Here is a 57,671-nt window from a genome sequence, read left to right on the forward strand (position 1 = left end):
ACTCAGCGTGAAGGGAAAGACTTATCCACAGCTTATTCCGTGTGCTCCTGTACTTAACATAAGATATATTATAGGACGTTGAGCCTGGGAGCGAACAAGGCTGGAAAGACGCTTGATTTTGGGTTTTTAAGGTTGTGATTCCGGAGGGTTTTGTCTCAGGATCTCTTTTTCGACAGGATCTTTGACATCTGCCGGTGGATCTTCCCGTTAGACGCCAATATTTCTTTTAGGTAATGATTGTAGGGCTTGCCCGAAAACGTGGTCACCTCTCCCCCGGCTTCTTTGACTATGAGCCAGGCTGCGGCCGTGTCCCAGGGATTCAGGCCTAATTCCCAGTAGCCGTCAAGCCTGCCGCAGGCCACATTGCACAGGTCCAGGCTCGCGCTGCCTGCCCTTCTAACTGCCTGCGATGATACGAGGAAATTCCTGAAATGCCTTAAATTTGTCTCCATGGTTTTCCCTAAATTATAGGAAAAACCCGTCATCAAAAGGCTCTTTTTGAGGTTTTTTTGCGAGCTTACTTTTATGCGTTTGCCGTTCAGGAAGGCGCCCTTGCCGCGTTCAGCGAAAAAAAGCTCGCGGCGTTCGGGGTCATATACTATGCCAAGTATGGGTTTTTTGTCTTTTTCCAGGGCTACGGAAATCGAATAAAAAGGGAAACCGTGGGCGAAATTCGTGGTCCCGTCTATCGGGTCTATTATCCATTTGAGGTTCGAGCTTGCCTTGATCTCCCCGATCTCTTCAGACAGGAATCCTATATCCGGGAAAGCCCCGCGCAAAGAACGTATAAGCAAGCCCTCAACCTCGTGATCGACATTCGTCACGAGGTTTATCGAACCCTTGAAGGCTATGCTCTTGATCTTCTTGCTGTTTTCTTTGAGGTATTTCCCGGCTTTAAGGACTATCCGGCAGGCTTCGTTTTTAATAGCTATTTTTTCGGACCCCTATGGGCTTTGCCTGACATGCGTTTCTTTCTTCTTTTGGTCCTGAGTCCTCTAGGTATCGCCATAGTTTGCCTCCTTTTTATTGTTTAGACAGGTGTTTATCTATGTATTCCATAAGCATGTTCTGGTGTTTCTTTTCGGTTTCCAGGAACTCAATGCCGACTAGGAAGGTCCGCTTGCCGTCTTTATCGAGGCGCTCAATGCCGTTACAACCCTCGCACCAGGCGATCTTTCCCCTTAATTTTATGGCTTCTTTTGAGTTTGGCACCGAGATCTCCATATCGATCAGAGAGTCTTTCGGCAGTAGTTCGAATACCAAAATGGAAATACCCGACTTGCTTATGTTTTTTGTGTTGGTCATAAAATCGGATCTCGCGGCAGGGATGAGGTTGTATTTAAGGTCGAGTTCGGTATCGAAACGTTCGCATCTCCTTCTCTCCTTCTCTCCTGCGCAGTATTCCTCGACCTTCCCGCGCGTGGCGTATTTCTCGTTTCTCTTCCTCTCTTCCTTGCACGAGAGGATATAGATCACGAAAAAGACGGCCGCCGTTAGAATGAAAACGAGTATGATGTTCATTTGATTTAGAGTATATACGTTATTTTATCGCCTGTCAATGGATTGCGGCTATACAGTCCAGGTCCGGGATTCGTAATCCGGCCCCGGGAGCCATATCTCTATCTCCCCGGACTCCGGGCAGCGTTCTATCACGGTGCCGGCGGTCTCGACCGTAACCGTCAGCTTTAACAGGTCTCCCGGCCCGGCCTTGATATCTTCGAATTTTATAGCCAATTCCAGTATCTTATCATAGGCGACGGCGGCGTCTCTTTTTACCTCTGCCCATGTCCCGTCTTTCACCTTTTCGGATATTACATATTGCGGATCCTTGCTGTTGCGCAAAAGCGGCGCGGAAACCTTTATTCCTTTTTCCTGGAACAAGAGGTTAAGGTTGAATTCTTCTTTATGTCCGTTCTCCTTGTCCAGGGGAATATCAAACCGTAAATAAAGGGCCTCCGGATCGAAACCGAAATATATCTGTTTTATTATCGTTTCCGACTGGTGCATAGTGCCGCCGCGCTTGCTGGTATCGATCAGGCCCGCGTTTATCCATTCGAAATAGTTCGTGTCCATTCCGTCTATCACGGGTTTTGTGAAACCGTATGGTTCCCTTATGATCTTCGCCTTCTTTGCCCTTATCGGCAAGGATAGGTACTCGGGAGGTTCTTTGCCTATCAGGATGTAGACATTCGCGAGGTGCGACCTGAAGAGCCGGTCGAATTCCTCATCGTTGGCCGAGGAATTGTCATCACCGTACCACCAGTTCCAGTCGCTTCCCTCGGCTACGTAGATCTCTTTCCAGGCCTTCCGGAGGGTATCGGGGTCAGGCTGTTGCTTCTCGTAGTCCTTAAGGACGCTCCTGGTCTCTGAGAGATATTCCCACGCTTTATTCTTTTCCTCGTGTCCTATCCATATGCAGAAGTTAGCGTTTATCCATGAGCCCGGATGGAGCCTGTTGAGCTTATCCTGCGCCGGGAACTCGTCCAGGTATTCCGAGACCGTTACGAATTTTAAAGCCGGGTCGTTCGAAGCGTTCCTGTATAAACAGTTAAGGAAGTCGCCGCCGTCGTTAGGATAAAATTCCCACGCGTTCTCTCCGTCAAGGATTATAGGGACAAGATACGGGACTTTGGATCTCGGGAGCCTCTCCTTGATCGCGCGCAGGCGGTTTAGCAGGTCTCCCGCGGCATTTTCCGCGCTCCAGCTCTGGTATGCGAAGCCTATAGAATCCGATAAGGCCCTGTCCCTGAATATGAGCGATAATCCGCCCTGCTTTCTTTCAAACATATACGGCCTGTAGAGGGCTTCCTGCGTTTTTTCCCTCCCGAGCGACCTGAAGAGTATCTCTTCGTCCGTAGCGGCCCATTTGAGTCCCGCGTCTATTATAAGGTCTGCGGCCTGTTCGCTTACCGACCCCTCTGAAGGCCACATGCCCCTCGGCGGCCTTCCGAACTTCTCCGTATAGAATTTTACCGCCATATCTAACTGCGCCTTGGCGTCTTCCGGATGGCGGAAATTTATCTTGGGCAGCCTGATCTCCGGATAGGATATCTTTGCCGCGTCGGAATCGCACAGTAAAGGCAGTATCGGGTGGAAGAACGGTGAAACCGACACCTCTATGCCGCCCTTCTCCTGCATATCCTTGTAGGTAGGTATTATTTCCCGCATGATCCCTAGCTGCTTTTCCATGACCAGCTTCTTGTCTTCTTCGGAAAAGTACTTCCCTTTCCTGACAAGTTCCTTGAGTTGGGAGTCTTTTTCCCTGAAAACGGGGTCGATCCACGCCAGGTTGAAAAGCAGCTGGAGATCGGTGAAATCCTGGGGGGTGAAACGCTTGGCAGCGGATGAAGCGTCTTCGGAAGAAAAATGTCTCCCCCTTTTTACCAGCAGGTCGTAATATCCCGGGAAGGGTTTTATCATCGTATCCCAATTCGCCATAAAGAAATTGCGCAGGATAAAAAGTTTTTCCTGTTCGGTAAGGTCGGCGGGTTTCTTCAGGGTAAGCTCATAGGACCTGTCTTTTTTCGAGCCGGGATCAAGCATATCCTCTATCTGTTCGATAAGTGACGGAACGAGATTAAAGGTCTGGTGGATACGCGGGAAACCCTGCAGGATCTTTACCATGTCCAGATAATCCTTGACGGCATGGAGCCGGACCCACGGCATGACCGTCTCCCCGGTAACGAGGTTTCTATAGAAGGGCTGGTGCATGTGCCAGACAATGGCTATATATAGAGGAGAATCAGACATGAAGGTCCTTTAAGTTATTCCTGCTCGCTATGTATGGTGAAATTATCGAAGATAATTTCACCGCGCTCGTAGGGATTATCCGCTTCGCGGATAAAAAAACCCCCTGGGGTTTTCGCCCCAGGGGGTTTTCCATCTAACTGATGTTAGAAGGTTACTTTCACACCGCCAGTCACGATCACAGCAGGGGTCGTGCTCTTGGTGAAACCATCATTGTTGTTGCTATAGAACGTCTCCGGAACGAACACGGCGCCAGTTAGATCGAACTGGACATCTTCCGTGTAATCGTACAGGATCGTCGTATCGACCTCATCACCGAGGTTCCTGCTTCTTCCGTCGACCGGTTTCTTCTCGGTCCAGAAGTGCAGCCATCTCGCCTTGATTGAGAGGTCGTCCATCGGTTTCAATCCGCCATCGATGTACATGGTTATCGCGTCTGTTGAACCTGACGGATCTTTCATGTCTAACGTCGAGTAGATGTTACCACCGATGTTGTTGAACGCAGCCTGCTGACCGGCCATGTAACCGCGGATCATGGACAGGGAGTTGCCCCTGAACATCGGATCCCACGCGGTCCACTTGCCGCTGTTGCCGGCGTTCTGGCCTGAAAGAATTTCGACGCCTAAGCCTAAATTAGGTTTGTAGGCGACTTCTTTCCAGGTATAGTTACCATAGGCATTGATAGCCCAGGCCAACTTGCCTCTGTTGATCGAGCCGTTATCGGTGCCTTTGCCCCACGGACCTTCAGAGTCCTTGAGCTGGCCCCACTGTAACGCGCCTTCACCGGAAAGTACGAGGTTCTCGATCGGATCGATATCACCCCTCATACCGAATACATGTGTTTCTTCCTTCTCGTATACCCTAGCTCCTACGCCCGGAACGGACTGGTCCAATATGAAACCGCCGAACGCGGCGCCGGTCGCTGTGTAATCGACTGTGTCAATCAATCCCATGTCATCGTTCAAGCCGGGATTATACTTGAAGAAGTAGTAAGCTTCGGCCTTCGCATTGTACTGGTCGAACTTGTATGCGACATTGGCACCGGCCAACTCTTCATCGACTCTCGCGGTTCCGGTCTGGCTGATCTTCGAATAGATAGCATCAACCGTCCACGGATCCAGGTCTAAGGTCGCGCGTATAGCGTCATAATAGGTAGCGTCGCTAAACTGCAAACCGTTAGGACCGCCCGGCGTGACGAGCTGGTTTCCACCGCCTAAGTTGAAACGGTCAACCGCTAGATCTTGCTGGGGTAACCCGAATGTATTCTGCGGGTCCCTGAAGATACCAGGTCCGACTATGAAACCGTTACCGAATTTCAGGTCCTGACGTCCGACCTTCAATGTCAACGGCTGATAGAAGAACTCTTTCAGCGTTACGAACGCCTTGTTCACCTGTACGCCGTCACCAAGAATGGCATTGTTGCCCCACTTGGTCTGGTTTGACAGAACGATCGAAGCCGAGACGTTATCGGTCAGGTCAGAATCCACTCCGACCTTTATGGTCGAGAGAATGAAGGATTCTGAATCTTCGTTTATGGAGTTGCCTGAACCGGCTATCTGAGGCATAGGAGGAGCAAAGCGCCTTGCTGTGCTTTCTTCGCTCTTTGACGCTAGGTCAAAGTTGCTCATATAGATAGCCTGTTCCTCTACGGAACCGCTAACTTTAATGTTCTGTACCGCAGCGAACGTAGGAGCCGCTATCGCGACTACTATCGCAGCTACGAAGAGAACTTTCATTAACTTCATTTTCGAATCTCCTTGGTTAAGTTATATTCTGAAACAGGTTTAAAAAACAAACCCACGTATTTTCCATTTATATTGCTTATCATCATGATTTTGATAGCTTCCGGCGTTTTAAGTTCATCCCTCCTCTCTCGCCATGTCTGAAACCATCCATGATGGTAGAGCCCAACTTTGTGCTTAAATTAACATAATAGGGGGTGTTTGTCAAGCATTTTTTGCTGTTTTTAGGGTATTTTTTAATGAACCGCCGACGGGCGGTTTATGGCCTTCAGGGCGCTCCCGTAAGCTTCTATTTTCTTTCCATCTCCACGGAACGTTGGATCACTATCTTGAGCTTGGAAGATTCGTCGCCGCTTATGAGCGCTGCCGCTTCGTCGACTGACATACCGGATACGGATTTCCCGTCGATCGAGACGATCTTGTCCTTCGACTTTATGCCGGAAAGGTCGGCCGGTTCACCCACTATGACGCTGTTGATCAGGAGGTCGTTGCCTGCGGCATCCAGGAATATCCCCACCCCGACGAAAGAATGTTTCTGGTAGTCGATCTTTTTCCTGGTAAGTTCGCATTCCCTCTGTACGAGGAAAACAAAAGCGGTATTATCTCCCTTAGAAAGGTAGTCGGTTATCTCTTCAAGGGATTTTCCGCCGGCGGCCATATCATTGATCTGTATTATTTCGTCTTTCGGCCTTAACCCAACGGCTTCCGCTTTTCCGCCGGAGGCGACATTGGACAGGGCTATCGTGCCGTTTGAAGGGTCGATGGTGAAGCCGAACCCGCTTTTGACCTTGTCCTTCTTTTCGGCCGCTTCTCTCTCCCTCTGTTCCAGCTCTCTCCTTTTCTTCGCCTCAGCTTCGCCCTTGATCTTTTCCGCTTTTGCGAGCGCGTCTTTCGCAGGCTGGTAATCCGCGTTCGCCCGGAGGGCTTTATTAAATTGTTCTATGGCGGCATCTAAATTATTTGCAGCGAGGCACTGGTTCCCGAGGTTGACGAGGTTCTCTTCCGCGGGTATTTTTTTTATTTCCGCGATCATGTCCTTATTGACCTTCATCGTGCCGATCTTGATCTTTACGTTGTAATAGTCATTTCCTTCTTCGGTAATTACCCCTTCGATCTTCCTGCCGTCATTTAAGATGATAGTATCGGCGCGGGCCGCAGGCCTAAGGCAGGCCCCCAAGACACAAACGGCAAATACAAAGACAAGGATCCTTCGCATCTTAAACTCCTTTCTATTCCCCCGAAGATGCCTCGGCAGCCGTCTTCGGATCATCATCGAATCCTATTATAGTGATATCATCCGGAATTCGCAACTCATTTTCCGGGATATCATTTTGGCGCGGCTTCCTTAAGACAAACTCGGGGCGGCCGTCAAGCGTTTACTTTAAGGGTGATTTCGGTTTTTCGGATTTCGGGCCTACGGAGATGGTGATCGTGGATTTGGTCCTGTTGCCTTCTATTACAACGATGCAGTTTTGTCCGGGTTTTTCGAAACTCATCTGTTTCAACCCGAATTCTATTGTGTTAATCGGCTGCCAATTGTAAACGGGCATATTCTGTTTATAGAACTGCATGACGGATTCCTGCCCGGCCTTGCCCTCGTATCTCAGGACGCCTGCCCTTACGGATTCGGTCTGGAATATGAATGATTCTTTGGAGAGTTGCGAAAAACCCGCGGGTACGGGAATATCGTCAAATCTCAGTAGCGGGGAAACGGCAAGATTTTTTTCAACGGCGGATGACCCCTGGCCGGTCGTAGCGCAGCCGCCGGCAGACAGGGTGATCAGTGGAATCAGAAAAAAATAGATCGCGACGCGAAAACAGGGTCTTTTCATCTTTTCCCATAGTAAGAGAGGGACAGAATTTCTTCCATCCCTCTATTTATTATAATGTCCTATAGGAACTGTATTAACTGATGTTATTTCGTCGGCTGTCCGATGAATTCTGGGTTCAACCAGGTTTTTTCATACGGAGGAATCGGGAACGTTACGGTGTCAAAAAGACCAGAGGCCGTCCTGACTATACCCTTAACCGTTCCTTTCAGGCCACCAACGATGACGCCGAATACCGGATTGCTCTCCTTTATCGACTTATCCATCGCGATAGGGATCTCAACCCAACCTGTCGCAAAGTTGGCTAAACCTCTGCGCAGTTTGCTTCCGGCATTAGCAGCATAGCTCGGTACTGCCATTCCGATAAGCAATGATATAACAAAGAGTACCAGCACCATTTTCCATACGTTGTTCTTGAACATGATTTTTTGTGTCACCTCCTCTCGGTTAACATCATTGAGCAAAATATAGCATAGTAGTAATTTTTTGTCAATAAAAAAATTATAAATTGACTAAAAGTGACAAAGAATTGATAAAAATCGCCTTTATTTGAACGGCCGAAAGCCCGCACCCCATAAGGATATTTTCCGCCATGTCTTCCGTGATCAGGTCTTCCGGATCGTGTGAGTCGGTATTTAAGACGAGCTTTGCCCTCGCCTGCGCGGCGACGCGGGCGACATGCCCGTTCGTGAGCGAATGGCCGTTTTTTGCCGTTATCTCAAGATATATGCCGCGTTTCGCGGCGGTCCTGGCGTCTTTTAACGTTATGAGGCCGGGATGGGCGAGAATGTTTATATCGCATTCGAGCGCCGCAGCGTTCGTCCCGGGTATGACCGGCTCGACTATCGTCTCTCCGTGGACTAAAATTAATTTTATGCCGTTGGCGCGCGCGTATGTCACGAGTCCCCGCAGGTCTTTGGGCGGGACATGGGTGAGCTCTATCCCCGGAACCACTTTTATCTTCGATGATGTAAGGACCTTGGCCGCTTTGACTAACCTCGGTACGAGAAAATCGATATTGGAGGCGTCGGCGTGGTCGGCCAGGCCAATGCCCTTATAGCCGACAGCGTAAGCCCTCCTCACTAATTCCGACGGCAGGAGCGACCCGTCGCTTAATAATGTATGCGTGTGGAAGTCTATCATAAAAGGGACCTTTCGTTATCGTCCTTGGTATATCTGGTGGGCCTGAGAGGACTCGAACCTCCCGCACGCGGTTTAGGAAACCGCTGCTCTATCCAGATGAGCTACAGGCCCGGAACTAAAATTCTATCAGCGAGAAGATCCGGTGATCCTTAAGGCGTTCACGGCCTTTAAGGAATGTCAATTCGATGAGGAAAGCGACCTCGACTATCTTGCCCCCCATCTTTTCGATGAGGCCGGATACGGCGCTCATCGTGCCGCCTGTCGCCAGCAAGTCGTCGATCAGCAGGACATTGTCACCGGGGTTTATCGCGTCCTTGTGTATCTCGAGCGAATCGGTCCCGTATTCCAATGCGTACTCGACCCTGTGCGTCTCATGCGGCAATTTGCCTTTTTTGCGGACCGGGACGAGGCCGGCGCCTAGTTTATAGGCTATGGCGCTGCCGAAGATGAAGCCCCTCGCCTCGATCGAGACTACCTTGTCTATCTTCTTTCCTTTATATCTTTCAACGAGGCAGTCTATCGCCTCCTGAAATTTCCTGCCGTCCTTGAGGAGAGTGGTGATATCCTTGAATATTATACCCTTCTTCGGGAAATCGGGTATATCGCGGATCGACTTTTTCAGTTCTTCAACGATCTTAGGATTATCCATTATTGCATCTCCTGGGTCGTCATGTTCTTCCTGAGTTTCCTTAATGCCGCCTCTTCTATCTGCCTTACCCTCTCCCGCGTTATCTTGAATTTTTCCGCCACCTCTTCGAGCGTATGCGGGGCATCGTCCTTAAGGCCGAACCGCATGTTGAGGATCTCCTGCTCCCTCTTGTTCATTTTTTTGAAGAGGTCGGCGATCTTCTCCTGGCGCAGGAAGTTCGACAACTCCTCGCTGGCCGAAGACGCCTTGGTGTCCTCGATGAGGTCCATCATGGTCCCGCTGTCGTCTTCGCCTACCGGCGACTCGAGCGAAGTAGGCTGCGTCATTACGGTCTCGAGCTCCTGCGCCTTCCTTACGGGTATCTGCATCGACTTCGCTATCTCGGCGGTCGAAGGTTTCCTTCCCAGTTTCTGGGAAAGCTTTTCGATGGTCTTCTTCCACCTCGACGTCAGCTCCATCATGTAGACCGGGATCCTGACCGTCTTTCCCTGGTTTGCGACCGCGCGGAGGATGTATTGTTTTATCCACCATGCGGCGTAAGTCGAGAAACGGAACCCCTTATTGTGGTTGAATTTTTTTACGGCCTTCATCAGGCCGAGGTTGCCTTCTTCTATAAGGTCCAGCAGCGGAACACCGAAGTAGCTGTATTTCTTGGCTATGCTGACGACAAGACGGAGGTTCGATTGTATCATCCTCTTCTCCGCTTTGACGTCGCCTTTTTTAGCCAGTTTGGATAACTCTACTTCCTCTTCGGCGGTCAAAAGCGCTATCTTCTCTATATCCTTGAGATACGCCTTGATCGGTTCCATGGCCGGTCCTTATTTTTCCTTAAGTACAGCCTGCGCCGCGGCAAGCCTTGCGATAGGCACGCGGAACGGCGAGCAGCTCACGTAGTCCATCCCTACCCTGTGGCAGAACTCCACTGAACGCGGGTCTCCGCCGTGTTCGCCGCAGATGCCGACCTCGAGGTCCTTGCGGCCTTTCCTGCCCCGTTCGATGCCTATCTTGATTATCTCTCCGATGCCTTCCTGGTCGATCGTCTGGAACGGGTCGTCCGGGAGTATACCCTTCTTCAGGTAATCCGGGAGGAACCCGCCGATGTCATCGCGCGAGAAACCGAAGCCCATCTGCGTCATGTCGTTGGTCCCGAACGAGAAGAACTGGGCTACCGTCGCGAGCTTGTCTGCGACTATCGCGGCCCTCGGTATCTCTATCATCGTCCCGAACATGCACTTTATGGCCTTGAGGTTATATTTCGAGACAACCTCGTTGTATACCCTCTTATATATTGCCAGCTGGTCGCTTAGCTCTTTAACGTCGCATACGACCGGTATCATTATCTCAGGATAGGGCTTCTTGCCTTCCTTGATAAGCTCGGCGGCAGATTCGAATATCGCGCGGATCTGCATCTCGCTAACCTCGGGATAGGTCACCCCTAAACGGACGCCGCGGTGGCCCATCATCGGGTTCGACTCATGCAGGTTCTCGGCGCGCTTTGAAAGCTCATCCATGGATATGTTCAGGTCCTTGGCGAGTTGCTCGAGTTTATCCTTCTCGCGCGGCACGAACTCGTGCAGCGGAGGGTCGAGGAGCCTGATGACGACCGGATAACCGTCCATCGCCTCGATCGTCCCCTTGATGTCTTTCTTTACGTAAGGGTAGAGCTCGTCTATCGCCTTCTTCCTCTCTTCAAGCGTATTCGAGACGATCATCTTCCTTAATATAAAGAGCGGCTCGTCCGAACCCTTGCCGTAGAACATGTGCTCTGTCCTGAAGAGGCCGATGCCTTCGGCGCCGAACTGGCGCGCCCTTGTAGCGTCTTCCGGTGTATCGGCATTGGTCCTGACCCCAAGCTTCTTTATGGTGTCGCAGACTTTAAGGAAATCGTTGAGCAATTGGTTTTCAGAGGAAGCGTCCATCATCGGCAGCTTACCCTCGTAGACGTTGCCTTTTGTGCCGTTCAAGGTTATCCAATCGCCTTCCTTAAGGGTCTTGCCTTCGGCACTCATCTCTTTTTTATCGTGATCGACGTGCAGCGCGCCGCATCCTACGACGCAGCATTTGCCCCATCCGCGCGCGACAAGCGCCGCGTGCGAAGTCATGCCGCCGCGCGCCGTAAGTATGGCCTCCGCAGCCCTCATGCCTTCGACGTCCTCGGGATTGGTCTCCTCGCGGACGAGGATGACTTTCTTTCCCTGCTTCCTCCATTCGACCGCGTCATGCGCGGAAAACACTATCTGGCCGCACGCGCCGCCCGGACCGGCCGGAAGGCCTTTTGCCATGGGCTTGTGCGCCAATTCGACTTTCGGGTCGATGATAGGATGCAAAAGCTCATCGAGCTGCGCCGGTGTCACGCGCATCACCGCGGTCTGCTTATCTATCAATTTTTCCTTGAGCATGTCGACAGCCATGCGGACAGCCGCCGGCCCGTTGCGTTTCCCGGAACGGCATTGTAGCATGAAGAGCCTGTCCTTCTCGATCGTGAACTCGATGTCCTGCATGTCATGGTAATGCTTTTCAAGGCGCCTGCGGAAATCTACCAGTTCCTTGTAGATCTTCGGCATTACCTCTTCAAGCGTCTTTAAGGATTTATTATGTTCCGACTTCGAATAGCCGTTTATCGGGCCCGGCGTGCGGATACCCGCAACGACGTCTTCGCCCTGAGCGTTAATAAGGTATTCCCCGTAGAAACCGTTCTCGCCGTTTCCGGGGTTGCGGGTGAAGGCGACGCCTGTGGCCGAATCCTCACCCATGTTACCGAAGACCATCGTCTGGACGTTTACGGCCGTGCCCCATTCGTCGGGTATCGCCTCGATGCGGCGGTAGCTGATCGCGCGCTTGCCGTTCCATGAAGCGAATACCGCGCCGATCCCGCCCCACATCTGTTCCATCGGGTCGTCGGGGAATTCCTTTTTGAGGGTTTCCTTTATCTTTGCCTTGTACTGGTTGCAGATCACCTTGAGGTCGTCGGCGGTCATGTCCGTATCGCTGGAATATCCTTTTTCCTTCTTTAACTTATCCATTATCCTTTCCAGCTGCTTGCGGATGCCCATATCGTCCGCCGGCTCGATGCCTGCGGCCTTTTCCATGACAACGTCCGAATACATCGTTATCAGCCTGCGGTATGCGTCGTATACGAAACGCGTGTTGCCGCCGCTCTGTTTGATGAGGCCCGGTATGGTCTTCTCGGTAAGGCCGACGTTCAAGACCGTCTCCATCATGCCCGGCATCGATTTGCGCGCGCCGGAACGGACCGATACCAGGAGAGGGTTGACAGGATCGCCGAATTTCCTGCCCATCAATTTCTCGACCAGCACCAGCGCTTTATTGACCTGTTCCTTGAGCGCCGCCGGATATGTCCTTTTGTTCTGGTAATAATATGTGCAGACATCGGTGGTGATGGTGAACCCCGGAGGGACCGGGAGCTTCAGGTCCTTATGGCCTGCCATCTCGGCCAGGTTTGCGCCTTTTCCGCCGAGGAGGTTCTTCATGCTCTCGTTCCCGTCGGCTTTTCCGCCGCCGAATGAATAGACGTATTTTTTGTTCCCCTTTACCTTCGCAGCAACCTTTTTACTCCCCATCTTCGTCTGTTACTCCTTTCGCATGTTTATGTTCTATTCTATCTTTATTTTTGAGAGGTCTGCCGCCTTATCTACGTAAACGGCATGTATCGCCTTAAGCAGCGATAACCTGTTCGTCCGCAACACCTGGTCGTCTGCGTTGACGACGACCTTCTCGAAGAATAAATGGATCGGCCCGCCAAATGCCTCCGCGTACAACTTTGTCGCCCCGGCGTAATCGCCTGCGTCGATCCTCTCCCCTATCTTTCCTTTACTCTTCTCGTATATCTCCCAAAGGTCGCGTTCGAGCTGTTCTTTGAACAGCTCTGGCCTCACCTTGGCGGTTTCTCCCTTGAAATCCTTAGCGCCTTTAAGTATATTGGAAGCCCTTTCCACTACCTTTGCGGCTTCCAAGAAATACTTGGCTTGGGCTATTGAGGAAAAATCTTCGAGTTTCTTGTTCAACCGGTCAAACCTGCCGATCCTCGGCGACAAAACAGAATCTATGATATCATCTTTATATTTTTTGTCCAGTAAAATATTCTTAAGCCTCTCCTTCTGGAAGGCGATTATCTGCGCTTTTACCGACGCTTTGTCGCAGGACAGAACGCCGCCATAGAGCTCGAATGCCTTATCGAACAGGTCATCCAGGGAGACAGGGTATTTCCTCTCCGAGAGGATCTTGAGCAGGCCGAGGGATGCCCTGCGGGTACCGTACGGGTCCTCGCTGCCGGTCGGGATGAATCCTATGGCATAGAAGCCGGTTATGGCGTCCACCTTGTCGGCGATGGCCAACACGCCCGGGATATTGCCGGCAGGTAGGGGATCGTTCGGCCCTTTAGGCAGGTAATGTTCGTATATCGCCTTGCAGACTTCCCTGTCTTCGCCGGTCTTCAGCGCGTATTCCCTGCCTACGATGCCCTGAAGGTCGGGGAATTCCTTGACCATCTGCGTCACCAGGTCGGTCTTGCACAGTAGAGCGGCAAGTTCGGCCTTCTTCTTCTCTTCCTCAGGCAGGCCCAGGAGGTCTGCGATGTAACGCGCCAATTTTTGGAGCCTTATCGTCCGTTCGTACATGGTGCCAAGCTTTGCTTGGAACACCACGCCTTTTAACGAATCGATCCTCTCCTCAAGCTTCACCTTGAGGTCTTCGCGCAGGAAGAAAATGCTGTCTTTTAGTTTCGCGTTCAGTATCGACTCGAACGTCCCGCGTATCAGGGCCGTATCCTTATGCTTTCCGTTCAGGATGGCGACGAACGCGGGAAGCGCCCTTCCCTTGTTGTCCTTAAGGAGGAATATCTTCTGGTTCTTCGCCATCGAGCTTTCGAGGACCTCTACCGGGAGTTCCAGGTATTCCTTCGCGAATTTACCCGTGAAACCTACCGGCGACTCCGAGAGGAACGTGACCGTCTCTAGGAGCGCCTGGTTGTATTCTGCCGCAGCATCCTCGGCCCTCGCGGAGTCTTTAAGGATGGCGAGTATCTTTTTCCTCCTCGCCTCCTGGTCGAGGATTACGCCGTATTTTTTTAATTTAAGGAAATAGTCTCCGGCGGACCTTATCTTCACCGGTTCCATGACCGCGCTCTCGTAACGCGGAAGGCGCGTGGAATCCGATGACGCCAGCGAGCCGAATTTGAAAGGGACCCGCTCGTCACCGTATAGGGCCAGTATCGAGCGGACAGGCCTCGCGAATTTTACGCCGCCGGCCTCCCATCTCATGGCCTTTGGGAACTTGAGCGAGGCGATTATCTTCGGCAGGGAATCGGAAAGGACTTTTCCTGCCGGGAGGGACTCCTTCGCCCTCTCTATGAAGATATATTCACCCCTCTGCGTATTTTCTATCTTTATATCTTTTATTTCCGCGCCCTTGGACTTAAGGAAACCGAGGCACGCCTGCGTCGGCCTGCCGTCTTTATCGAAGGCGGCCTCTTTCGACGGACCGTTTATCTTCTCACGCTGAGGTTCCTGCCCCGGAGCGAGGCCTTCCACGAGGATGACCAGCCTGACCGGCGTGGCGAACGATCTTATAGCATTGAATTTAAGACGGTCCCCGGAAAGAGCGGCTGATACGGCCGAATGCAGCTGGTCAAGCGCGGGCGTTATATATCCCGCCGGCAGTTCTTCGCTGCATATCTCCATCAGGAAATCAGGGGTGACTGGTTTTTTATTTTTCATTTTTTCCGTTCAATCTCTCCAGGTAAAGGACGGCGCATGACTTCGCGAGGTTTCTTACCCTGGCTATGTATGTCGGGCGTTCGGTCGTGCTTACCGCCCCGCGCGCGTCGAGCATATTAAAGGCATGCGATGTCTTTAGCGTAAATTCGTAAGCCGGCGTCAACAGCTTCTCATTTAAAAGCCGCTTCGCCTCTTTCTCGTAGGCGGCGAAGAGCTCGGTATACATCTTCGCGTCGCTTACTTCGAAGTTATATTTCGAGCATTCCCTCTCGTCATTTTTGTGTATATCGCCGTAAGTGTGGGTCTTGTCCCACTTCAGTTTGTAGAGGTCGTATTCTCCCTGAATGAACATCGCTATCCTCTCGAGCCCGTAAGTTATCTCGCAGGGTATGACCTCCAGCTCTATCCCTCCCACCTGCTGGAAATATGTGAACTGTGTCACCTCGAGGCTGTCGAGCCAGACTTCCCATCCCAGGCCCGATGCCCCCAGCGTCGGCGATTCCCAGTCATCCTCTACGAACCTGAAATCGTGCTTCTTCAGGTCTATGCCGAGGCTCTCGAGGCTGTCGAGGTACAATGCCTGGACGTTCTCCGGCGCAGGCTTAAGGATGACCTGGTACTGGTAATAGTGCTGCGCCCTTAAGGGGTTATCCGAGTACCTCCCGTCTGTCGGGCGCCTCGACGGCTGGACGAACGCGACATTCCAGGGCTCTTTATCCAGGCTCCTGAGGAATGTCAGGGGATGGAACGTCCCGGCTCCCATTTCGATGTCATACGGCTGCGCCAGGAGGCAGCCCTTATCCGCCCAGTATTTCTCAAGCCCCATTATCAGGTCCTGGAAGGTCATGGCTTTTGTCTTCATGGCTTTAATTTTTGTATCTCCCTTATGAATTTTTTCGACCTTAGCGGCCTATCGAGGTGCGACGCCAGGAGCTTTTCCACGAGCGAACCGAGTTCCTGCTCTATCGATTTCGATATCCTGAACTTCAGCAGTGAATCCCACGCCGCGTTCTTGAGCCGGTTGAAGGTCTGCGCTGTCCCCGGCGACACTTTTATCCCGCCGACGTTACTGCCTTCGGCGGTAGGGCCGAAACCCAAAAGCGTCAGCAGCCGTATCTCGAATACGCGGGTTATCTTTGTCGGTTCAGATCCCTTGGACAACAGCCTCAGTGAGTTAAGGAGCAGCCCGTATATATCGCCGTTATTTTCGGCCGGCTCGGTCAGCTCATCGACCAGTTCGACCAGGTACGTCGCGTACGCTATCGCGCTAAGGCTTTTGCGAATGCCGAAGAACCCGTCTGCCAGGTCGCACTGGGTTATGTTCTGGAATTCGCTCTTGGTTTTTTCATAGAACACTATCTTGTTCAGGCCGAACAATTCGGCGGAACTCCCGTATTTCGACCTGTCGCCGCGGATCCCCTTCAGGACCCCTTTTATCTTGCCGAAATCTTTGGAATAAAAAGTCGCCAGCATGCTTGTTTCCCTGAGGTCCCGCCTGTTCAGGACGACGGCCTCAGTTGTTTGTATCGCCATCCCTCATCTTTATTTTGACCCTTTCGGGTAGCGGGACGATCCCTGCCGAGATGACCAATTTCAGGGCTTCTTCTATGCTTATATCAAGGGGTATTATCTCGTCTTCGGGCACGAGGATAAGAAAACCCGACGCCGGGGTCGGACTGGTCCCTATAAGAACGCTTATCAGTTTTTTCCCTCTCGCGTCATGGGCCGTCTCCTTCCCTTCTGAGGTAACGAACCCTATTGAATAGATGCCTTTTCGCGGATATTCGACAAGCACCGCCCTTTTAAAGATACCCTGCGATTGCCCTAGCAGCGCGTGGCTTATTTCTTTGAAGGCGTCGTATATCCTTCCAAGCAACGGGAACCGGGAGACCTTCTTTTCAAGATAAGAGAAGAATTTTCTCAGCAAGATGAGCCTTGTGGCGAAACCTATGAGCGAAATACCGATAACAAGAAAGACAAGGGTGAGGACTTTCGCCACATATTCGAGAAAGGCGCTGTCAAGGATGAAAGGCCGCAGGAAATTCGCTATGGGCTCAAGCAGGAAATAGTTGGTTTTATCTACGGCGAATTTTACCAGCCAGATGGTTATTAAGGCCGGAAGTATCACCGCGACGCCCGCGATAAAATTTCTTCTTATGCTTATAAACATATCAACCCCTGTATAAAAGTTCGAATATCAGAAGCGTGGCGAGTATGCCGACCACAGATCCGGCTATCGCCTCCCATGCCGTATGCAGCCCTTTCCTTACCCTCGATATGGCCAACAGCATCGCCATCAGGAAGGCGAGCGCGGAGGCCACGCCGTTTAGGGTAAGCAGCGTTATTACGGTAAAGATAGAGAAACCGAGCGCCGAATGGCCGCTGGGCCAGCCGCCCCTTAGCGGCGTCCCTCTCCTCAAGAGAATCTTGGTCAGTATCACCAGGAAGATTACCGCGACGAGCGCGATGAAAGTGATGTGCCAGGGCGATTGCCTTATGCGGGAGATGCCCTCAGAGAGGTCTATTAGTTTTACCGTCCTGAAGAAGATCAAGTATCCGACTATGACAGCGTAAACGGACGTGACGAAGACGCACCCTGCCGCGATATCCTTCGCCAGCTTGGCCATATGGTGGAATTCCTTGGTGAACATATCGACGGCCAGTTCGAGGGCGGTATTGAACATCTCGGCTACGATCACCAGGGTGACCGCGCTCAAAAGCAGGATGAATTCCACGGGCGGCAGTCCCGCGATCAGGCCGAGTATTATGACCGCCGCGCCTATCACAAAATGGATGCGCATATTCCGCTGGGTCTTGAGCGTATGCTTAAGCCCCTCGATCGCGTAATTGAAAGACTCTGTAAGCCCGCGTTTTTTCATAATCCCCGGAGGATCCTTCCTTCCGCCCTTCTCATCTCTTTCCTTTTCGACGAAGAGGTATCGTCGTATCCGGAGAGATGGAGTATCCCGTGCACGATGTATAATCTCAATTCTTCCGCCGCCGTGGACCCGAAACGCCTGGAATTTTTTGCGGCCGTTTGCGCCGATATGGCGATATCCCCGCTCTCGAAGGCTATCACGTCTGTGCTCTTATCCCTTTTCCTGTATTTTTTATTCAACCTTCTTATTCCCGCGTCATCCGTAAAGAGTATGCAGATACGGTCCCTCTTCCGCCCGGCCATCGACAATATCTTTTCAGCGCACTTTACGGCTGCCTTTTTCGGGAACGGCAGCTTTACGCCTTCGGTCAATACTGCGACGCGGCCCGGCTTAGGCACCCTTATTCCTTGCCGTTAGGGTACTGGACCCTGGTGTGGTATACGCCTGTCAGGACCTTAGTGAAGGTGACCGCTATTATATTCAGGTCCTTTAAGGTAAGGTCGCATTCGTCCAGCTGGCCGTCGATGAATTTATTGTTTATTATCCGGCGGACAAGTTCCTCGAGGTTCGCCGGGGTCGGGTTATGCAGGGTGCGCGACGCGGCCTCTACCGAGTCCGCCAAATGGACTATCGCGGTCTCCTTGGTCTGGGGTTTCGGGCCGGGATAGCGGAACCCCTCTTCCTCAAGCTTATTGAGGTCCTCAACCGATTCCAAAGCCCTCTGGTAGAAATAATATATGAGCCCGGTCCCGTGATGCTGCTCGATGAAATCCATCAGGGCGCTGTTCAGGCCGGCCTTCTTCGCTTTTTCGAGGCCGTCTTTCACGTGGTTTATTATTATGAGGCTCGACATCGTCGGCGCAAGCTTGTCGTGCTGGCTTTCGGTCATGGGCTGGTTCTCGGCGAAATATTCGGACTTCTCCACTTTTCCGATATCGTGGTAGTAAGACCCGACCCTTGCCAGGAGCCCGTTCGCGCCTATCGCGTCGCAGGCCGACTCGGCGAGGTTTCCCACTATCAGGCTGTGGTGGTAGGTGCCCGGCGCCTTGAGTATCAGTTCCTTTAGCAGCGGATTATTCGGGTCGGCCAATTCGAGCAGGGAGATGTTCGTCGTTATCTTGAATAGCGATTCGAATATATGGAGTGTGCCCACGATGATTATCCCGACCGCGATGCCGTTCATCAGGAACATGGACGCGTCCTTGAATATTACGCTGCTTTCGAGGTTATTAAGTATGCCGAGGCCGATGACGCAGACGGCGTTAGTGACGCCGACGACCATGCCCGCCTTGAAGAGCTCGGATCTTTTCCTTACCGCCCTAACCGTGTATATGCCTACCACGCTGCCGGCGATGAATACCAGCGTCGAATCGAACCTTTCGCCGGCCACCAACCCGGCGAGGATGCTCAATACCATGGCGATGATTATGGCCGGCCTCACGCCCAACAAAAGGCCGATCAATATCGGCACTATCGCTACCGGCACGAAATACGCGGGGCCGTTCGAAAGGGAGATGGCCTTGCCTATCGCCGTGATCACTACGGCCATGGCCGCCATAAGTACGAGATGCCTGTTGTTTGAGTAAATCGAGGGTTCGTAATATTTTAAATAAAGTCCTGTTATGATGACAAGTATGATCACGATGAAAAAGATGCCCAGTATCGACAGCGCGAACCTTTGTTCGGATACCGAGGCCGCGCGCAGGGCCTCGAATTTCGCGAGATGGAACGGCGTTATCCTCTCTCCCCTGTTGGCTATCAGCTCGCCCTGGACGATATCTATGGATTTCTCCTGGGCAGGCACACCAATTATAGCTTCCTCGCGCCGGCTGGAGGTTTCGACCGCATTCGATTTTAGATTGGCGGATACGGTTGCCGAGACGATATCCCTCATAGCGGATTTAAGTTTATTGTCGGACAGGGTTGAGTCGGCGAATAAAGGCTGTGAGGGATTCTGGAAGTCGGAGGCGGCCTTAAGGTTCTTGACTTCGGCGCCATATTCTGTTTTTCCGGAAATGTTCCTGACCGTTATGGAGGGCTTGTCCTGTTTTTTCAGGTTTTCTTTATCTTCGGCCGGGATGACGCCCTGCGAAAAGATAACCTCCATCTGGCCAAGGATAGGCGCCTCCGCCTTTTCGGATTCCGGGGAAGCCAGCAGCGCTTTGAAGTCGTTATCGGAAAGTTCGATCTTGCTTGCGGACCTGAGTTTTGCGATCCGGTCCTCAAGTCCTGTATCGCCCGCCGCTTTCAGTTCTTTGAGCGCGGAGAAGAGGGCCCTGATATTTTGCGCGGACTTATCGTATACGGCCGGGTCGATGTCGTAAACATCTCTTATGGAGAGCGCCGCCTCGTTTTTAAGCCTCGCGGTCTTTTCCGCGTCTAATCCGGCATTGAACGAGAAAGCGACCGGGGCGTATATATTCCTGTCCGCGACCTTGCCTACCTGCGGCTGGCCGCCGTAAGGGGTCTTGCCTATGTATATGACCGATACGAGCGCCACACAGGTCATGGCGGCAATAAGCCACCTCACCGTTATCTCCCGCGGCATAGGTTCAGGTCTTTTGAATATATCCATGCGCTGCACCTTATTTGACGTTATATTTCTCGTACGCCTTTATGATGTCCTGCACCAGTTCGTGGCGGACGACATCGTCGCCTGTAAAATATGTGAACTTTATTCCCTCGATCTCTTTCAGGACTTCCTGCGCCTGCAGAAGGCCGACCGCCTTCCCTCCGGGCAGGTCGCTCTGCGTGAGGTCGCCGGTTATTACCGTCTTCGAATCGAAACCGAGCCTTGTCAGGAACATCTTCATCTGTTCGGCGGTCGCATTCTGCGCCTCATCGAGGATCACGAAAGAGTCGTTGAGGGTCCGGCCGCGCATGAACGCGAGCGGGGCCACCTCTATCACTCCTCTTCCCAGGAAACGCTCTACCTTGTCGAGGTCCATCATCTCGTAAAGCGCATCATATAAGGGACGGAGGTACGGAGACACCTTCTCTTCTATATCGCCCGGGAGGAAACCGAGGCTTTCCCCGGCCTCTACCGCGGGCCTGGTCAGGACTATGCGGCTTACGTGGCCGAGCTTTAACGCGTTGATAGCCATGGCCATCGCCAGGTATGTCTTGCCGGTGCCTGCAGGCCCGATCCCGAAGACGATGTCGAATTGCCTTATCGCGTCGACATAATTCTTCTGGCCGGCCGTCTTCGGGGTCACGAATTGCTTTTTCGACATTATCTCTATCTTGTCGAGATAGATGGAGTGGAGGTCGAGGATCGTGTTGTCGCGTAGCGCCTTTACCGCGTAAAGGATCTCATGCTGGTGGATAGGCCGGCCCATCCTGATTATGTCCAGGAGTTGTCCGAACAGCCTCGAGGCCTTCTCGACGTTCCTGCCCTCGCCGCCTATGGTAAGGTTCTCGCCCCGGGCGGTGATCTTAACCTCGAATTCCCCTTCGATCGCCTTGAGGTTTTCGTCATGCCGGCCGAAAAGGACGCGGGCCTCCTCGTCGCTTAAAAGCTTAAAGGTCTTGTCCATATGCCCTTATTTTGTATATTCGTTCCCTTCTGTTTCCGCGCCGGCGTTTGTCTTTGGGACTTTGATCGTCATGCCGGGACGGATCTTATCAGGTGACTTGAGGACGTCTTTGTTGATGTCGTAAAGCTTCTTCCACTTCTTGGTAGTCCCGTATAGCTTCTGCGATATCTTCTGCAGCGTCTCGCCCTTCTGGACCTTATAGTTGACCAGTTCTTCTTTCTTCTCTATCGAGGTGATAGGCCGTTCATCGGACTCTGTCCCGAAATTCGTTGTGGGTTCCGGAGCCGTCGCGGATGTTTCCATTGCTTTTTTCGGCACCCTGTTTTCTCTCTCTATCGCCGGCGCCTCTACCTGGACTTCTATATAGGTCTTTGTGGGTTTCCTTTCGCCTACAGCAGGCGCGGTTCCCATCAGATATCCCTGGTTACCCGCTGAACTTGACAGTTCCTGGTCGACCCTCTCCCTCGTAACCATCTTTGTCGTGACCGAGCATCCGGTCAACGCCGTGATTATGACCGCCAAAGCCAAAAACACAAATAACTTCTTCATTCCCCTCCTCCTTTATTTTTTGAGGTTTAATCCCAGTTCTTTTAATTGTTTTTCCGATACGTCTGAAGGCGCGCCGGTCATGAAACAGACCGCCTTCTGTGTCTTCGGGAACGCTATTACATCCCTTATGCTTTCAGAGCCGGTCATCATGGCTATCAGCCTGTCGAGGCCGGGAGCTATGCCGCCGTGGGGCGGTGCGCCGTATGAAAAGGCATCGAGAAGGAAACCAAACCTTGCCTTTATCTCCTCTTCGCTAAGGCCTATCGCCTTGAATATCTTCAACTGGGTCTCCCTGTTGTGTATCCTTATCGAGCCCGAGCTTATCTCGGTGCCGTTCAATACCAAGTCATACGCCTTAGCCCTGACTTTTTCCGGATGAGTATCGATGAGCCCGATGTCCTCATCATACGGCGCCGTGAAAGGATGGTGTTCCGCTTCCCATCGCTTCTCCTCGTCGTTATATTTAAACCACGGGAATTCCACGACCCAGAGGAAATCGAATTTATTTTTATCTATCAGGCCGTATTTTTCCGCGAGCGCCACCCTGAGGTGAGCGAGGACGTCATTTACGGTCTCCTTCTTGTCGGCGACAGCCAGGATCAGATCGCCTTTCGCGGCGTCCATTTTCTTTAACATCGCCTTCACGCGCCCCTCATCGAAAAATTTCGCGATCGGGCAATCTACGGCGCCGTCGCCTGCCTTGAAATATGCGAGCCCCTTCGCCCCGAGCTTAATAGCCAGCTCTGTAAGCCCGTCTATCTCGCTCCTTGAGATGTCCGCCTTGCCTTTTAAATTCAACGCCTTTATTATCCCGCCTCCGGCGATGACTTTTTCAAAGGTCTGGAATTGGCCGCCCTTTAATGTATCCGTGAGGTCCGAGAGTTCCATGCCGAACCTGGTATCCGGCTTATCGGTGCCGAACCTCTCTATCGACTCGCTGTGCTTTATCCTCGGGAACGGCGTCTTTAGCTCTACGCCTATCCCTTCTTTGAATATGGCCTTTATCAGCCGTTCGGTCAGGCCGAGGATGTCATCGACATCCACAAAAGACATCTCGATATCGAGCTGGGTGAACTCGGGCTGCCTGTCGGCCCTGAGGTCCTCGTCCCTGAAACATTTCGCGATCTGGAAATACCTGTCCATCCCCGCGACCATGAGGATCTGTTTGAATAATTGCGGCGACTGCGGCAGGGCGAAGAATTTCCCTTGGCTTAGCCTGCTCGGCACGAGGTAGTCCCTGGCGCCTTCGGGCGTGGATTTCGTCAATATCGGCGTCTCGACCTCGATGAATCCTTCCGATTCGAGGAAGTTCCTTGTTATGTGGCAGACCTTGTGCCGTATTATCAGCTTATCGCGCGAGGCCTTGCGCCTTAGGTCGATGAACCTGTACGTGAACCTCATCTCCTCGGATACCTGTCCCTCGTCATCTATCTCGAACGGCGGGGTCTGCGCGGTGTTTAGTATCGTAAGTTTTGAAACGGCTATCTCGATCTCTCCGGTCTTTAATTTGGGATTCTCGGTGCCTTTTGGACGGCACGCGACTTCTCCTTCGACCATTATGACGTATTCGCCGCGCAAAGATTCGGCCGCGTCGTGGAGTTCCTTTGATTTAGAGGGATTGAATACGATCTGGGTCAGGCCGTACCTGTCGCGCAGGTCAATGAAGATAAGGCCGCCGTGGTCGCGCCTCCTGTGCACCCAACCGGCCAGGGTGACTTTCTTGCCGAGGTCTTTGGCTGTCAATTCACCGCAGGTGTGCGTCCTGTACATTTATTTGATGAATATCCTTTCCATTTCCGAGGCGAAGCTGCGTTCCGGTACCGCGGTCTGTTCCTTGGTCGACATGTTCCTTAAAGTTATCGTGCGGTTCTTTATCTCGTCATCGCCTATGATAGCGACATATTTCGCGCCGAGCCTGTCCGCCGCGCGCATCTGCGCCTTCAGCGATTTGCCTTCAAAGTCCGCTTCGGCCGAGATGCCCTGCACGCGCAAGGACATGGCGAGGGAAAATCCCAATTTATATGCCTCTTCCCCCATCGTGGCGATGTAAATATTCAAACCCCCGTCAAGTTCCGGGATATCCTGGAGGGACATGACGGACCGTTCCATCCCTATAGCGAAACCACAGGCGCCTTTCGGCTGCCCGCCGAGGTCTGAGACAAGGTTGTCATACCTGCCGCCTGCGCCGATAGCGTCCTGGGCGCCGAGTTTTTTATGGACCACCTCGAAGGTCGTCTTGGTGTAATAGTCGAGGCCCCTTACCAGGTACGGCTCTACCTTGTAATTCATCTTAAGGCCGTCGAGCGCCTTCTTTACCGTTTCGAAATGCGCGCGGCAGTCGGGACAGAGATATTCCCCTGTTCCCTTGAATATCTTTTTTATCTCGCTCCTGCAGGCATCGTTCTTGCAATCGAGGACGCGCAGGATATTTTTTTCGTAACGGGCCTTACAGTCATCGCAAAGGTTATTTATGCGGCTCCCGAGCGCCTGGCGCAGCCCGTCAGAGAGGGCTTCCTTGTCCTTAACGCAGCCCAGGGAGTTTATCTTGATCTCGTAGTTCCTGATATTGAAAGAATCCAGCAATGAGGCCAGCAGGGCTATCACTTCCGCATCAAGGTAAGGGCTGTATGAACCTATCGCCTCGACGCCTATCTGGTGGAATTGGCGCATCCTTCCGGCCTGCGGCCTTTCTGCCCTGAACATCGGGCCCATATAGAAAAGCTTGGCGAACCCCATCTCATTCTCAAGATTGTTCTCGAGATACGCCCTTACCACCGAAGCCGTAGCCTCGGGTCTCAGCGTGATGGAACGCTCGCCCCTGTCGAGGAAGGTGAACATCTGTTTTTCGACGATATCCGTCCCATGTCCCAGCGATCTCACGAACAGGGCAGACTCTTCTATTACAGGCGTGCGGACCTCGCTGTAGCCGAAATGATAGAAGACGGCCCTGGCCTTCTCCTCCAGGATCGTCCATAATCTCGCATCTTTTGGCAGGAGATCTTTAGTCCCCCGCAATGCTTTTAATTGTTCTTTCATATGATATGATTAGGTAGGCGTAAGTCCGCCAACGCCTTATGGCGGATTTATTTAACCTTTTGTTTCATTATGAGCCCCGGCTTAAATACCGCGACCTTCTTTGGCGGAACAGGTACGGTGACGCCGGTCCGCGGATTCCTGCCTGTCCTCCCGCGGCGGGATTTGACCTTGAATATCCCGAAATTCCTCAGCTCAACGGTCTCGGCGGTCGCCAGGGCCTCTACTATGATATCAAGGGTGCGCTGGACCACAAGCTTTACATCGACCTGTTTAAGGCCGGATTCGTTGGCTATTTGCAGCACTATTTCCTTCTTTGTCATACTTTCCTCCTGACGTAAATTATTATATCCATTATAGTTAGTAAATTATCATTTTTGGCTGGGTTTGTCAAGTCTTAAACGAGACGACTCCGTCCCCGAGGAGACTTTCTATCTCCATGGTAAGGGAATCTGACGGCTCTACCTTCAGTTTTTCCTCCACGGATATCTCAAACCGCTTTCCGTCGGACATCTTGAAATGGAGGTATACAGGGGCGGTGCCGGGATGGGATTCAAGGACAGACTTCAGTTTTGTCAGGGCCTGTTCGTCTATGCCCGTATCAAGGTTTATGATAAGTGCTTGTGTGTATTTCTTTTGCAGCTCTTCCAGGGGCATTATGTCGTTAGCCATTATCTTCGGCCGGTCTTCCCTGAGGCTGACCTTGCCTTTGACGCAGACTATGGCATCCTTCTTTATAAATCTCTCGGTATTCGCGAAAGTCTTCGGGAATACGAGGACTTCCGTCTCCCCGGTGAGGTCCTCGATGCTCATTATTGCCATCTTTTCGCTCTTTGCCTTGGTGATGGTGAACTTAAGCTTCGAGATTATCCCGCCCACGTTCACCTCCTCATCCGGCCTCCTCTTTCCCAGGTCTTTTACCTGGCAGGTGGAGTAAGCCCTGATGAGTTTCTCGTATTTCGCGAGCGGGTGGCCGGTTATATAGAAACCCAGCATCTCCTTTTCGAAAGCCAGAAGCTGGCTTTCGTGCCATTCGGGTATCTTAGGGATCTCGTGGTGCTGCCTGCCGGGACGGCCTTTAGCATGGGCGCCGAATTCCTCGAAGAATGTCGATTGCCCGCTCAGGCGCTCCTTGTGCGAGTTCGCGCCGCACTCGAGGCAGTCATCGACCTGCGTAAAGAGCTGGGACCTGTGCAATTTGAATTCGTCGAACGCCCCGCATTTAATGAGGCTTTCGAGGACCTTCCTGTTGGTGAGCCTAAGGTCGACGCGTTCGCAGAAATCGTAGAGGTCCTTGAAATTCCCGCCGTTGTTCCTGGCTGTGACTATCGAATCGATGGCCCCCTGCCCCACGTTCTTTACCGCGCCCAACCCGAACCTTATGGCGACGCCGACGACCGTGAATTTTGAGAAGCTCTCGTTTATGCTCGGCGGGAGTATCTGTATCCCCATCCTTTCCGACTCGTCTATGTAGAAGGCGACCTTGTCGATGTTGTCGCGCTCCGAGGTCATCAGCGCGGTCATGAATTCAACCGGGTAATTCGCCTTGAGATAGGCGGTCCGGTAAGAGATGAGCGCGTAAGCCGTCGAGTGCGACTTGTTGAAACCGTAACCCGCGAAATATTCGATGAAGTTGAATATCTTCTCGGCGGTCCTCTTGTCGATGCTTTTTTTCGCCGAACCCTCGAGGAACTTGGATTTCGCCTGCTCCATCTCCTCGGGGATCTTCTTGCCCATCGCGCGCCGGAGCGAATCGGCCTGTGACATCGTGAACCCGGCGAGGTCCGAGGCGATGCGCATGACCTGTTCCTGGTACACTATCGTGCCGTATGTCTCCTTGAGGATCGGCTCGAGGAGTATATGGTCGTATTTTATCGGCGCGAGGCCGTGTTTCCTTTTTATGAAGTCCTCGACCATCCCGGTGCCTATGGGCCCCGGGCGGTAGAGCGCGAGTATGGCGATTATATCCTCGAAATTCGTGGGCTTGAGCTTCCTGAGTATGTCGCGCATCCCCGAGCTCTCAAGCTGGAAGATGCCGAGCGACTCCGCGTTCGAGAGGAGCTCGTACGTCTTGGGGTCGTCGAGCGGCATGTTGTTGAAATCGATCGTGACGCCCTTGGTCCTCTTGATTATCTTTACGGTCTCGTCGATGACCGTTAGCGTTCGCAGCCCGAGGAAGTCCATCTTCAGCAAGCCTATCTTTTCGAGCGACTTCATCTCGAAGCCGGTCGATATCTGGCCTTCATTCGCCTTGAACAGCGGTATGTAGTCGGTCAGCGGCCGGTCCGATATCACTACGCCGGCGGCATGCGTAGACGCGTGGCGGGTCAGCCCCTCGAGTTCCGTGGATACCTCGATCAGCTGCCGTATCTGCGGGTCGCTCTTGTAGAGGTTGCGCAGTTCGGGTTCGAGTTTCAGCGCCCGCTCAAGGGTTATGTCCAATTCCTGCGGGACGAGTTTAGCTATCCGGTCGACATCACTATAGCTTATGCCCATGACCCGGCCGACGTCCCTTATGACGGCGCGCGCCTGCATCGTCCCGAAAGTTATGACCTGCGCCACGTTCTCCTTGGAATATTTCTGCGTGACGTAATCGATGACCTCGCTCCTTCTCTCGTAGCAGAAGTCTATATCGATATCCGGCAGGCTCACGCGGTCCGGGTTAAGGAAACGCTCGAAGATAAGGTCGTATTTTATCGGGTCGAGGTCGGTTATGCCGAGGGAATAGCTGACGACGCTTCCCGCCGCGGAACCCCTTCCCGGGCCTACGGGTATGCCTTTCGATTTCGCGTAATTTATAAAATCCCACGCGATCAGGAAGTAACTGGTGAAGCCGGTCTTTTTAATGATGTTGAGCTCGTGTTCGACCCTGTCCTCTATGGCCTTGTCTACGGCGGGGTAACGCCTCTTTAGCCCGGCCTCCACGAGTTCCCTCAGGTAATCCTCGCGGTTCTTCCCGTCTGGCGGGTCAAACTGCGGCAGGTGCGTCTTGTTAAAATCGAGTTCAAGGTTGCATTTCTCGGCTATCTCTATCGTGGAATTTACCGCCTGGGGCACATCCTCGAACATCTCCTTGAAGTCCTCGGTTGATTTGAAATAGAACTCGTCGGTCGAGAACTTCATGTGGTCGGGGTCGTTTAAAGTCGATTGGGTCTGGATGCAGAGGAGCCCCTCATGGGCCCGCGCAGATTTTTTCCTAAGGTAATGGACATCGCCGGTGGCGACCAGCGGGATCTCGAGCTCTTTCGCGAGTTTCAATAACCCTGCGTTGGCGATCTCCTGTTCGGGGATCAGGTTCTTCTGGATCTCGAGATAATAGTTTCCCGCGCCGAAAATCTCTTTATACTGCGCGGCGACGAGTTTCGCCTCCTCGAACTTGCCCCTTACTATGAGGTACGGGACCTCGCCCTGGAGGCAGGCGGATTGGGCGATGAGGCCTTTGGAATATTTGGCGAGGAGTTCCTTGTCGACGCGCGGCTTGTAATAGAAACCTTCGAGATAACCGGCCGAGACGAGTTTCATCAGGTTGCGGTAGCCTTCCTCGTCCTTGGCCAGGAGTATCAGGTGATACGACGCCTCTTGGTTTACCGGAGTCGACCTGTCGAAACGCGAGCCCGGCGCGACATAGACTTCGCACCCGATTATCGGCTTTATCCCGTTCTTCATAGCTTCGGAATAGAATTCTATCGCGCCGAACATATTGCCGTGGTCGGTGATGGCCACCGCCGGCATCTTGTATTCCTTGGCTAACGCGATGAGTTCGGGGATCTTGCAAGCGCCGTCCAGAAGGCTGAATTGCGTGTGGACATGAAGATGGACAAAATGTGAGTGCTGCATGTTATTCCCACTCGATGGTGGAAGGCGGCTTTGAACTGATGTCGTAGACGACGCGGTTGACTCCCCTCACCTCGTTTATTATCCTGTTGGATATCTTCTCCAGCAGGTCATAAGGCAGGCGCGCCCAATCGGCGGTCATCCCGTCGGCGCTCGTCACGGCCCGCAGGGCGATGACGTTCTCGTAAGTCCTCTCGTCCCCCATTACGCCCACCGTCTTTATCGGGAGCAGCACTGCGAACGACTGCCATACCCCCCTGTAAAATCCCGCCTTCTTGATCTCTTCTATCACCGCGACGTCGGCCTCGCGCAGGATATCGAGGCGTTCCTTAGTTACGTCGCCTATGATCCTTATGGCCAGTCCGGGCCCGGGGAACGGCTGGCGCAAGACAATCTCGTCCGAAAGCCCCATCGCCTTCCCGACCTGCCTGACCTCGTCTTTGAATAATTCACGAAGCGGTTCGACAAGCTTTAGTTTCATCTTCAGCGGCAGGCCGCCGACATTGTGGTGCGACTTGATGGTCGCCGAAGGGCCGCCGAACGCGGACTTCGATTCGATGACGTCGGGATACAATGTCCCCTGCGCAAGGAATCCTATCTTCCCGAGTTTCTTCGCCTCTTCCTCGAATACGCGGATGAACTCATGTCCGATTATCTTGCGTTTCTTTTCAGGGTCGACGACCCCTTTCAGTTTTTTGAGGAACCGCGACTCGGCGTTCACGTATTTCAGGTTGATGTGGAAATGTTTTTTGAAAGTCTTGACTACTCGTTCGGCCTCGCCCTTCCTCAGGACGCCGTTATTGATGAATATGCAAAATAGCCGTTTGCCTATCGCCTTATTGATGAGGACGGCGGCGACGGACGAATCTACTCCGCCGGAGAGGCCGCAGACGACCTTTTCTTTTCCCACCACATCCCTTATATTTTTGACGGTATCGTCTATGAAGGACTGCATCGTCCAGTTCCCCCGGCACCTGCAGATATCGCACAGGAAATTCGCGATTATCCTGCTGCCCTTGGGGGTATGGGCGACCTCGGGATGGAATTGGACGCCGTAGAGATGCCTTGCCTTGTCAGCTATAGAGGCAAATTCGGTATTATAGGTATGGCCGATCTTGTTGAAGCCGGGGGGCAGCCGCGAGACGTAATCGCCATGGCTCATCCAGCTGATTATTTTATTATCGAGCCCGGAAAAGAGGCCCTCGAAATCATCTATAAGGAATTCGGCGTGCCCGTATTCGCGTTTCCCTGCCTTGGTAACTTTACCGCCGAGCATATGAGCCATAGCCTGCATGCCGTAGCATATGCCCAGGACAGGGATCCCCAGTTCGAATATCTCTTTATTGGGTTTGGGCGCGCGGGCGCCGTAGATCGAGGCGGGGCCTCCGGAAAGAATAAGCCCTTTCGGGTTTAACTTCCTTATCTCTTCGGCCGTAATGTCGTGGGGGACGATCCTGGAGAATACCTTGTTCTCCCTGACACGGCGGGCTATCAACTGGTTGTATTGCGAGCCGAAGTCTAAAACAAGGACAACTTCATGCTGCGGCATCTATTTGCCCATTCCGACCCTTTGGACCTGCTGGAATATCTTGCCTTCCGTCCTGATCGACGGGGCTATGATTATTTCTGTCTTTTGGAATCCTTTTATATCCGAGGCGCCGACCGAACCCATCGATGTCTGTAACGCGCCCATTAAGTTCTGCGAGCCGTCGTCGAACCTCGCCGGCCCGAATAGTATCTCTTCGAGCGAGCCGGTCGTTCCGACATGGATCCTCGTGCCGCGCGGGAGGTTCGCGTGCGGCGTGGCCATTCCCCAGTGGTAACCGCGCCCCGGCGCCTCTATCGCGCGGGCGAACGCCGAGCCGACCATGACCGCGTCAGAGCCGCAGGCGAACGCCTTGCAGATATCGCCGCCTGTCCTCATGCCGCCGTCTGTTATTATGGGGATATATTTCTTGGTCTTCTTGAAAAAGGCGTCCCTTGCCGCGGCGCAGTCCACAGTCGCGGTGACCTGCGGTACGCCGATGCCTAAGACGCCTCTTGTCGTGCAGGCCGCGCCGGGGCCGATGCCGACCAATATACCGGCGGCGCCTGCGGCCATCAGTTCATACGAGACCTCGTATCCGACGCAATTCCCTACAATGACGGGTATCTTCGACGCCCTGGTGAACCTCTTGATATCCAGGGCCTGGTATTCTTTGGATATATGTTTGACCGTGCTGACCGTCGATTGTATGACGAATATGTCCGCGCCGGACTCCTGCGCGATCTTACCGAACCTCTCGGCGCGCTGCGGGATAGCGCTCACCGCCGCCGGAACATCCGCGTCCTTTATCTGGCGGATGCGCTTTTCTATAAGTTTTTCCTGGATCGGTTTTGTGTAGATCGATTGGATTATTTCCGTGGCTTTCTCTGGATCGGCCTTTACGAGCTGCTCGAGGACTTCATCCGGGTCCTCGTATCTGGTCTGGACGCCCTCGAGGTTCAGGACGGCGATGCCGCCGAGCTTTCCCATGGCGATGGCGAATTTCACGTCGACCACGCCGTCCATGGCAGCTGCCAGGATCGGGACGTTGAATTTTTTTCCGTCAATTTTCCAGCTTGTGTCCACTTCGGCGGGGTTGATCGTCACTTTTCCGGGGGCTAACGCGATCTCATCGAAACCATAACAACGGCGGGCCTTACGTTTGATGCCTATATATTCACCCATCTAGCAGGAACCTCCTTGAAATAGGGTTATATGATACAAAAATACCCCGTAAAAGTCAAGGAAATCAATGGGGCGTTTATTAATCGGGCGCTACTGCGGCGTCGGCTTGAATGAGTTGTTAGGCATGATTGGATTTTCCCCGCTTCATCAGCGCGAACACGCCCCAGCCCAGGTATTCACGCGTGTAAGCGGCGTAGCGCTCGGGTTCCGAGGTCAGTTGGGCTCGAACATCTTTCGCGAACTCGTCGTCGGGATTGTCTTCAAGCCATCGGCGCATGGTGATCCACTTGGCCGCCTCGTATCTGTCCCAGCTGTCTTGGTCTGCCAAAACCATTTCCACGACGTCGTAGCCGAGCCGCCCGAATGACGCGAGAAGTTCCGGAAGCAGGAGAAAGTCGGAGATTGAGTTGGCAAGGCACCCCTTGGCAATATTTTCCGTCGGCGGTAACTGCCGCCAGTAGGGCTCGCCGATGAGGATGATCCCTCCGGGGCGGAGGCTCTGCGCAAGAAGCCCGATAGTGCCGGCGACTCCCCCGCCAATCCACGTGGCACCGAGACAGGCTGCCACACCGGCCTTCTCGTCAGAGACGTAGCCGGCAGCATCGCCATGGATGAACTTGACTTGATCGGCCACACCGAGTTCTTTAGCGCGGAGTTTCGCTTGCTCGGTGAACAACTGGCTCATGTCGATGCCGGTGCCAATGATGCCGTAATCGCGAGCCCAGGTGCACAACATCTCACCCGAACCGCTGCCGAGGTCGAGCACCCGGGTCCCCCTTTCCAGACGCAGCGCCGCGCCGAGAGTGGCGAGCTTTTCGGGTGTGAACGGGTCGTGGATGCGGTGGGCACTTTCGGTAATGTTGAAGATCCGTGGAATATCCAATTCAGAAAATCTCCTTATGGGTGTGAATAGATTCGGTCACTGACTTAAATGGAGTATACCATTTTCGCCTGACTTTACAACAATAAATATGCAGAACTTTTTCGCAAAAAGAAAAAGCCCCCTGACCTTTCGATCAGGGGGCTGTGGAAACGTATGTTACTTGACTATCGCGAGGATGTCGTCCGCGTCGATTATGAGGTATTCCCTTTCATCGACCTTGACTTCACTTCCGGAATATTTCCCGAAGATGACGATGTCGCCGGTTTTCACTTCCGGCGCGACGACCTTGCCGTTCTCGAGCGTCTTGCCGGAACCGACCGCGATGACTTTCGCTTCCTGCGGCTTTTCTTTCGCCGTGTCAGGGATGATTATCCCGCCTTTGGTCTTATCCTCGGCTTTCAGCACCTCGACGATCACTTTATCGCCTAACGGTTTCAAGTTCATTTAGATCCTCCTTTTAGGTCTAGTACATTCCCTCGCCATAGCCGCCGTGCGGTGGCATAGGAGGAGTCTTTTCTTTTTCAGGTATGTCCGTGACCACGCACTCGGTCGTAAGCAGCAGGCCCGCGATCGATGCGGCATTCTGCAGGGCTGTCCTTGTGACCTTTGTCGGGTCGATGACGCCGGACTTTATCATATCGACGTAATCGTTCTGCATCACGTCGTAACCGACGGCCGCGTCTTTCTCGTTCTTGACGTGCTCCGCGACGACCGAGCCTTCAAGGCCGGCGTTCTCGACGATATGGCGGATCGGTTCTTCGAGAGCCCTCTTTACTATATCGACGCCGATCTGCTCGTCGGCTGAAAGTTTCATCTTTTCGAGCGCCGGTATACAGCGAAGGAGCGCTACACCGCCGCCCGGGACGATACCTTCCTCGACAGCCGCGCGCGTGGCATGCATCGCGTCCTCGACGCGGGCTTTCTTCTCCTTCATCTCGGTCTCGGTGGCCGCGCCTACATTGATGACGGCGACGCCGCCGGATAGTTTCGCCAGCCTTTCCTGCAGCTTCTCTTTATCGTAATCCGAATCGCTCTTCGATATCTGGGCTTTGATCTGCTCTATCCTGCCCTTGATATCCGAGGTCTTGCCGGCGCCCTCGACGATCGTGGTGTTATCTTTATCGATGGTGACCCTCTTGGCGCGCCCGAGCTCGTTTATGTCGATGTTCTCTAGTTTCTTTCCGAGGTCTTCGGTGACCGCTATGCCGCCGGTCAGGACCGCGATATCATCGAGCATCGCCTTTCTCCTGTCGCCGTAGCCCGGGGCTTTCACCGCGCAGCACTGGAACGTGCCGCGTATCTTATTGATGACCAATGTAGCTAGGGCTTCGCCGTCCACTTCCTCGGCGATTATGACCAAAGGCCTTCCGGTCTTGGCTATCCTCTCGAGCAGGGGCAGCATCTCCTTTATATTGGAGATCTTCTTCTCGTGGATAAGTATGTAAGGATCTTCGAGCGCGGCTTCCATCTTCTCCGCGTCCGTGACGAAATACGGCGAGAGGTAACCCTGGTCGAACTGCATGCCTTCAACGACCTTTACCGTCGTCTCGGTCGATTTGGCTTCCTCAACCGTGATGACGCCGTCCTTGCCGACCTTGTCCATGGCTTCAGCTATCTGGTCGCCGATGGTCATGTCGTTGTTGGCGGCAATGGAGGCAACCTGCGATATCTCTTTCTTGTCCTTGCCTATGGGTTTGGTTATCTTCTTTAAGTGGGCCACTACTTCCTCGACGGCCTTATCGATGCCGCGCTTCAGGGCCATCGGGTTCGCGCCGGCCGTGACGTTCTTGAGGCCTTCGCGGTATATCGCCTCAGCGAGGAGTGTCGCCGTGGTGGTGCCGTCACCGGCGTTGTCAGAGGTCTTGCTGGCGACCTCTTTTACCATCTCGGCGCCCATGTTCTCAAACGGGTCTTCGAGCTCTATCTCTTTGGCGACCGTTACGCCGTCTTTGGTTATCGTAGGTGAGCCGAATTTCTTGTCGAGGACTACATTGCGGCCTTTAGGGCCGAGCGTCACTACTACCGCCCTTGAAAGTTTTTCGACGCCCGCGAGTATCTTGCGCCTTGCCTCATCACTATAAAGCAGCTGCTTTGCCATTTTCTACCGCCTCCCTTTTGTTATTTGACTATCGCCAAAACCTCCGATTCCCTTAATATTAGAAGGTCTTCCCCTTTGTAGTTGATCTCGGTGCCGCCGTAACGGCCGTAAAGGACCGTATCGCCGGCCTTCACTTCCAGTTCTTTTATCTTTCCGTCATCCAGGAGCTTCCCTTTACCAACGGATACTACTTTGCCCTTGGACGGCTTCTCCTGCGCCGTGTCAGGCAGGATTATTCCGCTTTTTGTCTTATTTTCGCTCTCCGTGGGCTTGACCAAAATCCTGTCACCTAACGGTTGAACCGCCATCTGCACACCTCCTTAAGTGTTCTTTTTGGCTTAAGTTGCTCTAGGTTTGCTAGGACTTAAGAGGGATTTAGCACTCCATATTGCCGAGTGCCAAATTTGACCTATATTATAGATTTTCTGCGGATTTTGTCAAGAAAAAAATTATACGAAGGCCTTCAAGCGTAAGATTCGGATCGACTTTCCTGATAGTCTTCGTGAATTTGGCCATCAACGCGGCGTGGCCGCCGGTGGCGATGACTTTCATCGGGCCGTATCTAGTCTTTAACTTCGCGATGACACCATCGCAGAGAGCGCCGGTGCCGTAGAATACGCCGCTTCTCATGCTGTCGACCGTGTCACGTCCTATAAGGCCTTTAGGCGGCGCTACATTTATCATAGGAAGGAGCGCGGCTTTTTGCGAGAGCGCGTTCAGCGAGGTCTCGATGCCCGGGAATATCAGGCCGCCGAGGTATTCCCCTTTCTTTGATATGACATCAAAAGTTATGGCTGTGCCGAAATCGATCACGATCGCCGGATACGCGTAGAGCTCCTTTACCGCGACAGCGTCAACGAGCCGGTCCTGTCCGACCTGCCCCGGTTTGCGGTAAAGGTTCTTTATAGGCGCCTTGATATTCTCGCCCAGGACGAGCGGGCGGATCTTATATTTTTTTGCGATCACTTTTTTTAGGATCGGGGTCGCATTAGGCACGACGCTTGATATTATCGCCGTTTTTATATCCTTCGGAAGTATTATAGTTTTTTTAGATAATACGGCCTGCGTAGGGATCTTCCAGGATGACCTGAGCCTCTTCCCCCGGAATACCCCGAATGCGACGGACGTATTTCCTATGTCGATAGCCAGTAACATCATCTCACCATAAGCACATCGCCTGCGGTGATGTGCTCCGTGAACCCGTTGTCCATGCGCACGACGAGCGCGCCGCCCGCGTCAAGGTCTACGGCTGTGCCTTCTATCTTCCGGCCATGGCAGACGATCTTTACCTCTTCGCCGAGTGTGTGCGAGAGGTCTTTCCACTCCTCTATTATTTTTTTAAAACCCTTTTCCCTGAAAATAAGATATTGCCTCTCGAATTCCCTCAAAAGTTCCCGGGTAAGTTCGACGCGCGAAAAAATCCTTCCTGCCTCCGTCTTCAATGAAGTGGCTTCCTTGGGAAGATGTTCCCTGTCGGTATTAACGTTTATGCCGATGCCGAGGACGATATAATTTACGGTGTTGACCTCTGCGCTCATTTCCGTGAGTATCCCGCAGGCCTTGCGGTCGTTTATCATTATGTCGTTCGGCCATTTGATCAGGGCCCCGAGATGTGTCACTTTCCTTATCGCGAGCGCGACAGCGACCGCGGACATAAGGGTTATCTTCGGCGCTTCTGCCGGAGCTACGTCAGGCCTCAGGATGGGCGAAAAATATATGCCTTTCCCTTTCGGCGAGACCCAATGCCTTCCCATCCTGCCGCGGCCTTTTGTCTGGCTTTCGCTGAAGACTACCGTCCCGTCAGGCGACCCGGCACGGGCGAGCTTATGCGCCACGTCCATAGTCGAATCGGTCGTTTCGTAGGAGTATATCTTTTTGCCGATTATCTTTGTCCCGAGGCCGTGAGAGATCTCTTCCGGGATGAGTTTATCCGGGGTGCCTGTAAGGCGGTAACCGACATGCGGCTCACCTGTGATCTCGTAACCTTCTTTGCGCAGCTGCTCGATGTGCTTCCACACCGCTGCGCGCGTGATCTTCAATTTCTCGCTTATTTCCTCGCCGGAGATGAACTCCCCGTTCGAGGAGCGGAATATATTTAAGATTTTTTCATCCATTCAATCTCTTCCTTAATTCCGCGATCTTATCCCTCATGACCGCGGCTTTTTCGAATTGCAGGTTGCGCGCGGCGAGGTCCATTTCGTATTCGAGTTCCTCTATAATCTTTTCTGTCTCATACCCATCAGCCTTGACGCCTACCGCCTCCATCTCGACTTCTTCGGCTTCCTGGAGCATTTCAATACCTTCTCTGATGGCTTTCTGTATTGACTTCGGCGTGATATTATTCTCCTTATTATACTCCAATTGCAGCGCGCGTCTACGGTTTGTTTCGTCGATTGCGCGCTTGAGCGAGCCGGTGATGTTATCGGCATACATTATGACCCGGCCGTTTATATGGCGCGCCGCGCGCCCTGAAAGCTGGATAAGCGACGTTTCGGACCGCAAAAACCCCTCTTTATCGGCGTCGAGTATGGCGACGAGCGTGACCTCGGGCAGGTCCAACCCCTCCCTCAAAAGGTTGACCCCGACAAGGCAGTCGAACATGCCCTGGCGCAGTTCCTTGAGTATCTTTACCCTCTCTATCGTGTCGATATCCGAGTGGATATATTTCACGCGCAGGCCGAGGTCCTCAAGATACGCCGAGAGGTCCTCTGCCATGCGCTTGGTAAGCGTCGTGACGAGGACGCGTTCCTTCTTCTTCGCGCGTTCGCGCACTTGCAGTATGATGTCGTCGACCTGGCCTTCGGTCGGCTTGATTATTATCTCCGGGTCGACGAGGCCTGTCGGGCGGATGAGCTGCTCGACGACCTTCGCGCCGGATTTCAATATCTCGTATTCGGACGGCGTCGCGGACGCGAATACCGCCTCTTTCATCAGCGTCTCGAACTCGTCGAAACGGAGCGGCCTGTTGTCTAGGCACGACGGCAGGCGGAAACCGAATTCAACGAGGGTCTTTTTGCGCGAGCGATCGCCTTCATACATCCCCCTTATCTGCGGGATGGTGACGTGCGACTCGTCTATTATCATCAGGAAATCCTTCCGGAAATAATCTATGAGGCAATACGGCCGCGCGCCCGCCGGCTTTCCGCTCAAATGCCGCGAATAGTTCTCGACGCCGTGGCAATACCCGATCTCCTGCAGCATCTCCATGTCGTATTTCGTGCGGCTCTCAAGGCGCTGGGCCTCAAGCAGTTTTCCTTTGGAGCGGAGATCCTCAAGCCGTTCGGCGAGTTCCTCTTTTATCATTTTTATCGCTTCTTCTATCTTCGGCGGCGAGGTCAGGAAATGTTTCGCCGGATAGACCGCCGCGCGGTCGATCTGGGATATTATCTTCTGGGAGACAGGGTCGAACTCGGTTATCTTCTCTATCTCGTCGCCGAACATCGATACCCTTATTGCCCTCTCCGAATACGCCGGGAATATCTCGACCGTATCGCCGCGGACGCGGACCTTGCCGCGGATGAACTCGATGTCGTTGCGCTCGTACTGTATGCTCAATAACCTGCGCAGGACCTCGTCGCGGTCTATCTTTTGGCCCTTATCGAGCACGACCATCATGTTCGAATAATCCTCCGGCGAACCGAGGTTGTAGATGCAGGATACGCTGGCGACAATGATCACATCGTCCCTGGACATAAGCGAAGATGTCGCGGCAAGGCGCAGCCGGTCGAGCCGGTCGTTTATCGAAGAGTCTTTTTCTATATAGATGTCTGTCTGCGGGATATACGCTTCGGGCTGGTAGTAATCGTAATAACTGACGAAATATTCTACGGCGTTCTCCGGGAAGAATTCCTTGAATTCACTGTAAAGCTGTGCGGCGAGGGTCTTATTGTGGGAGATGACGAGGACGGGTTTGCCGGTCTTTTCGATGACATTGGCCATCGTGAAAGTCTTGCCCGAGCCGGTGACGCCCAGGAGCGTCTGGCAGCGCTTTCCGCCCAGAAGCCCTTCGGATAACTCCTTTATAGCCTGGGGCTGGTCGCCCTCGGGCTTAAAAGATGATACGAGCTTGAACTTCGCCATTTCAGAACTTTACTTCCAGTTCCTTCGTGTCGGCGGGGATCGCGACTTTATTTTTTCCGAGGGTCAGGATATATCCCCCTGTCGGCGGCGTCGCGCAATCGATGGTTAATTTAACCGAGCCTTTGGCGCGGGAACTCACAACCTTGAAGGATACCTTGCCGAAATACGTCGGCGCGTTCTTTATCTCTATTACCTTGCCGTCATCGAGCCAGGCGCCGGGTATGCAGGATAAAAGCAGAAGTTTATTACCGTCCTCACGCAAAAGCATATCTCGTAATAACAGGATATAATGCGCGGCCGACCAGCCGTGCGGGACGTCGCCGACTATCCCTTCGGTGATCTCCCTCAACCCTTTCGAGTTGACCTTGGTCGGCATCGCCTCCATCCATCCACCGGGGCATGATTGGTGTTCTATGCCCCACTCGATACTCTTAAGCGCGACGTCTTCCATTCCAAGATATATAAGGGGATGCGCGAGCTTGAAATTATACCCCCAGAAGAGCTGTTCGTACTCGACGAACCACCCGCCGTCATAGCCCGAGAACTTCCCGGCGTTCTTCCAATACTGCCGGTATGACTCCTTGAACAGTTCCATCGGTACCGGGATCCCCATGTTCTCTCCCGGGAATAATGCCGGCCTATGCGCCCAGGCCATCTGGGTATCGCCCAGTATGCGGTGTTCCATGTCCATTAAGCGCATCTCTTTAGGCCAGTAGTCGGCGAACCCGGGCATGAACGACAGCCCGTTCTTCTTCATGGATTTTTCGATGCTCGCGATCGTGGCGGAATGAAGGCTTTCGTATTCTGCCTTTATCCATTTGGCGTCATCTGCTTTGCCGAGTATCTGCGCCGACTCGGAAGCCGCCTTAAGGCCGATCATCGCCCACCAGTCATCGACGTAAAGGTAGGCCGGTATCTTGAAATTATCCTGGCTTACCCCTTTTGGAAGGAGCCCGTAAGCCGGGTCTTCCTTCGGGAGCGACATCTGCGGAGCGCGAAGCTTCCTTATGAGCTCGCATGCCGACTTCATCCTCGGATATACGGCCTCCAGGTATTTCACGTCCTTTGTCAGGCGGTAATGCTCATAAAGCCCGAAGATGCTGCCGCCGAGCTCGTCTACGTATCCGCCGCCTTCCTTGTAATTGAAATATTCGGTCGAGGCGAGCGCCTCTTCGGCGAGCCCTGCCTTGTCGAGCGCGTTGTCCATATCGACCGCGTCGTGCAGGAAGAGTGAGGTGTATTCATACGGCCCGGGGAAGAGCTTGTGTTCTTCGTCCATTATCAGGATGTAATAGAGCGACGAATAGAAACAATCACTGTATCGTTTATCGGGAATGTTGATCTCGAGGGGGATACGGCCTTTCCAGTATTTGAGCGTCAGCTCGAGGGCTTTGTCGAAACCCAGGTCTTTGATGTCGTTAAATGATAGCTCCGCTCCTGTGCCTGACGGTACGACGAAATCGAGAGACTCGGTCCCTCCGGCTGCTATCTTTTTCCTGTAAGAGAGCGAATCCTTCAGGTCTTTCCCTAGAGGGCCTTCCGCCCTTTCGTCGAGGAAGAGCCGCGGCGCGCCGTTTATCTTCACAGTATGGTCCGTGTCGTATTCGATAGCGCTTATATCCGACACCTTCCATTTGGGGTAGAGAGGGTTCGGGCGAATTACAGCCAGGATCACCACTTCTTTGTCCTGCGCGCTTGTGTTCCTGACGGATTCCCTCGCGAAGGTCAGCACCTTCCCGAGTTTTTCATCGAGCCAGGAGAAGATCTTCGTCTCGCCTTCGAGGCCGTCGCCTTTCCACGATACGACCGTTACCGGGTATCCGCCTTCGACCAATTTCCAGTCGGTATTAAGCGTTTCGGGCGTATAGAGCCGGCCGTTGTCGTTTACCCAGAAGCTGACCCTGAACGGGTAAGGATAGACGGCAAAAGAGCCGTCCTTTCCTATGAAAGTCTTGAATTTGGAACCCTCCCATCCGGAGAGTCCGCGCGCCTTATCCAGGCCCTTATGTTTGGCGATACCGTCCCAGTCCTTGAATTCGATGTTTTTCATTACGCTTCCCTTCCCTTTGTTGTTTTCACAGGTGATTTTTATTTGGTGTTTCCCGAATATGTTAACATATATCCTGTCCTGACCGCCAGTGCAAACCTCTTTGCTATAGATGGTATCCCAATCTTTATCCTTACCCTCGGTCTCTATCCGGTATGACCCAGGATGGTCTTCCCCCCACGTTATGAATAACGCGCCGATATTCCTGTCCTTTTTAAGTTCTATCGATATCGTAGTCCTGCCGTTATTGCTTAAGGTCTTGATGGGTATCTCGTCATCGAGCCCTTTAAGCCTGATCTCCCAGATCGAATATCCCCATGCCGTGCCCCGCTCCTTAAAGTCCAATTTTATAAATCGCGCCTTCTTCCTCCCGAAATATACGTCGTCGACTATCCCTTCGCCTTCCGTAGTCGAATAGGCTTCTTCCCAATTCTTCCCGTCCTCTGATATGAGGACGTCGTAGGATCTCGCGTACGCGGTCTCCCAGTTTATGATCAGGCCGACGAGGTCCTCGGTCCTGCCAAGGTCTATCTGAAGCCATTGCCTATCGGAGAAGAGGCTTGACCAACGCGACTGCAGGCTATTATCGAACGCGTTAGAAGCCTTAGTTGAATCGCTCTCCGAGGATGAAGCGGTCACCGTAGATGCGCTTGAAAGATGGGCGATCGCCAAAAACATGCAAAGGATTATTGCGGTCTTTATCTTTTTCATCGGACGATCTCCAGGGAGAAATCTATCGATTTTACGGAATGGGTCAGCGCTCCTATTGATATCATTTCTACGCCCGTAGAAGCCATCTTTTTTACGTTATTGAGGTTAACGCCCCCCGACACTTCCAGACGCAGCCCGTGACGGTATTTGTCGCGCAAAGCTACGGCGGACCTGATCTCTTTCAAATCCATATTATCCAGCATTATTATGTCGGGGTTGATCTTAAGGGCTTCGTTAAATTGATTAAGGTCCTGGACTTCTATCTCGGCCTTTATTTTTTTCCTCTGGCAGGACTTGACGGCTCGCGCTACGGCATCCCAATTGTAACCGGTAGCGGCGAGATGGTTATCTTTGATCAATACCTGGTCGTGGAGGCCTATACGATGGTTGGTGCCGCCGCCGGCCTTGACCGCGTATTTCTCGAGGATGCGCAGTCCCGGCGTGGTCTTGCGGGTGTCCATTATCTTTGTTCTATAAGGTCTTATCGCCTCAACGAATTCGGCCGTCAGAGTGGATATTCCCGACAGGCGGCTTAGGAAGTTCAAGGCCGTTCTTTCGGCGCTGAGTATCGCTTTCGCGTCCCCCTCTATATATGCGATCTGCTGTTCCGGCCGTATCGGTTCGCCGTCCATCGCGAGCGGCATGAATTTTATCCCGGAGTTGCGCATGACGAATACCGCCATAGCTATCGTGACGCCGCAGAGCACGCCTTCTTCGCCGGATATTATTACCGCCTGCGCCGTCTTCGGCTTTTGGAAGAGTACCGCGGACGTTATGTCCCTGTCTGCGGCGTCCTCATCGAGTGCGCGGCGTATCATCTCCAGGACGTCTTTGTCGGCTAGCTCTCTAATCGTTTTAAGTTCTCCCTTAATTTTCCCAAAGATACCTTCGCCTCGGAAAGCTTCTCCTTCTCCTTGTCGACGATATCTTTCGGCGCCCTCTCCGCGAAGTTCTTATTGTTCAGCTTCGATTCGACGGATTTGACGTACTTCTCAAGTTCGCCGGCCTTCGACATCATCTTCTTCTTTTCCGCCTCTATGTCAACAAGCCCCTCGAGAGGCACGCATATCTCGCAATCGCCGAATACCGCCACCGAAGAAGCCTTCGGCCGTTTTAATTTATCCGTGACCTCGAGCGACTCGAGCCTCGCGAGGTTCTTTATATAATCGAGCGACTTATCGATAGCGGCGCGGCTTTTCGCGCTTCCGGCCGCGACTATCGCTTTGCAGGTCTTCTGCGGCGGGATGTTCACCTCTGCGCGGATATTCCTGATAACGGTTATTATGCCTATCGCGAGGTCCATCTCTTCTTCGGCTTTTTTATCTATAAGGTCCTTCTGTAGGTGCGGCCACGGTTGGACCATTATCGAGTCCCTCTTGTGCGGCAGGATGCTCCATACCTCTTCCGTAAGGAACGGCATTATGGGATGCAGCAGCCTCAGGCTCTTCTCCAGCACCTTATATAAGATCACCTGCGTATTTTTTTCCTTTATGCGGCTCTTGGCTATCTCAAGGTACCAGTCGCAATATTTATGCCAGATGAAGTCGTAGAGCAGGTTCGCCGCCTCACTGAACCTGTACGATCCGAGTGCCTTATCCAGGTCTTCCAGCGTCGAATAAAGGTTGCTGAGTATCCACCTGTCGGCGAGAGTCAGGCCCGCGTTCTTGTATAAGCCGCACAGGTCCGTGTCGACGTCTTCCGAGAGGTTGGTCATGACGAACCTCGACGCGTTCCAGATCTTGTTCGCGAAATTCCTGCCGACCTGGAATTTCTCCTTCGACAGGAAGACGTCCTGGCCGACGGCTGTGATCGAGATGATGCTGAACCTTAGCGCGTCGGTGCCGAACTCGTCTATTATTTCAATAGGATCGATGATATTTCCCAGGGATTTGGACATCTTCGCGCCAGTTTCGTCGCGCACCGTGCCGTGGATGTAAATATCCCGGAACGGCGCAGCGCCCATGAACTCATATCCTGCCATTATCATGCGCGCGACCCAGAAGAATATTATTTCCTGCGCCGTTACCAAAGTCGATGTCGGATAGAAATACGCGAGATCCTTTGTCTTTTCCGGCCAGCCGAACGTCGAGAACGGCCAGAGCCATGAGGAGAACCAGGTATCGAGGACATCCTCGTCCTGGACGATATCCGTCCCGCCGCAATCCGGGCATTTCTGCGGTTTTGAGCGCGCTACTATTAGCCCCTTTTTCCCCACGCTCGCTTTCTGGCACTTTCCGCAATAGTAGACAGGTATCCTGTGGCCCCACCATATTTGCCTCGAGATGCACCAGTCGCGGATATTCTCCATCCAGTCGAGATATACCTTGCTCCAGCGCTCCGGATAGAATTTTATCTTGCCGCTTTTGGCCGCCTCTATGCCCGGCTTAGCCAAGGGTTTCATCTTCACGAACCACTGTAATGAGAGGTAGGGCTCTACGACGGTGTGGCACCTGTAGCAGTGCCCGACCGAATGCGCGTGCTGGTCGATCTTCTCGAGAAGGTTCATCTCTTTCAAATCTTCGATTATCGCCTCGCGCGCCTCGAACCTGTCCATCCCCGCGTAATCCCCGGTGTTCTTGCTCATGCTGCCATCAGGGTCCATCACGACTATGGGTTCAAGGCTGTGCCGCCTGCCCATGTCAAAGTCATTGGGGTCGTGGGCAGGGGTCACTTTGACCGCGCCGGTGCCGAATTCCGGGTCCACTATATCGTCGGCGATGACCTTTATCTCCCTGTTCATTAGAGGGAGTATCAATGTCTCGCCGACCAGGTTCTTATACCTTTCGTCCTTCGGATTTACCGCGACCGCGACATCGCCCAGCATCGTCTCGGGGCGCGTCGTCGCTACGGTGACGTACCTCTTTTCGCCTTTTACGGGATATTTTATGTAATAGAGCAGGCCGTTTAGGTCTTTGTGCTGGGCTTCCTCATCGCTTAACGCTGTCTGGCACCTGGGGCACCAGTTGATGATGTAATTTCCGCGGTAGATAAGCCCCTTTTCGTAAAGGCGTATGAATACTTCATTGACCGCGTTGGAAAGGCCTTCGTCCATCGTGAAACGCGTGCGGTCCCAGTCGCACGAACAGCCGAGCCTCTTCAACTGCGAGATTATGGTGGTGCCGTACTGCTCGCGCCACTGCCAGACGCGCTCTATGAACTTTTCGCGGCCGAGGTCCTGCCTCTTCTTTCCCTCTTTGGCGAGCATCTTCTCGACGACGTTCTGTGTCGCGATGCCGGCGTGGTCTGTCCCGGGGAGCCATTCGGCATTAAAGCCCTGCATCCTGCGCCACCTTATGATGATATCCTGGATAGTGTCGTTGAGGGCGTGGCCCATATGGAGGATGCCTGTAATATTAGGCGGCGGGATGACTATCGTGTAGGGTTTGCGTTTCGGGTCGGGTTCGGCATGGAAGAGTTTCTTCGACTCCCAAAGCTTGTACCACTTGTCTTCCGTCACCTTCGGGTTGTATGCAGAAGGTATCTCTGGCATATTATTTTCGGTCTTTGAGCAGTTTATATTCGATGGAATCAACCAGGGCGTTCCAGGACGCCTCGATGATGTTCTCGGATACGCCGATAGTCCACCATGAGTCCTTCGCATCCTCCGATTGGATGAGGACGCGGACCTTCGCCGCGGTGCCGGCCTTTTCGTCAAGCACGCGCACCTTGAAGTCGGAAAGGCGCATCTCCGCCAAAGCCGGGTAGAATTCCAGGAGCGCCTTGCGCAGCGCGTTATCAAGCGCGTTGATAGGGCCGTCTCCCTCGGCGGCGGTATGCTCCTCGACTTTGTTGACTTTTACCTTTATAGTCGCTTCGGAAAGCAGCTTATTGCCTTTATGCTCCGTAACGACCTTGAAGCCCTCGAGTTCGAAGAATCTTTTGTATTTCTTGAACGCCCGCTTCAATAAAAGTTCCAGCGAACCTTCCGCGGCCTCAAAATGATAACCCTCATGCTCAAGTTTCTGCAGGAGTTTCAGGATCTTCTTGGTCTTGGGCGCCTCTTTTGTAAGGTTGAGGTCCAGCTCGAGCGCCTCGGCCTTCAGCAGGATAGAGGTCTTTCCGGAAAGCTCGGATACCAGCAGCCTCCTCTTGTTCCCGACCAGGCGAGGGTCGATATGCTCATATGTGACCGGGTTTTTCATTATAGCGTTGATGTGCACCCCTGCTTTATGGGTGAAAGCGCTATTGCCCACGAACGGCTGGTTCTCCTGCTGTTTTACGTTGCTGATCTCTGCGATAAATCTCGATGTTTCGGTCAGTTCCTTAAGTTGCGCGTTAGTCACGCAGTTGATCCCTAATTTCAATTTAAGGTTGCCGATCACCGCTGCGAGGTCGGCATTTCCGCAGCGCTCGCCGTAACCGTTAAACGTCCCCTGGACCTGCGCGCATCCCGCCTGGACGGCCGCGATAGAATTAGCGACGGCCATGGCGCAGTCGTTGTGGCAATGGATGCCCACCGGGCAGTCGAGTTTCGCCAACACTTCTTTTACGGTATCGACGAGATCCGATGTGACCGTCCCGCCGTTCGTGTCGCAAAGGATGATGCAGTCCGCCCCGGCGTCGCGCGCGGCGAACAGCGTTTTCGTAGCGTAATCCGGATTGCTCTTGTAGCCGTCAAAGAAATGCTCAGCGTCGTAAAATACCGTTTTTCCTTTTGACTTTAGGTACGAAACGGTCTCTGAGATCATCTTTAAATTCTCTTCGAGCGGGACCCTGAAGACGTCCCTGACATGCATATCCCATGACTTTCCAAAAATAGTGATATGCTTTGTTCCGGAATCCAGGAGCCCGCGGACGATGGCATCGCGGCTGATCGCCGTGTTAGCGCGGCGGGTCGATCCGAAAGCGACGATCCCGGCATTCTTCAATTTAAGTTTCTTCACAGCCTTGAAGAACGCCATATCCTTCGGATTGGACCCCGGCCATCCGCCCTCGATATAATGGATGCCCAGGCCGTCAAGCTTCTCCGTGATGCGCAGCTTGTCATTCACCGAATACGAAATACCCTCGGTCTGCGCGCCGTCGCGAAGCGTCGTGTCGTATAATTTCACATCTTTCATTTTATTTGCCTTTATTTTGCCTTCTTCAGGTCAAATTCGTCATGGAGGGTCTTAAGCGCCAATTCCCCGTGTTTCTTCCCGATGACGCAGGATATCTTTATCTCGGATGTCGATATCATCTCGATGTTTATCTTTTTCGAAGCCAGCGCCTTGAACATCCGCGCCGCGATGCCGGCGTGGCTCCTCATTCCGATGCCGACTATAGATATCTTCGCTATGTTCTCGTCCTTTACCACCTCTCCGGCGCCTATCTCCCTGGCGACCTTCTTGGCGACCTTCATGGTCTTGGCAAGGTCCTCGGTCAGGACGGTAAATGAGACGTCGGTGGTGCCGGTCCGGCTCACGTTCTGGACTATCATGTCTATGACTATGTTATTCACCCCTAATTCCTTGAATATAGTGGCGGCGATCCCCGGCTTGTCCGGGACATCGCAGATGGTCAGCTTCGCCTCGTCTTTTTGCAGCGCGACACCGCTTACGTCTATCTTCTCCATCGATTTTGCCTCCTTGCAGATTATAGTCCCTTCGGCGTTCGAGAAACTCGAGCGGACATGTATGGGTATATCATAACGCTTGCCGTATTCTACGGACCTCGCCTGCATCACCTTCGCGCCGAGCGAGGCGAGTTCCAGCATCTCGTCATAACTTATCTTCGAAAGTTTTTTGGCGTTCTTGACTATCCTCGGGTCGGCGGTGTAGACCCCGTCGACGTCAGTATATATCTCGCATATTTTCGCGCCGAGCGCGCTCGCGAGCGCGACAGCGGTCAGGTCGCTGCCCCCGCGGCCGAGGGTGGTTATCTCCTTCTTTATGCTCATTCCCTGGAACCCGGCGACCACCACTATCTTACCTTCCTTAAGCCGTTCCTTTATCCTGTCGGCGGATGATATGTTTAAAATGCGCGCTTTGGTATGCGAAGTATCGGTTATGATGCCGACCTGGGCGCCGGTAAAAGATATCGCCGGCTCGCCGAGTTTCTCGACGGCCATGGCCAATAGGGCGCACGATATCTGTTCGCCGGTCGAGATGAGCATGTCCATCTCGCGCTCGGACGGATCGTCGGTGACCTTGTATGCCAGCTCGATGAGCTCGTCTGTGGTGTCGCCCAGAGCCGACACGACGACCACGACGTCATAGCCCTCTTTTTTGTAACGCACAACGCGTTTGGCGACGTTTATGATCCTCTCGGGATTCGCGACAGAAGAGCCCCCGTATTTTTGGACTATTAGTGGTCTCACTTTTATTCCGCCTTCCTCCTTTTAGCTTTTCATGAAGTATTCCATAAGCTCGTGGCCGTGCCCGAAGGCAAGGCCGGTCGCCTTGGCCGCCGCTTCGCTGTACTCCGCAGCGTTATTAGGCTCGATGCCCTTACCGAATACCGCGAACGGCACCGGTTCGGCAGTATGGGTCCGGAGCGATACCGGCGTATCATGGTCCGGCAGGACCATGATCCTGAAATCCTTTTGTTTCTTGAATTTTTCGAGGAGAGCCCCGACGATGAACCTGTCGAAGTTCTCGATCGCAACTATCTTGGCGCGCAGGTCGCCGTTATGTCCGGCCTCATCAGGCGCCTCGACATGCACGAATACAAAATCCCTGTCCTTGAGCGAATCTATCGCGTATTTCGCCTTGCCCTGGTAATTTGTATCGTAATAGCCGGTCGCCCCCGGGACGTTTATGACATTGAGCCCTATCGTCTTGCCGATACCTTTTATCAGGTCGACCGCGGAGATGACCGAGCCGTCGACGCCGTATTTCTGCCTGAACTTCGGCATGTTAGTCTCGACGCCCTGGCCCCAGAGCCATATCATATCGGCCGGGTTCTCTTTCAGGTCTATCCTTACATGGTTTACTTCGTGGTCCGGCAGTATGGCCCTCGAGTCCTCCATGAGCTTTATCAAAAATTTCGCCCCGTCGCCCTTCGGGAGATGGCTTTTTATCTTCATCCCGGTTATATCGTGCGGCGGCTCGCAATCTGTGGCTCGAAGAGCCTCCTTCAGCGAGCCGTCCCTGACTATCATCAGGTGCCTGTAGCTTACGCCCGGATAGAACTTTATCATATCCGAACCGAGCTTCTTATCAAGGAATTTAATTAAGGTCGCCGCCTCTTCGGAGGTAATGTGTCCCGCCGAATAATCGGCCATCCGTTCCTGGTCTATAGTGACGAGGTTGCACCGGAACGCGATGTCATCCGGCCCTAGCTTTATCCCCATGTTCGCGGCCTCAAGCGGGCCCCGCCCCGAATAATACTTCGCCGGGTCATAACCGATGATAGAGAGGTTCGCGACATCCGAAGCCGGCGCGAAACCTTCCGGGATGGTGTGGACCAGGCCCGCCCTCCCGTTCTTGGCTATGAAATCCATGTTCGGGACCTTGGCGGCCTCGAGCGGTGTCTTGTTCCCTAATTCCTTGATCGGGTAATCCGCCATGCCGTCGCCGACCAGGACGATATATTTCATTTATTATATGCCTATCGCCTTTAGGACCGATCTCATATCGGCCTTGACCGATTTTGGTTTACTTAAAGTTGAAATAGCCCTGTCCGGGTCCTTGAGGCCGTGCCCGGTCAGGACGCAGACGATCCTTACCTTTTTAGCCGGGTTCTTCTTAAAGAAGCCCTTGTGCATCATCTTCATAAGGCCCGCGACAGACGCTGCCGAAGCCGGTTCCGCGAATACGCCTTCTTTTAACGCGATGAATTTGTAGGCCTCGAGTATTTCTTTATCCGAGACCATGTCTATGGTCCCGCCGGATTCATCGCGTGCCGCCTCGGCTTTTTCCCAACTCGCGGGATTGCCTATCCTTATCGCGGTGGCGATCGTCTCGGGATGCTCTATTATATGCCCCCTCACGATAGGCGCGGCGCCCTCAGCCTGGAAGCCCATCATCTTCGGGAGCGCTTTTATCTTTCCATGTTTTTTGTATTCTTTGTAGCCCTTCCAGTACGCGGTGATGTTTCCCGCGTTGCCGACCGGGATGAAATGGTAATCCGGCGCGGACTCGAGCGCCTCGCAGATCTCGAACGCCCCGGTCTTCTGTCCTTCGATCCTGTACGGGTTTAAAGAATTGACGAGGGTTATCGGGTATTTGCCGGTTATATCTTTTACGAGTTCCAGGGCTTCATCGAAATTCCCTTTAACTGCCAACACTTCTGCGCCGTAAATTATCGCCTGGGCGAGTTTTCCCAGCGCTATCTTACCCTCAGGAATAAGAACAATGCATTTGATACCCGCGCGCGCCGCATACGCGGCGGCAGAGGCCGAGGTATTCCCGGTCGAGGCGCACATTATCGCCTTCGAACCCTCCTCCACGGCCTTCGAGACGGCCATGGTCATACCGCGGTCCTTGAACGAACCGGTCGGGTTCGCCCCGTCGAATTTTAGGTAGACCTCATATCTTTTCCCGAGCTTCTTGCTTAAATTACAGGAATATATAAGGGGAGTGTTCCCTTCGTTCAGGGTTATGACCGGGGTCTTGGAAGAAACAGGAAGATATTTCCTGTATTTGTCTATCAATCCTCGCCACATCATATTACCTCTCTACCCTTATCGCGACGGTCTTGCGCCTTATCGCCGCCATCCTGTCGATCTCCTCAAGCGCCTGCCTCATATTCTTCTCTTTCGCCTCGTGGGTCATCATGACGACCGGGACGATGCGCGCCGCGCGCCTTTCCTTCTGTCCGACGCTGGCTATCGATATCTTGTGGCGGCCGAGTATCCCGGCGACTTTGGCGAGCACGCCGGGCTTGTCGATGCATGAGATGCGGATATAATAACTCGCCTCGATATCGTCTATCTTCCTTATCTTCTTTATCGATTTGTTCTTCATGTAGATCGGGACCCTGCCGACCGAATTAAACCTTAAATTCCTGGCGAGGTCGATGATATCGCCTACAACCGAGCTTGCCGCGGGGTTCTGTCCCGCCCCGCGCCCGTAGAATAGGGCCCCGCCGACCATGTCGCCGTGGACATAGATGGCGTTATAGACGCCGTTCACGTTAGCGAGCAGGTGCTCTTTCGATAAGAGGGTCGGATGCACCCTTACCTCTATCTCGCTGTCGCATCTTTTTGCGATCGCGAGGAGTTTTATGGCGTAGCCGAATTCGTCTGCATACCTGATATCGTTCTGCGATATATCTAGTATCCCTTCGACGTAAATATCCTTGAGTTTTACCGCCTTCCCGAAACCGAGGAGAGTCAGGATAGCGAGCTTATGGGCGGAATCGTAACCCTCGATGTCGAGCGCCGGATTGCGCTCGGCATATCCCTTCTTCTTCGCCTGTTCGAGGGCGTCGGAGAAGCTCAACCCTTCTTCGGCCATGGCCGAAAGGATGTAGTTCGAGGTGCCGTTCACGATGCCGAGTATGGTGTCGATCTCGTTAGCGACGAGCCCTTCACGCAAAGACTTGATTATCGGGATGCCGCCGCCTACCGAGGCTTCGTAGAAGATATCCACTCCCGCCTTCTTCGCCGCGTCGAATAGCTCTTCGCCGTGTTCGGTTATAAGGGCTTTATTGGCGGTGACGACGTGCTGTCCGCTCTTTATCGCCTTAAGCACGAATTCCTTGGCCGGATGGATACCGCCCACGAGCTCAACGACGATATCGATGTTTGGATTCCCGAGGACCTTATTGACGTCGCTGGTCATAAGCTTCCTGTTTATCTTGATGTTCCGCTTGCGGCGCAGATCGTTATCGCAGATGACCTTAAGCACGACTCGCGCGCCGACCTGCCGCTCTATCTGGGCGGATTTCTGCAATAACGCCTTCGCGACGCCGACTCCTACGGTCCCGAGCCCTATCAGGCCTACGTTGATCTTCTCCATTCTCATTACCTCTTGTTATTCAAACAATTATATCAAAAATGGTCGGGGCGAGCGGACTTGAACCGCTGACCACTTGTACCCCATACAAGTGCTCTACCAAACTGAGCCACGCCCCGGTTTATTCGGATTTAGAAAATAAATTATAGCAGATTTTTGCGAAGGTGTATAGAGGGAAATTACGCAGCTTAGTTATAGCTTTCCGACTTCTTCTTGCGCGTCATGAGGTCGCGGACCGCGGTCTTGGGATCCTTGCCCTTGTATATGATGGCGTAGATCTCTTCCGCTATCGGCATCTCGACGCTGTATTTCTTTTGCAGTTCGTGGCAGGATTCGGCAGTGCCGACGCCCTCGACGACCATCTCTGTCGATTTAAGGACCTGCTCGGGGTTCTTGCCCTTCCCGATCTCCTCGCCAAACCACCTGTTCCTGCCGTGGGTGCTCACACAGGTAGTCACTAGGTCTCCCAAACCGCTGATACCGTAGAATGTCTCCTGTTTGGCCCCCATCGCGATACCGAGCCGGGCTATCTCGACGATACCTCTTACGAGCATGCCGGATTTTGTATTTACGCCGAAACCCATCCCGTCGGATATTCCTGCGGCGATAGCTATGACATTCTTTATCGAACCACCCAGTTCTACGCCTATGAGGTCGGTATTCGTGTATACCCTGAAAGTTTCGGTCATGAAGAGGTCTTGTATCTCCTGCGCGGTCTTTTCGTCTTCTGAAGCGGCGACGACCGTCGTGGGAAGCCCGCGCGCGACCTCGTATGATATCGTCGGGCCGGAAAGGACGCCGATCCTGACTTTCCCGAGAACGTCTTGGACGACCTGGGACATCCTCACAAGAGAACGGTTCTCTATTCCTTTTGAAACGCTGACTAATAGTTTCCCTTCGAGCTTTATGCCTTTCATCCGGCCGGCGACCTCTCTCATGTGCTGCGAAGGTACGGCGAGCACGAGGATGTCTGCATCGCGGACCGCGCCCGCGAGGTCGGAGGTAAGCGATATTGGATCCGGAATTTTAATGCCGGGCAGGAATTTCACGTTCTCCCTCGCGGACTTCATCGTCTCGATGTAATCCGGGAATGCGCCCCACAACGCCACCTTATTGCCCTTGGCGTTTAACATCATCGCCAGGGTCGTTCCCCACCCTCCGTCGCCTATTACAGTTATTTTTTTAGTGTTCATCTTTTTTCCCGAAAGTGAAACCGTGTTCTTCGCCCCGCACCAGCCTCTTTATATTAGGATAATGCTTGTAGACGGTGATCCCGCACATGACCGCGGTTATAAGCACGAATACCGGCGGATACGGCATGACCGCCAGCATTATGGGTATCGAGACCGCGCTTATTATCGAGGCGAGCGAGACGTAGCGTTTCCACGCGAAAATTATTATCCATATCGCTAAGGCTACGAAGAATACGTTCGGCGCCACCCCGATGAATACGCCGGATGAGGTCGCGATCCCCTTCCCGCCCTTGAAACCCAAAAAGACCGTCCAGATGTGCCCGATGATCGCCATACAGCCGAGCATTAGCGCGTAAGTGCCGGGCTCTATAGACGTCACGCCGAGACGGATAAACATCTTCGCGACGAGCGCGACGCAGACCCATCCCTTCAGGATATCGATGACGAGCACCAAAAGGCCCGGGAGCTTTCCTACGACCCTGGCCGTATTTGTCGCCCCGACGTTTCCGCTGCCGTGTTCGCGGATATCGATCCCCTTTAAATATTTAGCGACGAGAAAACTCGTCGGGATCGATCCTATGAGATAGCAGAGTATAAAAGAGGCCGCGATAAGCATGTTATTTTTTCCCGTGCGTCCCGTTCAGGAGCCTTGCCCCGCGCAATATGTAACCGATGCCCGACGCAAGGGTAAATATCACCGCGAGGTACCATATATATTCGGAATGCTTGTATAGCAAAAGGACGCTGATTATCGCCATCATCTGGAAGAAAGTGGTCAGCTTCCCGAGCACGCTGGGCGCTATCTTGATGTCGCCGTTGGTCAGGAAAATTACTACGACGCCTATGGCTATGATTATATCGCGGCTGACTACGATTATGGGAACCCAGAGAGGCAGCTTTATGCTTCCGCTCCAGACCGTAAGCGCGATAAATGACGTTATGAGCAGGAACTTGTCGGCTATCGGGTCCATTATCGTGCCTAGGGGCGTCTTTTGTTTGAGGACGCGCGCCAGGAAACCGTCTATGGCGTCGGTAAGCACGGCTATCACGAATATCGTGAGCGCGATGAATCTCAAATGGTCCTGTTCCGGCTTGTAATAGAGGATGAGGCCTAAAAAAACCGGCGTCAAGAGGATCCTGAGTATCGTTATCTTGTTTGCGATGTTCATACCTTATTTGTCGGTTATGATCTGCATCCTGTTGAACGGCATCAGGACGAAGACCGCCTTTCCTATAAGGCCGCTTTTCGGCACGAACCCCCAATACCTGCTGTCTTTACTGTTTGCGGAATTATCGCCCAGGACAAGGTAAGAATCATTCGGCACGGTTATGGGCTTATCCCCCTGCCAGACATCGCCCCTGTTGTAATAATAGATGCGCCTGAACGCGGGAGGGTCCTCCACTACTTTGCCGTTCAGGACGATCTTGCCGTCCTTGATCTCGACCGTGTCTCCCGGGCCGGCAATGAACCTTTTTATGAACGAGACCTCGGGGTTCGGCGGCGGGGCCTTGAAGACCACGATGTCTCCGGTCTTCGGCTCCCTGAATCCCGGAAGCCGGAAATTTACGAACGGCAGCCGCGGCCCGTAAATGAACTTCACTACGACGATCCTATCGCCGATAAGGAGGGTCGGCATCATCGAGCCGGAGGGGATCTTATAGAACTCGAATATGAAGATCTTGATCACGAACGCCAGGAGAACGGCGACGACGATTATCTCGACCGTCTCCCTGAACCAGGATTTATTTTTCTTGGCCTCTTTATCCGTCATTTTTCTCCCTTTAGAGTTTAAGGACCGCCATAAAGGCTTCCTGCGGTATCTCGACTTTCCCGAACTGCTTCATGCGTTTCTTGCCTTCTTTTTGTTTCTCCCAGAGCTTACGTTTCCTCGTAATGTCACCGCCGTAGCACTTCGCGGTGACATTCTTTCCGACCGGCCTGACCGTCTCCCTGGCGATTATCTTGCTTCCAATCGCTGCCTGGAGCGCGACCTCGAATAACTGCCTCGGGATAAGCTCCTTCAATTTAGTGACGAGCTGGTTGCCCTTAGTATGCGCGTTATCCTTATGGATGATGAACGAAAGCGCGTCGCAGGGCTTGCCGTTTATGAGTATATCAAGTTTGACGAGGTCACTCGGCTTATATTCCTTGAACTCGTAATCAAGCGAGCCGTAACCCCTTGTCATTGACTTTATTTTATCATAAAAATCCACAATAATCTCGGATAATGGGAATTCATAGACCAGCATCGCCCTTGTCGGATCAAGGTATTCGGTTGATATATAGATACCCCTTCTCTCCTGGCATAACTGCATAACGTTGCCGAGCGAATCCGCCGGCGAGATGACGAACGCCCTTATGAAAGGTTCCTCTATCTCATCTATCTCCTGCGGCGCCGGGAGCTTGCTCGGGTTCTCGATCTCGACCGTCTCGCCGCTGGTCTTTATCACTTTATATACGACGCTCGGCGTGGTCGCGATCAGGTTCAGGTTATATTCCCTTTCGAGCCGCTCCTGTATGATTTCCATGTGAAGCAGCCCGAGGAAACCGCAGCGGAACCCGAACCCGAAAGATACGGAGGACTCGACTTCATATATAAAAGAAGCGTCGCTTAGTTCCATCTTTTCGAGCGCGTCCCTGAGGAACGGGAAATCCTTGGCGTTGACCGGGTAGAGGCCGCAGAAGACGAGCGGCCGTACTTTCTTATATCCGGGAAGCGCGTCGGCAGCCGGCCTCCTGAAATCAGTCACCGTGTCGCCGACGTGGACCTCTTTTGGCACCTTAATATTACAGGTGATGTAGCCGACCTCTCCGACCGAGAGTTCATCGACAGCGACAGGCGCAGGCTTGAATACGCCTACCTCTTCTATGTCGTAGACGCGGCCGGTGCCCATCATCTTGATCTTCATTCCCTTTCTGATCGACCCGTTCTTGAGCCTTATATAGACGACGACGCCCTTGAACGTATCGAACGCCGAGTCGATTATAAGCGCCTGCAGCGGATTTTCCGTTTCGCCTTTCGGGGCCGGTATTTTGTCGACGATCGCCTGTATTATCTCGTCCACGCCTATCCCGGACTTGGCGCTGGCCATTATCGGCTCTATCTCAGTCAAATGGAGCGTATCCCTGAGCTGCTGGACCACCCTATCCGGTTCGGCGCTCGGCAGGTCTATCTTGTTTATTACGGGTATGATGACGAGGTTGTGTTCCCGCGCTAGATAAAGGTTGGCGACTGTTTGGGCCTCGACGCCCTGCGCCGCGTCGACGACGAGAAGCACGCCCTCGCATGCGGCAAGCGCTTTTGAGACTTCGTAGGTGAAATCGACATGGCCGGGCGTGTCGATGAGGTTGAGGATGTAATCCTTCCCCCCGGCTGAATGGTTTAATCTCACGGCTTTGGCCTTGATGGTGATGCCGCGCTCCCTCTCGAGGTCCATGCCATCGAGCATCTGGTCGTGAAACTCCCGCTGGGAGATAGCGCCGGTCTTCAAGAGCAGCCTGTCGGCTAAGGTCGATTTCCCGTGGTCTATATGGGCGATGATGCAGAAATTACGGATTAACGACTTATCCATTATTTGATCGTCTTGGACATCCTGTCGACTATGGCAATGAGGTCCTTGGCTTCCTTGTCGGTATGAGCCTCGCTGTATACCCTGAGTATAGGCTCGGTGCCCGAAGGCCTTATCAGGAGCCAACTCTCGTCGTCGAATATGAATTTCAGGCCGTCGTAGGTCTTTATGTCGACGACCTTGCGCTTGAATATCTTCCCTGTGCCTTTTCCCCGCTGATGCGGGACTTCGCCCTGCAGTTTCGAGAAGAGGGCCTTGACAACTTTTTCCCTGGTCTTAAGCGGTATCTCGACGTCCTGCCTGTGATACCTGAATTTGCCGAACTTCTTTTCCATATTTTCTATAAGTTCGAGTATGGGCTTCTTCTCCTGCTGCATCATCTCGACGAGCAAGAGCCCGGTCAATATACCATCCCTTTCCGGGATGTAATTCTTTACGCCTATGCCGCCGGATTCCTCGCCACCGACCAGCACGTTCTCGCGCTGCATCAGTTTAGCGATGTGCTTGAAGCCGACAGGCGTCTCGAAGAATTTCAGGTTGTAATGCTTGGCTATCTTGTTCATGAGCATCGGACCCGCGATATTCTTGACGAGCGCCCCTCTCCAACGCCTGTTCTCTATGAAATGCAGGGCGATGAGGCACATAATCTCTCCCGGGTTGATGAACCTTCCGCCCGGGGCGACCGCGCCTACCCTGTCCGCGTCGCCGTCGGTGGCCAGGCCTATATCGTATCTGCCCTTCTTCATTATCTCCATCAGCTTCGGCATGTTATGCGGCAGCGGCTCGGGCTTTAACCCTTCGAATGTGGGGTTCAGCTCGGCATTGATAATATCTATTTTTACCTTAGTGCCTTTTAAGACGGCCGCGTGATAGCTGTTCCCTGCCCCGTGCATCGCCTCAGCCACCACTTTGAGGCCGCAGTTCTTCAAAAGGTCGAGGTCGAGATACTTCCGGACCGCGTCGAGATATTTCGGCATCGGGTTTATCACCTCGATCTTCTTTGTCCTGACGGCCTCATCGAGCGATATGATCTTTACCTTATTCTTGTATAGGAAGGCCTCGACCTTATGGGTCACGGTCTGGTCCGCAGGAGAGCCGAACGGCGTCTTTATCTTGAGCCCGCTGAACCTTCCCGGGTTATGGCTCGCGGTGATGATGATCCCTCCGTTCAAACCCAGCAGCCTTATATTGTAGCTTGTCGTCGGCGTAGGCGATGGCCTGTCGGAGAGATATGTCTTTATGCCGTTGGCGGCCAATACCTCTGCGACGGCCTGTGCGAATTTATCGGATATGAAACGGGTATCGTAGCCGACTATAATACGGCGCGGCGACTTGAATTCCTTATTGAAATAATCTGCGCACGCCTGCGCGACTATCCGCACATTCTCAAATGTGAAATCCTCGGCTATCAGGCCTCTCCAGCCGTCTGTCCCGAATTTTATCTTCGATTCCTCTGCCCTCTTCATCTTATCTCCTCTGTTGTTTGCGGATCTTGTGCTGAGCATGGGCGAAGCATCACCCGATATGCAGTACTTCTGAAATATTCTTTTCTTCGGACTTTCCCGCGGTCCCGATGACGGCCATGTTCAGGTGCCTGTCGGCGAATACGCGCCCGGCTACCCTTCTCACGTCATCAGGGGTTATCTTCTCGATCTCGGCGACGACTTCCTGCGGCGTGGGGATCTTCCCTTCCGCCGAAAGATGTTCTCCCATCCATAACATCTGGTCAAGCGTATCCTCCAACCCCAGGAGAAGCTGGCCTTTATAGAATTCTCGGGCGCGCTCGAACTCATCCTTGCCCACGGTCTTCTCTTTTATCTTT

Annotated in this window: 47 protein-coding genes, 2 tRNA genes and 1 pseudogene (1 of these 50 running past the window's edge); all 50 read right to left on the minus strand. The window is 53.1% G+C overall.

Annotated elements, in window-relative coordinates:
• Window positions 1-155: 155 nt before the first annotated feature.
• Complete coding sequence (locus WC317_01635; protein MFA5338833.1) at window positions 156-932, minus strand: inositol monophosphatase family protein; 777 nt, start codon at window positions 930-932, stop codon at window positions 156-158.
• A 91-nt stretch (window positions 933-1,023) separates the two neighbouring features.
• Window positions 1,024-1,521: a PilZ domain-containing protein gene (locus tag WC317_01640; GenBank protein MFA5338834.1), complete on the minus strand. Its 498-nt coding sequence runs from the start codon at window positions 1,519-1,521 to the stop codon at window positions 1,024-1,026.
• Window positions 1,522-1,569: 48 nt separating this feature from the next.
• Window positions 1,570-3,750 (minus strand): glycoside hydrolase family 57 protein, encoded by a 2,181-nt coding sequence (locus tag WC317_01645; GenBank protein ID MFA5338835.1) that lies wholly within the window; start codon window positions 3,748-3,750, stop codon window positions 1,570-1,572.
• A 143-nt stretch (window positions 3,751-3,893) separates the two neighbouring features.
• Window positions 3,894-5,492 (minus strand): alginate export family protein, encoded by a 1,599-nt coding sequence (locus tag WC317_01650; protein ID MFA5338836.1) that lies wholly within the window; start codon window positions 5,490-5,492, stop codon window positions 3,894-3,896.
• Between the two features lie 286 nt (window positions 5,493-5,778).
• Window positions 5,779-6,705 (minus strand): PDZ domain-containing protein, encoded by a 927-nt coding sequence (locus WC317_01655; GenBank protein MFA5338837.1) that lies wholly within the window; start codon window positions 6,703-6,705, stop codon window positions 5,779-5,781.
• Between the two features lie 160 nt (window positions 6,706-6,865).
• Window positions 6,866-7,321: a hypothetical protein gene (locus tag WC317_01660; protein MFA5338838.1), complete on the minus strand. Its 456-nt coding sequence runs from the start codon at window positions 7,319-7,321 to the stop codon at window positions 6,866-6,868.
• Between the two features lie 83 nt (window positions 7,322-7,404).
• Window positions 7,405-7,740 (minus strand): exosortase system-associated protein, TIGR04073 family, encoded by a 336-nt coding sequence (locus WC317_01665; GenBank protein MFA5338839.1) that lies wholly within the window; start codon window positions 7,738-7,740, stop codon window positions 7,405-7,407.
• Window positions 7,741-7,819: 79 nt separating this feature from the next.
• Entirely contained in the window at window positions 7,820-8,461 is a 642-nt protein-coding gene (locus WC317_01670) for a histidinol phosphate phosphatase domain-containing protein (GenBank protein MFA5338840.1), read from the minus strand.
• Between the two features lie 34 nt (window positions 8,462-8,495).
• Window positions 8,496-8,572 (minus strand) — tRNA-Arg (locus WC317_01675).
• 4 nt (window positions 8,573-8,576) lie between these two features.
• The gene (locus WC317_01680) at window positions 8,577-9,110 is read right to left on the minus strand and encodes an adenine phosphoribosyltransferase (GenBank protein ID MFA5338841.1); all 534 of its coding nucleotides are present in this window, start codon (window positions 9,108-9,110) and stop codon (window positions 8,577-8,579) included.
• The gene (locus tag WC317_01685; GenBank protein MFA5338842.1) at window positions 9,110-9,919 is read right to left on the minus strand and encodes a sigma-70 family RNA polymerase sigma factor; all 810 of its coding nucleotides are present in this window, start codon (window positions 9,917-9,919) and stop codon (window positions 9,110-9,112) included. Before WC317_01685 ends, WC317_01680 begins: the two co-directional genes overlap by 1 nt.
• Before the next feature lie 9 nt (window positions 9,920-9,928).
• Complete coding sequence (gene ppdK / locus WC317_01690; GenBank protein ID MFA5338843.1) at window positions 9,929-12,691, minus strand: pyruvate, phosphate dikinase; 2,763 nt, start codon at window positions 12,689-12,691, stop codon at window positions 9,929-9,931.
• 33 nt (window positions 12,692-12,724) lie between these two features.
• Window positions 12,725-14,845: a glycine--tRNA ligase subunit beta gene (glyS, locus tag WC317_01695; GenBank protein MFA5338844.1), complete on the minus strand. Its 2,121-nt coding sequence runs from the start codon at window positions 14,843-14,845 to the stop codon at window positions 12,725-12,727.
• Window positions 14,835-15,692 carry a glycine--tRNA ligase subunit alpha gene (locus WC317_01700; protein ID MFA5338845.1) on the minus strand — a complete coding sequence of 286 codons (858 nt, stop codon included), beginning with the start codon at window positions 15,690-15,692 and terminating at the stop codon, window positions 14,835-14,837. The genes glyS and WC317_01700 overlap by 11 nt, the downstream gene beginning before the upstream one ends.
• An 11-nt stretch (window positions 15,693-15,703) precedes the next feature.
• Window positions 15,704-16,378 (minus strand): DNA repair protein RecO, encoded by a 675-nt coding sequence (recO, locus tag WC317_01705; protein ID MFA5338846.1) that lies wholly within the window; start codon window positions 16,376-16,378, stop codon window positions 15,704-15,706.
• The gene (locus WC317_01710) at window positions 16,359-17,015 is read right to left on the minus strand and encodes a DUF502 domain-containing protein (protein MFA5338847.1); all 657 of its coding nucleotides are present in this window, start codon (window positions 17,013-17,015) and stop codon (window positions 16,359-16,361) included. The genes recO and WC317_01710 overlap by 20 nt, the downstream gene beginning before the upstream one ends.
• Before the next feature lies 1 nt (window position 17,016).
• Window positions 17,017-17,724 (minus strand): diacylglycerol kinase, encoded by a 708-nt coding sequence (locus WC317_01715; GenBank protein MFA5338848.1) that lies wholly within the window; start codon window positions 17,722-17,724, stop codon window positions 17,017-17,019.
• Window positions 17,721-18,122, minus strand: a complete 402-nt coding sequence (ybeY, locus tag WC317_01720) for an rRNA maturation RNase YbeY (protein MFA5338849.1) — start codon at window positions 18,120-18,122, stop codon at window positions 17,721-17,723. Before ybeY ends, WC317_01715 begins: the two co-directional genes overlap by 4 nt.
• Before the next feature lie 2 nt (window positions 18,123-18,124).
• Complete coding sequence (locus WC317_01725; GenBank protein ID MFA5338850.1) at window positions 18,125-20,299, minus strand: HDIG domain-containing metalloprotein; 2,175 nt, start codon at window positions 20,297-20,299, stop codon at window positions 18,125-18,127.
• A gap of 10 nt (window positions 20,300-20,309) precedes the next feature.
• A complete protein-coding gene (locus tag WC317_01730; GenBank protein ID MFA5338851.1) occupies window positions 20,310-21,260 on the minus strand; it encodes a PhoH family protein in 951 nt (316 codons plus the stop codon).
• A gap of 6 nt (window positions 21,261-21,266) precedes the next feature.
• Entirely contained in the window at window positions 21,267-21,809 is a 543-nt protein-coding gene (locus WC317_01735; protein ID MFA5338852.1) for a LysM peptidoglycan-binding domain-containing protein, read from the minus strand.
• Window positions 21,810-21,821: 12 nt separating this feature from the next.
• A complete protein-coding gene (gene aspS, locus WC317_01740) occupies window positions 21,822-23,579 on the minus strand; it encodes an aspartate--tRNA ligase (GenBank protein MFA5338853.1) in 1,758 nt (585 codons plus the stop codon).
• A complete protein-coding gene (hisS, locus tag WC317_01745) occupies window positions 23,580-24,845 on the minus strand; it encodes a histidine--tRNA ligase (GenBank protein MFA5338854.1) in 1,266 nt (421 codons plus the stop codon). It lies immediately after the preceding gene.
• Window positions 24,846-24,892: 47 nt separating this feature from the next.
• Window positions 24,893-25,180: pseudogene (locus tag WC317_01750) on the minus strand (HU family DNA-binding protein).
• Between the two features lie 52 nt (window positions 25,181-25,232).
• Complete coding sequence (locus tag WC317_01755) at window positions 25,233-28,679, minus strand: DNA polymerase III subunit alpha (protein ID MFA5338855.1); 3,447 nt, start codon at window positions 28,677-28,679, stop codon at window positions 25,233-25,235.
• A 1-nt stretch (window position 28,680) separates the two neighbouring features.
• Window positions 28,681-30,225, minus strand: coding sequence for a glutamine-hydrolyzing GMP synthase (gene guaA, locus WC317_01760; GenBank protein ID MFA5338856.1), 1,545 nt, complete (start codon window positions 30,223-30,225; stop codon window positions 28,681-28,683).
• A complete protein-coding gene (locus tag WC317_01765) occupies window positions 30,226-31,386 on the minus strand; it encodes a GuaB3 family IMP dehydrogenase-related protein (GenBank protein ID MFA5338857.1) in 1,161 nt (386 codons plus the stop codon). It abuts the gene before it with no gap.
• 118 nt (window positions 31,387-31,504) lie between these two features.
• Entirely contained in the window at window positions 31,505-32,269 is a 765-nt protein-coding gene (locus WC317_01770) for a class I SAM-dependent methyltransferase (GenBank protein ID MFA5338858.1), read from the minus strand.
• A gap of 156 nt (window positions 32,270-32,425) precedes the next feature.
• Window positions 32,426-32,713 carry a co-chaperone GroES gene (groES, locus tag WC317_01775; protein MFA5338859.1) on the minus strand — a complete coding sequence of 96 codons (288 nt, stop codon included), beginning with the start codon at window positions 32,711-32,713 and terminating at the stop codon, window positions 32,426-32,428.
• A 19-nt stretch (window positions 32,714-32,732) separates the two neighbouring features.
• A complete protein-coding gene (gene groL, locus WC317_01780) occupies window positions 32,733-34,367 on the minus strand; it encodes a chaperonin GroEL (protein MFA5338860.1) in 1,635 nt (544 codons plus the stop codon).
• Between the two features lie 20 nt (window positions 34,368-34,387).
• Window positions 34,388-34,675: a co-chaperone GroES gene (groES, locus tag WC317_01785; GenBank protein ID MFA5338861.1), complete on the minus strand. Its 288-nt coding sequence runs from the start codon at window positions 34,673-34,675 to the stop codon at window positions 34,388-34,390.
• Window positions 34,676-34,781: 106 nt separating this feature from the next.
• Entirely contained in the window at window positions 34,782-35,525 is a 744-nt protein-coding gene (locus WC317_01790) for a type III pantothenate kinase (GenBank protein MFA5338862.1), read from the minus strand.
• Window positions 35,522-36,481 carry a biotin--[acetyl-CoA-carboxylase] ligase gene (locus WC317_01795; protein ID MFA5338863.1) on the minus strand — a complete coding sequence of 320 codons (960 nt, stop codon included), beginning with the start codon at window positions 36,479-36,481 and terminating at the stop codon, window positions 35,522-35,524. The genes WC317_01790 and WC317_01795 overlap by 4 nt, the downstream gene beginning before the upstream one ends.
• On the minus strand, window positions 36,474-38,447 hold the full coding sequence (gene uvrB / locus WC317_01800) for an excinuclease ABC subunit UvrB (GenBank protein ID MFA5338864.1): 1,974 nt from the start codon (window positions 38,445-38,447) through the stop codon (window positions 36,474-36,476). Before uvrB ends, WC317_01795 begins: the two co-directional genes overlap by 8 nt.
• A gap of 1 nt (window position 38,448) precedes the next feature.
• A complete protein-coding gene (locus WC317_01805; protein ID MFA5338865.1) occupies window positions 38,449-41,205 on the minus strand; it encodes a discoidin domain-containing protein in 2,757 nt (918 codons plus the stop codon).
• On the minus strand, window positions 41,202-42,023 hold the full coding sequence (gene nadC / locus WC317_01810) for a carboxylating nicotinate-nucleotide diphosphorylase (protein ID MFA5338866.1): 822 nt from the start codon (window positions 42,021-42,023) through the stop codon (window positions 41,202-41,204). The genes WC317_01805 and nadC overlap by 4 nt, the downstream gene beginning before the upstream one ends.
• Before the next feature lie 20 nt (window positions 42,024-42,043).
• Complete coding sequence (locus WC317_01815; GenBank protein ID MFA5338867.1) at window positions 42,044-44,695, minus strand: valine--tRNA ligase; 2,652 nt, start codon at window positions 44,693-44,695, stop codon at window positions 42,044-42,046.
• Window position 44,696: 1 nt separating this feature from the next.
• Window positions 44,697-46,265, minus strand: a complete 1,569-nt coding sequence (cimA, locus tag WC317_01820) for a citramalate synthase (protein ID MFA5338868.1) — start codon at window positions 46,263-46,265, stop codon at window positions 44,697-44,699.
• A gap of 11 nt (window positions 46,266-46,276) precedes the next feature.
• Complete coding sequence (locus WC317_01825) at window positions 46,277-47,503, minus strand: aspartate kinase (protein MFA5338869.1); 1,227 nt, start codon at window positions 47,501-47,503, stop codon at window positions 46,277-46,279.
• A gap of 21 nt (window positions 47,504-47,524) precedes the next feature.
• Window positions 47,525-48,724 carry a cofactor-independent phosphoglycerate mutase gene (locus tag WC317_01830; GenBank protein MFA5338870.1) on the minus strand — a complete coding sequence of 400 codons (1,200 nt, stop codon included), beginning with the start codon at window positions 48,722-48,724 and terminating at the stop codon, window positions 47,525-47,527.
• Between the two features lie 3 nt (window positions 48,725-48,727).
• Window positions 48,728-49,792, minus strand: coding sequence for a threonine synthase (gene thrC, locus WC317_01835; protein ID MFA5338871.1), 1,065 nt, complete (start codon window positions 49,790-49,792; stop codon window positions 48,728-48,730).
• A gap of 4 nt (window positions 49,793-49,796) precedes the next feature.
• Window positions 49,797-51,089, minus strand: a complete 1,293-nt coding sequence (locus tag WC317_01840) for a homoserine dehydrogenase (GenBank protein ID MFA5338872.1) — start codon at window positions 51,087-51,089, stop codon at window positions 49,797-49,799.
• Between the two features lie 39 nt (window positions 51,090-51,128).
• Window positions 51,129-51,205, minus strand: a tRNA-Pro gene (locus WC317_01845).
• 69 nt (window positions 51,206-51,274) lie between these two features.
• The gene (locus WC317_01850; protein ID MFA5338873.1) at window positions 51,275-52,279 is read right to left on the minus strand and encodes an NAD(P)H-dependent glycerol-3-phosphate dehydrogenase; all 1,005 of its coding nucleotides are present in this window, start codon (window positions 52,277-52,279) and stop codon (window positions 51,275-51,277) included.
• Window positions 52,269-52,895 carry a glycerol-3-phosphate 1-O-acyltransferase PlsY gene (gene plsY, locus WC317_01855; GenBank protein ID MFA5338874.1) on the minus strand — a complete coding sequence of 209 codons (627 nt, stop codon included), beginning with the start codon at window positions 52,893-52,895 and terminating at the stop codon, window positions 52,269-52,271. The genes WC317_01850 and plsY overlap by 11 nt, the downstream gene beginning before the upstream one ends.
• Before the next feature lies 1 nt (window position 52,896).
• Window positions 52,897-53,448 carry a CDP-diacylglycerol--glycerol-3-phosphate 3-phosphatidyltransferase gene (pgsA, locus tag WC317_01860; GenBank protein MFA5338875.1) on the minus strand — a complete coding sequence of 184 codons (552 nt, stop codon included), beginning with the start codon at window positions 53,446-53,448 and terminating at the stop codon, window positions 52,897-52,899.
• A gap of 3 nt (window positions 53,449-53,451) precedes the next feature.
• The gene (gene lepB, locus WC317_01865; protein ID MFA5338876.1) at window positions 53,452-54,051 is read right to left on the minus strand and encodes a signal peptidase I; all 600 of its coding nucleotides are present in this window, start codon (window positions 54,049-54,051) and stop codon (window positions 53,452-53,454) included.
• A 10-nt stretch (window positions 54,052-54,061) separates the two neighbouring features.
• Window positions 54,062-55,852 carry a translation elongation factor 4 gene (lepA, locus tag WC317_01870; GenBank protein MFA5338877.1) on the minus strand — a complete coding sequence of 597 codons (1,791 nt, stop codon included), beginning with the start codon at window positions 55,850-55,852 and terminating at the stop codon, window positions 54,062-54,064.
• Entirely contained in the window at window positions 55,852-57,315 is a 1,464-nt protein-coding gene (locus WC317_01875; protein ID MFA5338878.1) for a phosphoglucomutase/phosphomannomutase family protein, read from the minus strand. The genes lepA and WC317_01875 overlap by 1 nt, the downstream gene beginning before the upstream one ends.
• Window positions 57,316-57,364: 49 nt before the next feature.
• On the minus strand, window positions 57,365-57,671 hold part of the coding region annotated (locus WC317_01880; protein MFA5338879.1) for an insulinase family protein (this coding region is incomplete at its 5' end). 324 nt of the annotated region lie beyond the right edge of the window; 307 of 631 annotated nt are visible.

Source organism: Candidatus Omnitrophota bacterium (assembly GCA_041653595.1).
Taxonomy (GTDB): domain Bacteria; phylum Omnitrophota; class Gorgyraeia; order Pluralincolimonadales; family Pluralincolimonadaceae; genus Pluralincolimonas.

What these genes read in the sequence shown, in the direction of transcription:
- hisS (MFA5338854.1), bottom strand. Translation starts at nt 24,845, where the DNA reads ATGAAAGAACAATTAAAAGCATTGCGGGGGACTAAAGATCTCCTGCCA.
- WC317_01665 (MFA5338839.1), bottom strand. Translation starts at nt 7,740, where the DNA reads ATGTTCAAGAACAACGTATGGAAAATGGTGCTGGTACTCTTTGTTATA.
- ppdK (MFA5338843.1), bottom strand. Translation starts at nt 12,691, where the DNA reads ATGGGGAGTAAAAAGGTTGCTGCGAAGGTAAAGGGGAACAAAAAATAC.
- WC317_01685 (MFA5338842.1), bottom strand. Translation starts at nt 9,919, where the DNA reads ATGGAACCGATCAAGGCGTATCTCAAGGATATAGAGAAGATAGCGCTT.
- WC317_01645 (MFA5338835.1), bottom strand. Translation starts at nt 3,750, where the DNA reads ATGTCTGATTCTCCTCTATATATAGCCATTGTCTGGCACATGCACCAG.
- cimA (MFA5338868.1), bottom strand. Translation starts at nt 46,265, where the DNA reads ATGAAAGATGTGAAATTATACGACACGACGCTTCGCGACGGCGCGCAG.
- WC317_01830 (MFA5338870.1), bottom strand. Translation starts at nt 48,724, where the DNA reads ATGAAATATATCGTCCTGGTCGGCGACGGCATGGCGGATTACCCGATC.
- lepA (MFA5338877.1), bottom strand. Translation starts at nt 55,852, where the DNA reads ATGGATAAGTCGTTAATCCGTAATTTCTGCATCATCGCCCATATAGAC.
- WC317_01815 (MFA5338867.1), bottom strand. Translation starts at nt 44,695, where the DNA reads ATGCCAGAGATACCTTCTGCATACAACCCGAAGGTGACGGAAGACAAG.
- WC317_01805 (MFA5338865.1), bottom strand. Translation starts at nt 41,205, where the DNA reads ATGAAAAAGATAAAGACCGCAATAATCCTTTGCATGTTTTTGGCGATC.
- groES (MFA5338859.1), bottom strand. Translation starts at nt 32,713, where the DNA reads ATGAACTTGAAACCGTTAGGCGATAAAGTGATCGTCGAGGTGCTGAAA.
- lepB (MFA5338876.1), bottom strand. Translation starts at nt 54,051, where the DNA reads ATGACGGATAAAGAGGCCAAGAAAAATAAATCCTGGTTCAGGGAGACG.
- WC317_01725 (MFA5338850.1), bottom strand. Translation starts at nt 20,299, where the DNA reads ATGGATATATTCAAAAGACCTGAACCTATGCCGCGGGAGATAACGGTG.
- WC317_01765 (MFA5338857.1), bottom strand. Translation starts at nt 31,386, where the DNA reads ATGGGTGAATATATAGGCATCAAACGTAAGGCCCGCCGTTGTTATGGT.
- pgsA (MFA5338875.1), bottom strand. Translation starts at nt 53,448, where the DNA reads ATGAACATCGCAAACAAGATAACGATACTCAGGATCCTCTTGACGCCG.
- WC317_01660 (MFA5338838.1), bottom strand. Translation starts at nt 7,321, where the DNA reads ATGAAAAGACCCTGTTTTCGCGTCGCGATCTATTTTTTTCTGATTCCA.
- WC317_01730 (MFA5338851.1), bottom strand. Translation starts at nt 21,260, where the DNA reads ATGGACAAGACCTTTAAGCTTTTAAGCGACGAGGAGGCCCGCGTCCTT.
- nadC (MFA5338866.1), bottom strand. Translation starts at nt 42,023, where the DNA reads ATGATACGCCGCGCACTCGATGAGGACGCCGCAGACAGGGACATAACG.
- groL (MFA5338860.1), bottom strand. Translation starts at nt 34,367, where the DNA reads ATGGCAAAGCAGCTGCTTTATAGTGATGAGGCAAGGCGCAAGATACTC.
- uvrB (MFA5338864.1), bottom strand. Translation starts at nt 38,447, where the DNA reads ATGGCGAAGTTCAAGCTCGTATCATCTTTTAAGCCCGAGGGCGACCAG.
- WC317_01650 (MFA5338836.1), bottom strand. Translation starts at nt 5,492, where the DNA reads ATGAAGTTAATGAAAGTTCTCTTCGTAGCTGCGATAGTAGTCGCGATA.
- thrC (MFA5338871.1), bottom strand. Translation starts at nt 49,792, where the DNA reads ATGTGGCGAGGATTGATAGACAAATACAGGAAATATCTTCCTGTTTCT.
- WC317_01680 (MFA5338841.1), bottom strand. Translation starts at nt 9,110, where the DNA reads ATGGATAATCCTAAGATCGTTGAAGAACTGAAAAAGTCGATCCGCGAT.
- aspS (MFA5338853.1), bottom strand. Translation starts at nt 23,579, where the DNA reads ATGTACAGGACGCACACCTGCGGTGAATTGACAGCCAAAGACCTCGGC.
- WC317_01640 (MFA5338834.1), bottom strand. Translation starts at nt 1,521, where the DNA reads ATGAACATCATACTCGTTTTCATTCTAACGGCGGCCGTCTTTTTCGTG.
- WC317_01790 (MFA5338862.1), bottom strand. Translation starts at nt 35,525, where the DNA reads ATGATGTTACTGGCTATCGACATAGGAAATACGTCCGTCGCATTCGGG.
- WC317_01655 (MFA5338837.1), bottom strand. Translation starts at nt 6,705, where the DNA reads ATGCGAAGGATCCTTGTCTTTGTATTTGCCGTTTGTGTCTTGGGGGCC.
- WC317_01700 (MFA5338845.1), bottom strand. Translation starts at nt 15,692, where the DNA reads ATGACCTTCCAGGACCTGATAATGGGGCTTGAGAAATACTGGGCGGAT.
- WC317_01755 (MFA5338855.1), bottom strand. Translation starts at nt 28,679, where the DNA reads ATGCAGCACTCACATTTTGTCCATCTTCATGTCCACACGCAATTCAGC.
- recO (MFA5338846.1), bottom strand. Translation starts at nt 16,378, where the DNA reads ATGGCGATACAAACAACTGAGGCCGTCGTCCTGAACAGGCGGGACCTC.
- WC317_01715 (MFA5338848.1), bottom strand. Translation starts at nt 17,724, where the DNA reads ATGAAAAAACGCGGGCTTACAGAGTCTTTCAATTACGCGATCGAGGGG.
- WC317_01710 (MFA5338847.1), bottom strand. Translation starts at nt 17,015, where the DNA reads ATGTTTATAAGCATAAGAAGAAATTTTATCGCGGGCGTCGCGGTGATA.
- WC317_01840 (MFA5338872.1), bottom strand. Translation starts at nt 51,089, where the DNA reads ATGGAGAAGATCAACGTAGGCCTGATAGGGCTCGGGACCGTAGGAGTC.
- glyS (MFA5338844.1), bottom strand. Translation starts at nt 14,845, where the DNA reads ATGAAAAATAAAAAACCAGTCACCCCTGATTTCCTGATGGAGATATGC.
- WC317_01735 (MFA5338852.1), bottom strand. Translation starts at nt 21,809, where the DNA reads ATGAAGAAGTTATTTGTGTTTTTGGCTTTGGCGGTCATAATCACGGCG.
- WC317_01795 (MFA5338863.1), bottom strand. Translation starts at nt 36,481, where the DNA reads ATGGATGAAAAAATCTTAAATATATTCCGCTCCTCGAACGGGGAGTTC.
- WC317_01875 (MFA5338878.1), bottom strand. Translation starts at nt 57,315, where the DNA reads ATGAAGAGGGCAGAGGAATCGAAGATAAAATTCGGGACAGACGGCTGG.
- plsY (MFA5338874.1), bottom strand. Translation starts at nt 52,895, where the DNA reads ATGCTTATCGCGGCCTCTTTTATACTCTGCTATCTCATAGGATCGATC.
- WC317_01670 (MFA5338840.1), bottom strand. Translation starts at nt 8,461, where the DNA reads ATGATAGACTTCCACACGCATACATTATTAAGCGACGGGTCGCTCCTG.
- guaA (MFA5338856.1), bottom strand. Translation starts at nt 30,225, where the DNA reads ATGCCGCAGCATGAAGTTGTCCTTGTTTTAGACTTCGGCTCGCAATAC.
- groES (MFA5338861.1), bottom strand. Translation starts at nt 34,675, where the DNA reads ATGGCGGTTCAACCGTTAGGTGACAGGATTTTGGTCAAGCCCACGGAG.
- WC317_01850 (MFA5338873.1), bottom strand. Translation starts at nt 52,279, where the DNA reads ATGAACACTAAAAAAATAACTGTAATAGGCGACGGAGGGTGGGGAACG.